This is a genomic window from Nostoc sp. XA010, assembly GCF_020829625.1.
GTDB lineage: Bacteria > Cyanobacteriota > Cyanobacteriia > Cyanobacteriales > Nostocaceae > Nostoc.
Genome location: NZ_JAIVFX010000006.1, coordinates 57,672 through 115,342, shown reverse-complemented (window position 1 = coordinate 115,342; position 57,671 = coordinate 57,672). Strand labels below are relative to the sequence as shown.

The 57,671-nt window shown below is 41.4% G+C and carries 49 protein-coding genes (2 of these 49 cut by a window edge); 27 read left to right on the top strand and 22 right to left on the bottom strand.

Features of this window, described 5'->3' with window-relative positions; genetic code table 11:
* Positions 1-984: the 3' portion of a diguanylate cyclase domain-containing protein gene (locus tag LC608_RS11460; protein WP_229553663.1), read on the top strand. 780 nt of this gene lie to the left of the window's left edge; the window shows 984 of its 1,764 coding nt (coding positions 781-1,764); its start codon lies beyond the left edge, outside the window; the stop codon is at positions 982-984.
* A 170-nt stretch (positions 985-1,154) separates the two neighbouring features.
* Here LC608_RS11460 and mraY read toward each other — a convergent pair whose 3' ends face one another.
* Positions 1,155-2,258, bottom strand: coding sequence for a phospho-N-acetylmuramoyl-pentapeptide-transferase (gene mraY, locus LC608_RS11455; RefSeq protein ID WP_229553662.1), 1,104 nt, complete (start codon positions 2,256-2,258; stop codon positions 1,155-1,157).
* A gap of 78 nt (positions 2,259-2,336) precedes the next feature.
* Positions 2,337-2,573 carry a DUF3134 domain-containing protein gene (locus tag LC608_RS11450; protein ID WP_229553661.1) on the bottom strand — a complete coding sequence of 79 codons (237 nt, stop codon included), beginning with the start codon at positions 2,571-2,573 and terminating at the stop codon, positions 2,337-2,339.
* Positions 2,574-2,815: 242 nt separating this feature from the next.
* Here LC608_RS11450 and LC608_RS11445 point away from each other — a divergent pair, with 242 nt between their 5' ends.
* From LC608_RS11445 to mdh, 5 genes are all read left to right on the top strand, one after another.
* Positions 2,816-3,400: a PAP/fibrillin family protein gene (locus tag LC608_RS11445; protein ID WP_229553660.1), complete on the top strand. Its 585-nt coding sequence runs from the start codon at positions 2,816-2,818 to the stop codon at positions 3,398-3,400.
* A 313-nt stretch (positions 3,401-3,713) separates the two neighbouring features.
* The gene (locus tag LC608_RS11440) at positions 3,714-3,929 is read left to right on the top strand and encodes a photosystem I reaction center subunit IV (RefSeq protein ID WP_229553659.1); all 216 of its coding nucleotides are present in this window, start codon (positions 3,714-3,716) and stop codon (positions 3,927-3,929) included.
* 251 nt (positions 3,930-4,180) lie between these two features.
* Positions 4,181-5,032 (top strand): DNA-formamidopyrimidine glycosylase, encoded by an 852-nt coding sequence (locus LC608_RS11435; RefSeq protein WP_229553658.1) that lies wholly within the window; start codon positions 4,181-4,183, stop codon positions 5,030-5,032.
* A gap of 132 nt (positions 5,033-5,164) precedes the next feature.
* The gene (locus LC608_RS11430; protein ID WP_229553657.1) at positions 5,165-5,380 is read left to right on the top strand and encodes an NAD(P)H-quinone oxidoreductase subunit O; all 216 of its coding nucleotides are present in this window, start codon (positions 5,165-5,167) and stop codon (positions 5,378-5,380) included.
* A gap of 337 nt (positions 5,381-5,717) precedes the next feature.
* Positions 5,718-6,689: a malate dehydrogenase gene (gene mdh / locus LC608_RS11425; RefSeq protein WP_229553656.1), complete on the top strand. Its 972-nt coding sequence runs from the start codon at positions 5,718-5,720 to the stop codon at positions 6,687-6,689.
* Positions 6,690-6,764: 75 nt separating this feature from the next.
* On the opposite strand, the gene LC608_RS11420 is transcribed toward mdh, so the two are convergent.
* Positions 6,765-7,094 carry a translation initiation factor gene (locus LC608_RS11420; protein WP_229553655.1) on the bottom strand — a complete coding sequence of 110 codons (330 nt, stop codon included), beginning with the start codon at positions 7,092-7,094 and terminating at the stop codon, positions 6,765-6,767.
* Between the two features lie 94 nt (positions 7,095-7,188).
* Entirely contained in the window at positions 7,189-7,671 is a 483-nt protein-coding gene (locus LC608_RS11415) for a hypothetical protein (protein WP_229553654.1), read from the bottom strand.
* A 318-nt stretch (positions 7,672-7,989) separates the two neighbouring features.
* Here LC608_RS11415 and LC608_RS11410 point away from each other — a divergent pair, with 318 nt between their 5' ends.
* The 3 genes from LC608_RS11410 to LC608_RS11400 all read left to right on the top strand — a co-directional run bounded on the left by LC608_RS11410 (position 7,990) and on the right by LC608_RS11400 (position 12,106).
* On the top strand, positions 7,990-8,688 hold the full coding sequence (locus LC608_RS11410) for a hypothetical protein (protein WP_229553653.1): 699 nt from the start codon (positions 7,990-7,992) through the stop codon (positions 8,686-8,688).
* A 62-nt stretch (positions 8,689-8,750) separates the two neighbouring features.
* The gene (locus LC608_RS11405) at positions 8,751-10,658 is read left to right on the top strand and encodes a P-loop NTPase fold protein (protein WP_229553652.1); all 1,908 of its coding nucleotides are present in this window, start codon (positions 8,751-8,753) and stop codon (positions 10,656-10,658) included.
* A complete protein-coding gene (locus tag LC608_RS11400) occupies positions 10,655-12,106 on the top strand; it encodes a DUF1802 family protein (protein WP_229553651.1) in 1,452 nt (483 codons plus the stop codon). Before LC608_RS11405 ends, LC608_RS11400 begins: the two co-directional genes overlap by 4 nt.
* A 207-nt stretch (positions 12,107-12,313) precedes the next feature.
* Here LC608_RS11400 and LC608_RS11395 read toward each other — a convergent pair whose 3' ends face one another.
* The 7 genes from LC608_RS11395 to LC608_RS11365 form a co-directional block, all read right to left on the bottom strand.
* Complete coding sequence (locus LC608_RS11395; RefSeq protein ID WP_229553650.1) at positions 12,314-12,616, bottom strand: type II toxin-antitoxin system RelE/ParE family toxin; 303 nt, start codon at positions 12,614-12,616, stop codon at positions 12,314-12,316.
* Positions 12,613-12,879, bottom strand: coding sequence for a type II toxin-antitoxin system ParD family antitoxin (locus LC608_RS11390; RefSeq protein ID WP_229553649.1), 267 nt, complete (start codon positions 12,877-12,879; stop codon positions 12,613-12,615). Before LC608_RS11390 ends, LC608_RS11395 begins: the two co-directional genes overlap by 4 nt.
* 261 nt (positions 12,880-13,140) lie before the next feature.
* Entirely contained in the window at positions 13,141-13,503 is a 363-nt protein-coding gene (locus tag LC608_RS11385; RefSeq protein WP_229553648.1) for an aspartyl protease, read from the bottom strand.
* Positions 13,500-13,817 carry a hypothetical protein gene (locus LC608_RS11380; RefSeq protein ID WP_229553647.1) on the bottom strand — a complete coding sequence of 106 codons (318 nt, stop codon included), beginning with the start codon at positions 13,815-13,817 and terminating at the stop codon, positions 13,500-13,502. Before LC608_RS11380 ends, LC608_RS11385 begins: the two co-directional genes overlap by 4 nt.
* Positions 13,818-14,021: 204 nt before the next feature.
* Positions 14,022-15,608, bottom strand: coding sequence for a glucose-6-phosphate isomerase (locus LC608_RS11375; protein ID WP_229553646.1), 1,587 nt, complete (start codon positions 15,606-15,608; stop codon positions 14,022-14,024).
* Between the two features lie 111 nt (positions 15,609-15,719).
* A complete protein-coding gene (locus tag LC608_RS11370; protein ID WP_229553645.1) occupies positions 15,720-15,977 on the bottom strand; it encodes a cytotoxic translational repressor of toxin-antitoxin stability system in 258 nt (85 codons plus the stop codon).
* A 62-nt stretch (positions 15,978-16,039) separates the two neighbouring features.
* Entirely contained in the window at positions 16,040-16,237 is a 198-nt protein-coding gene (locus LC608_RS11365) for a hypothetical protein (protein ID WP_229553644.1), read from the bottom strand.
* A 229-nt stretch (positions 16,238-16,466) separates the two neighbouring features.
* On the opposite strand from LC608_RS11365, the gene LC608_RS11360 reads away from it, so the two are divergent.
* The 5 genes from LC608_RS11360 (at position 16,467) to LC608_RS11340 (ending at position 22,906) form a co-directional block, all read left to right on the top strand.
* A complete protein-coding gene (locus tag LC608_RS11360; protein WP_229553643.1) occupies positions 16,467-17,600 on the top strand; it encodes a branched-chain amino acid ABC transporter permease in 1,134 nt (377 codons plus the stop codon).
* A complete protein-coding gene (locus LC608_RS11355; RefSeq protein WP_229553642.1) occupies positions 17,590-18,372 on the top strand; it encodes an ABC transporter ATP-binding protein in 783 nt (260 codons plus the stop codon). The genes LC608_RS11360 and LC608_RS11355 overlap by 11 nt, the downstream gene beginning before the upstream one ends.
* Positions 18,373-19,440: 1,068 nt before the next feature.
* Positions 19,441-20,493 carry a permease gene (locus LC608_RS11350; RefSeq protein WP_229553641.1) on the top strand — a complete coding sequence of 351 codons (1,053 nt, stop codon included), beginning with the start codon at positions 19,441-19,443 and terminating at the stop codon, positions 20,491-20,493.
* 76 nt (positions 20,494-20,569) lie between these two features.
* Positions 20,570-21,340, top strand: coding sequence for a TIGR03943 family protein (locus tag LC608_RS11345; RefSeq protein ID WP_229553640.1), 771 nt, complete (start codon positions 20,570-20,572; stop codon positions 21,338-21,340).
* Positions 21,341-21,406: 66 nt separating this feature from the next.
* Positions 21,407-22,906, top strand: coding sequence for an Ig-like domain-containing protein (locus LC608_RS11340; RefSeq protein ID WP_229553639.1), 1,500 nt, complete (start codon positions 21,407-21,409; stop codon positions 22,904-22,906).
* A gap of 69 nt (positions 22,907-22,975) precedes the next feature.
* On the opposite strand, the gene LC608_RS11335 is transcribed toward LC608_RS11340, so the two are convergent.
* Together LC608_RS11335 and LC608_RS11330 are read right to left on the bottom strand one after the other, a co-directional pair.
* Positions 22,976-24,034, bottom strand: a complete 1,059-nt coding sequence (locus tag LC608_RS11335; protein ID WP_229553638.1) for a low specificity L-threonine aldolase — start codon at positions 24,032-24,034, stop codon at positions 22,976-22,978.
* A gap of 173 nt (positions 24,035-24,207) precedes the next feature.
* On the bottom strand, positions 24,208-24,996 hold the full coding sequence (locus LC608_RS11330) for a cupin domain-containing protein (RefSeq protein WP_229553637.1): 789 nt from the start codon (positions 24,994-24,996) through the stop codon (positions 24,208-24,210).
* A 1,124-nt stretch (positions 24,997-26,120) separates the two neighbouring features.
* Between LC608_RS11330 and LC608_RS11325 the strand changes: the two genes are divergently transcribed.
* The gene (locus tag LC608_RS11325) at positions 26,121-27,674 is read left to right on the top strand and encodes a hypothetical protein (RefSeq protein WP_229553636.1); all 1,554 of its coding nucleotides are present in this window, start codon (positions 26,121-26,123) and stop codon (positions 27,672-27,674) included.
* 49 nt (positions 27,675-27,723) lie between these two features.
* Here LC608_RS11325 and LC608_RS11320 read toward each other — a convergent pair whose 3' ends face one another.
* Positions 27,724-29,889 (bottom strand): NAD(P)/FAD-dependent oxidoreductase, encoded by a 2,166-nt coding sequence (locus LC608_RS11320; protein WP_229553635.1) that lies wholly within the window; start codon positions 29,887-29,889, stop codon positions 27,724-27,726.
* Between the two features lie 160 nt (positions 29,890-30,049).
* On the opposite strand from LC608_RS11320, the gene LC608_RS11315 reads away from it, so the two are divergent.
* A complete protein-coding gene (locus LC608_RS11315) occupies positions 30,050-30,283 on the top strand; it encodes a hypothetical protein (protein ID WP_229553634.1) in 234 nt (77 codons plus the stop codon).
* A 482-nt stretch (positions 30,284-30,765) separates the two neighbouring features.
* Here LC608_RS11315 and LC608_RS11310 read toward each other — a convergent pair whose 3' ends face one another.
* From LC608_RS11310 to LC608_RS11300, 3 genes are all read right to left on the bottom strand, one after another.
* Positions 30,766-31,320, bottom strand: a complete 555-nt coding sequence (locus tag LC608_RS11310; protein WP_229553633.1) for a hypothetical protein — start codon at positions 31,318-31,320, stop codon at positions 30,766-30,768.
* Between the two features lie 478 nt (positions 31,321-31,798).
* Positions 31,799-32,779, bottom strand: a complete 981-nt coding sequence (gene hemB / locus LC608_RS11305; RefSeq protein ID WP_109011263.1) for a porphobilinogen synthase — start codon at positions 32,777-32,779, stop codon at positions 31,799-31,801.
* A 537-nt stretch (positions 32,780-33,316) separates the two neighbouring features.
* Complete coding sequence (locus tag LC608_RS11300) at positions 33,317-33,676, bottom strand: DUF4870 domain-containing protein (RefSeq protein ID WP_229553632.1); 360 nt, start codon at positions 33,674-33,676, stop codon at positions 33,317-33,319.
* Positions 33,677-33,792: 116 nt separating this feature from the next.
* Here LC608_RS11300 and prfC point away from each other — a divergent pair, with 116 nt between their 5' ends.
* The 9 genes from prfC to LC608_RS11255 all read left to right on the top strand — a co-directional run bounded on the left by prfC (position 33,793) and on the right by LC608_RS11255 (position 45,707).
* On the top strand, positions 33,793-35,421 hold the full coding sequence (prfC, locus tag LC608_RS11295) for a peptide chain release factor 3 (protein WP_229553631.1): 1,629 nt from the start codon (positions 33,793-33,795) through the stop codon (positions 35,419-35,421).
* Between the two features lie 197 nt (positions 35,422-35,618).
* Positions 35,619-37,880: a M48 family metalloprotease gene (locus LC608_RS11290; RefSeq protein ID WP_229553630.1), complete on the top strand. Its 2,262-nt coding sequence runs from the start codon at positions 35,619-35,621 to the stop codon at positions 37,878-37,880.
* Positions 37,881-38,504: 624 nt separating this feature from the next.
* Positions 38,505-39,017, top strand: coding sequence for an RNA-binding protein (locus LC608_RS11285; protein WP_229553629.1), 513 nt, complete (start codon positions 38,505-38,507; stop codon positions 39,015-39,017).
* Between the two features lie 464 nt (positions 39,018-39,481).
* Positions 39,482-39,922 (top strand): SufE family protein, encoded by a 441-nt coding sequence (locus tag LC608_RS11280; protein ID WP_229553628.1) that lies wholly within the window; start codon positions 39,482-39,484, stop codon positions 39,920-39,922.
* A gap of 101 nt (positions 39,923-40,023) precedes the next feature.
* Complete coding sequence (locus tag LC608_RS11275) at positions 40,024-40,938, top strand: alpha/beta fold hydrolase (protein WP_229553627.1); 915 nt, start codon at positions 40,024-40,026, stop codon at positions 40,936-40,938.
* A gap of 350 nt (positions 40,939-41,288) precedes the next feature.
* The gene (locus tag LC608_RS11270; RefSeq protein WP_229553626.1) at positions 41,289-42,260 is read left to right on the top strand and encodes a GTP-binding protein; all 972 of its coding nucleotides are present in this window, start codon (positions 41,289-41,291) and stop codon (positions 42,258-42,260) included.
* A 92-nt stretch (positions 42,261-42,352) separates the two neighbouring features.
* Complete coding sequence (locus LC608_RS11265; protein WP_229553625.1) at positions 42,353-43,411, top strand: WD40 repeat domain-containing protein; 1,059 nt, start codon at positions 42,353-42,355, stop codon at positions 43,409-43,411.
* Positions 43,412-43,489: 78 nt separating this feature from the next.
* The gene (locus LC608_RS11260) at positions 43,490-43,762 is read left to right on the top strand and encodes a hypothetical protein (protein ID WP_229553624.1); all 273 of its coding nucleotides are present in this window, start codon (positions 43,490-43,492) and stop codon (positions 43,760-43,762) included.
* Between the two features lie 340 nt (positions 43,763-44,102).
* Positions 44,103-45,707 (top strand): NAD(P)H-quinone oxidoreductase subunit N, encoded by a 1,605-nt coding sequence (locus tag LC608_RS11255; protein WP_229553623.1) that lies wholly within the window; start codon positions 44,103-44,105, stop codon positions 45,705-45,707.
* Between the two features lie 134 nt (positions 45,708-45,841).
* Here LC608_RS11255 and LC608_RS11250 read toward each other — a convergent pair whose 3' ends face one another.
* Genes LC608_RS11250 through LC608_RS11240 form a run of 3 tightly spaced genes read right to left on the bottom strand, consistent with a single transcriptional unit; the run spans position 45,842 to position 49,401 of the window.
* Positions 45,842-46,885, bottom strand: a complete 1,044-nt coding sequence (locus LC608_RS11250) for a sensor histidine kinase (RefSeq protein WP_229553622.1) — start codon at positions 46,883-46,885, stop codon at positions 45,842-45,844.
* Positions 46,886-46,891: 6 nt separating this feature from the next.
* Positions 46,892-48,043, bottom strand: a complete 1,152-nt coding sequence (locus LC608_RS11245; protein WP_229553621.1) for an FIST signal transduction protein — start codon at positions 48,041-48,043, stop codon at positions 46,892-46,894.
* A 38-nt stretch (positions 48,044-48,081) separates the two neighbouring features.
* Entirely contained in the window at positions 48,082-49,401 is a 1,320-nt protein-coding gene (locus tag LC608_RS11240) for a response regulator (protein WP_229553620.1), read from the bottom strand.
* A 283-nt stretch (positions 49,402-49,684) separates the two neighbouring features.
* On the opposite strand from LC608_RS11240, the gene LC608_RS37520 reads away from it, so the two are divergent.
* On the top strand, positions 49,685-50,080 hold the full coding sequence (locus tag LC608_RS37520) for a hypothetical protein (RefSeq protein WP_374108392.1): 396 nt from the start codon (positions 49,685-49,687) through the stop codon (positions 50,078-50,080).
* On the opposite strand, the gene LC608_RS11235 is transcribed toward LC608_RS37520, so the two are convergent.
* Together LC608_RS11235 and LC608_RS11230 are read right to left on the bottom strand one after the other, a co-directional pair.
* Positions 49,981-55,686 carry an ATP-binding sensor histidine kinase gene (locus tag LC608_RS11235; protein WP_229553619.1) on the bottom strand — a complete coding sequence of 1,902 codons (5,706 nt, stop codon included), beginning with the start codon at positions 55,684-55,686 and terminating at the stop codon, positions 49,981-49,983. The genes LC608_RS37520 and LC608_RS11235 overlap by 100 nt on opposite strands.
* Positions 55,687-56,392: 706 nt before the next feature.
* A complete protein-coding gene (locus tag LC608_RS11230) occupies positions 56,393-57,139 on the bottom strand; it encodes a response regulator (protein WP_229553832.1) in 747 nt (248 codons plus the stop codon).
* 330 nt (positions 57,140-57,469) lie between these two features.
* Here LC608_RS11230 and lipA point away from each other — a divergent pair, with 330 nt between their 5' ends.
* Positions 57,470-57,671 carry the beginning of a lipoyl synthase gene (lipA, locus tag LC608_RS11225; protein WP_229553618.1) on the top strand. Its footprint extends 764 nt past the window's final position, so 202 of the gene's 966 nt are visible here — the first part of the coding sequence; the start codon lies at positions 57,470-57,472; the stop codon falls past the right edge of the window.

Sequence of the window (57,671 nt, the reverse complement as noted above, 5' to 3'; positions counted from 1 at the left end):
GAACTTATATATCTCTCAGATATGGCGGATATGCTTTATTGCTGTGAATCTAAAGATGAAGTGTATCAAGTAGTCGCTTTAACCTGTTCTAAGCTATTTCCTAATATGAGCGGTTGTATCTATATCATTGCTAATTCTAAGAATTATGTTCAGATGAATAGTTTTTGGGGAGATAAAAGAACCAGTAAAGAAATATTTTCAGCATGTGATTGTTGGGCATTGCGGAGAGGAAAATCAAACCTTTTATTGCCTCATAATTCTGGACTAATATGCAATCACTTAATAGAGCCTGTTAGCGGCACACATTTATGTGTTCCATTGTTTGGACAAGGCGAAGTAATTGGGATTTTACACATCTATGCCCTTGAAGTAATCAGTCAAGAAGATCAACAAATTACTGAGATTATTGCTAGAACCTTAGGCATTGCACTAAATAATCTCTCGATCAAACAACGTCTAGCCTATGATAACTTGCGAGATGGGATGACCCAACTATTCAATCAAGGCTATTTGCAAAGCATAACGGAACAGAGGCTAGCAGAGGCTGAACGGTCAGGGCAACCGATTAGTGTTATTTTTCTTGATATCGATAACTTCAAATCTTACAATTCGCACTATGGGCATTTGACTGCCAACATTGTTCTCCAGGGATTAGCACAACTGCTATTAAAATCTATTCGCTCCTTTGACATTGCTTGCAGATGGGGTGGTGAAGAATTTGTGATTGTAATGCCTAATATGACACTGGAAAACCTGAGAAAGCGAGTAGAACAACTCAGGATAGATGTTAAACAAATGCAAGTGAAGGACGGCGATCGCATTCTCGAAGGCATTACCGCTTCTTTTGGAATAGCTGTATCAGAACCAGGGATTACAGTCAAAGATTTTCTGAATCGGGCAAATCAAGCCATGCTTGAGGCAAAGCGAACAGGCAAGAATCGGGTTATGGAGTATGTAAATACCTATCCTATAATTAATTCATAATTAATAATTTAAAAACCCAAGCGATGAAATGAGCAAGTTCTTCGTTGGCATCAAACGTCAGACTTTACCAGTATAGAAATCTAAAACTTATAAATTTACCGTATAAAAAACAACTCCCTGGAGATATGGGAGTTGTCATTTTGTATTCGATTATTTTCTCAAAACATGATTCAGAATGGAGCGATTGCCAAACAGATGGCAGCCAAAATAGCAGCGATGACATAAAATACTCCAACCACTTGCAATTCTGACCAGCCAGTGAGTTCTAAATGATGGTGTAAGGGTGCCATTTTAAAGAGGCGCTTGCCTTTACCATCAGGACCTTTGGTGGCTTTGTAATAACTTACCTGTGCCATCACCGAAAGGGTTTCTACAAAAAAGATACCACTGAGAATAAACAGAGCTACTAGGGTGTTTGTCAATAGCGCTACAGCCGCTAAAGCGCCGCCCAGTGCTAAAGAACCGGTATCTCCCATGAAAACACGGGCTGGGTTGCGGTTATGGGCTAAGAAACCTAAACACCCACCACTTAAAGCAGCACAGAAAACCATCAACCCAGGTGCTGTAGGTGCAACTAAAGCCCCTAATGCCAAAAGTGCGATCGCTACTGTTCCTGCTGCCAAGCCATCAATGCCATCTGTTAAATTAGTCGCATTACTTTCTGCAACTAGCACAAAACCTGCTAATGGCCAAAATAGAAATCCTAAAGGTAGGGTAAAGCTCACCCAAGGCAAAGCAATATTTGTAATATTAGAAGGTTGATTAAACACCAGCCATAGGCAAAACACTGCCGCAAAACCCACCTGCAAAGCCAGTTTCGTTGCGGGAGATATACCTTTATTTGATTTACGGCGCAGAATTTGCCAATCGTCGAGCCAGCCAATCAATCCGTAGCTGACTGTCAATGCCGAAACTGCAAGCACCTCTTTAGCAAAGTTAGATAATATACAGGCAATTATCACGCCTACGGGGATAAAAAATATACCTCCCATCGTTGGCGTGCCTGCCTTTTTTAGATGGGCTTGGGGACCATCTTCACGAATTATTTGTCCAGTTTTGAGCGTTTGAAGTAGGGGTATTACCCAATAACCCACAACACCTGAACCCATAGCACACAACAGCAGTGGCAGGGTTAAGGACATACTTTGCCAGGGTAGCCTATTGGCCATCAAATCCAATAAAAATGCTGTTGTAGCTAGCCCTACGGTTAATAAAGAGGCTAGAGCGATTCCAGAAATATTTAAACCTTGCTCAGGAGATAATTTAGCGTCCACAGAAGTTTCCCTTCACTCCACACTTATTAAATTCAATATCAGCAACTAGGGTACTACCAAGTCCCTAGCCTGAAAAGGCTAATCCTCGGTGATTCCTATATCGTCATCATCATCAAGGTCATAGCCAATCCCATCTTCTACACCCATTAAGGAATCTATTTCTACTTCGTCATCTTGAAAATCCGGTTCGTGAACGTCACGCGCGATGATCCGGCGGTTGGTTTGCAACCAGTCCAACAAAGAGGACTCTTGCTTTAAGGGGATAACATCGGCTCGCTGATTACGGGGTACTTCACGTAATGGAGAGTTCAACATATCGAGAAGGACAAGAAAATGTATACGTAAGTTGACATTTAGAGTCTATCACTTGGCACGGATTAATTTAGTTATCTTTTCAACCCTTTAATTAATAAATCCGCATTCAGATAGAAATTTTTTATTTAATACGCGTATTGCTTACGCAAAACGTTTATTTAGTAATTTTTATGGTTTTACACATAGGTTATGAATATGTTGTTTATGCTGATGGTAAGGACTGATTTTTGAGGTGACAGGCGATGATCAAAAAAGCGGCTCTAATGGATGCGATCGCTGGAACAAATCGCGGTCTACTGGCTACTCAAGCACAGAAACAGGCTATCTTAGCAGCGATCGTCAATTTAGAAGATTTTAATCCTACACCCCGTCCAGTAGAAGCTAACAATTTGCTTAATGGTGATTGGCGATTACTATACACCACCAGCAAGGCTCTTTTAAACTTAGATGGTCTACCTTTGTGCAAACTGGGTCAAATCTATCAATGTATCCGGGTTGATACTGCCAGCGTTTACAACATAGCTGAGATTTATGGCTTACCTTATTTGGAAGGATTAGTTAGCGTTGCTGCTAAATTTGAGCCAGTTTCAGGTCGGCGTGTCCAAGTGAAATTTGAGCGGTCTATTATCGGCTTACAACGTTTAATAGAATACAATTCTCCGGTAACTTTTATCCAACAAATTGAAGCAGGTAGAAAATTTCCCGCAATTGATTTTGCAATCAAGAGTGATAAACAGCAAGGCTGGTTAGATATCACCTATATAGATAACGATCTGCGGATTGGCAGAGGTAACGAGGGAAGTGTGTTTGTCTTAACTAAAACATAAGCTTCTACAAAATAAACGCTTGCGAACGAAGGTACGCTATAACGTGTGCCTTGTCAAGTATGTTCTAATACCGTTTTTTGGGGAGTGCGAAGCAGGGTGCAGGGGGACAACGAGAAAGACTCGTTGCAAGTTTTTACTCAAGTCACCTTGTCCACTTGTCTCCCCTTGCTCCCTACTCCCTGCCCCTCTGCCTCTTTCCACTCCCAATTCAGACAAATAACTTAACAAAGGCTCTTGCTGCGGCCTTGAGGTTGTAGAGTGAAATCAATTAGCCCTCTAGATTGGCGATTGATAACTAAAAGGGAAAATAATCATGGTTCAACGTGGTTCTAAAGTACGTATTCTCCGCCCTGAATCCTACTGGTTTCAGGATCTAGGAACTGTGGCTTCCATTGACCAAAGCGGCATCAAATACCCTGTAATTGTCCGCTTTGAAAAGGTCAATTACGCTGGTATCAATACCAACAACTATGCTCAGGATGAATTAGTCGAGGTTGAAGCACCAAAGGCTAAAGCACCTAAAAAATAGCAGCAAAGCTACAAGGGGCTTGTTTGATGCGATGATGAAGGGTAGTCTGAAGTCTGAAGTATGAAGTCTGAAAATTTCAGTTCATTCATCTTTCACCCAAGCCTACCCTAATCTATGAGAAGCTGACCTGCGGGTATTTACGGTTTCTCTTGGGTAGTAATACGAGCCATATAAGGCTGTGTAAGTTACTACTCCATCTCTTCTTTATTCAACGCCCAAGTACATCAAAATTGCCTGCTTAATCAGTTTGAATGCCTGAACTGCCTGAAGTTGAAACAGTCCGAAGGGGCCTAAATCAATTGACCCTTAACCAAGAAATTACGGGTGGAGATGTGTTGCTCGATCGCACCATCGCCTACCCGTTTTCTGTTGGTGAGTTTGTTGATGGAATTAAAAAGAATGCCATCGCTACTTGGCATCGTCGCGGTAAATATCTCCTCGCCGAACTCTCTTCCACAGGTTGGCTAGGGGTTCATCTGCGAATGACCGGTCAACTACTATGGCTGCATCGAGATGAACCATTACATAAGCACACACGGGTTAGATTATTCTTTGGGGAACAGCAGGAATTACGCTTTGTTGATCAGCGTACCTTCGGGAAAATGTGGTGGGTTCCGCCTGGTGTTGCTGTAGAAAGTATTATGACTGGTTTGGCAACACTGGCAGCAGATCCCTTTTCACCCGAATTCACTGTCGAGTATTTAGCAAGCAAACTCCAAAACCGCCGTCGTCTAATTAAGACTGCGTTACTTGATCAATCGGTAGTGGCGGGATTAGGTAACATTTATGCTGATGAAGCATTGTTTAAGAGTGGAATTTTACCTGAAACCTTGTGTATAGATTTGCACCTAAAGCAAATTGAGCATTTGCGAACAGCCATAATTCAAGTTTTAGAAACCAGCATTGAGGCTGGCGGTACGACTTTTAGTAATTTCTTAAGTGTTAAGGGTGTCAACGGCAATTATGGTGGTGTTGCCTGGGTTTATAACCGTGCTGGAGAACCCTGTCGAGTTTGTGACACTCCAATTATGCGGATTAGGTTAGCTGGGCGATCTAGTCACTTTTGCCCCCAGTGTCAAACGGTACGGGGAGTTAGGAGTTAGAAGAGACGCGATGAATCGCGTCTGTACAAGAGAGACGTAATTAATTGCGTCTGTACAAGAGTTAGGAGTTTTTAGCTCGGAAGTCTTTTAAAATGCGGATAAGTCTAATCTAGAAATTTGAGAGGGGAATTCATGGCAGTCAAAAAAGGAGATATGGTTCGCGCTATCCGCGAGAAATTGGAAAACAGTCTGGAAGCAAAAGCCAGTGATAGTCGTTTTCCTCCCTATTTGTTTGACAGTAAGGGCGAAATTGTAGATATCAAAGGTGATTACGCCCTTGTTAAGTTCGGGAAAGTGCCAACGCCAAATGTTTGGTTACGTGTGGATCAGCTTGAAGAGTTTAAATAATTAAAAATAAGAACCCCACCCCGCCAAAGCTATGCTTTGTCTCCCCTCCCCGCAAGCCTACGGTGTACACACATCTTGTTAATGAAGCCCAAATCCTGGATTTACCCCCCTTAATCCCCCCGATGCATTGGGGGGATATATCTGGTTCTCCCCCTTGGCAAGGGGGAGTTAGAGGGGGTCAGAAGGACTTGTGTGTACACCGTAGCCCCGCAAGCAGGGAGGGATTGGGGGTGGGGTGTTAGGAGCTTATGAAAGAGGTCTAATTTAGGAGTCAGCATTAATAATTCTGACTCCTAACTCCTAAATTATTGTTGATAAAAATTGCACTTTAATAATTATGTCTTCTTCCCCTAACTCCCCAATTGTGTGTAGTTTACCTCGTGTCACCATCGTGGGTGCAGGTAGGGTTGGTAGTACTCTAGCCCAACGCGTTGCGGAGAAAAACCTGGCTGATGTAGTTCTACTAGATATTATTGCGGGAATGCCTCAAGGTTTGGCGCTGGATTTGATGGAAGCCAGGGGAATTGAAATACACAATCGCCAAATTATCGGCACAAATAATTATGCTGATACATCTGGTTCTCAAATTGTGGTGATTACGGCAGGACTTCCCCGCAAACCAGGGATGAGTCGGGATGATTTGCTGAAAACTAATGCCAAGATTGTGGTGGAAGCGGCAAAAAATGCGATCGCTCATTCTCCCAATGCTATTTTTATTGTCGTCACCAATCCGTTGGATGTGATGACTTATTTAGCTTGGCAAGCAACTGGTTTACCACGCGATCGCATTATGGGTATGGCTGGGGTGTTAGATTCCGCCCGTTTTGAAACCTTTATTGCCCTAGAATTGGGGGTTTTACCTGCTGATGTCAAAGCAATGGTGTTGGGTAGCCACGGCGATTTAATGGTTCCCTTGTCTCGTTATGCTACCGTTAACGGCATTCCCATCACGGAATTGCTGGATGTAGCCACAATTGAACGCTTGGTAGAAAGAACTCGCAACGGTGGCGCAGAAATTGTGGAATTGATGCAGACAGGAGGTGCTTTTTTTGCTCCGGCATCAGCTACTAGCGTGATGGTAGAATCGATTTTGCTAAATCAGTCGCGGTTATTGCCTGTGGCGGCCTATCTGCAAGGTGAATACGGTTTAGAAGATGTTGTGATTGGTGTTCCCTGTCGGTTGGGATGCGGTGGAATTGAAAGTATTTTGGAATTAAATCTCAGCGATCGCGAAAGAGAGGGTTTGCATACTTCAGCCCAATCTGTGCGTAAAAGTATTGAGCGATCGCAAGAAATTTTGGCTGAGTAGATCCTTCTAAATCCCCCTTAAAAAAAGGGGGACTTTGACTCAGTTACCCCTTTTTTAAGGGGGTTAGCTTTCGCGTTAACGCCGGTAATCGTCATCTGCGGGATCGCCGTAGGGATCTTCGCTGGCTGGGCGGACGTTACCAAATTCCCCTTGGTCTGCGGGGTCGCCGTAGGGGTCTTCACTGGCTGGACGTACATCACCGTAAGACGCGATGTCTCCGGGGTCGCCATAGGGGTCTTGGCTGGCTGGAATAAGGTTACCGTAAGAGGATGTATCTGCGGGGTCGCCGTAGGGGTCTTCGCTGGCTGGACGGACATTGCGATCGCGATATTCAGCATCCTCAGATTGATCGCCGTTTTCTCCCAACAAGAGATCCTTCGCCTTTCGGAAAAATTCATCTACCATAATCTGTCTCCTGATTTAAGTTCGTGTTTCCGACGTGCGCGATCGGCGTTATCCTCCGGGAAACCCGCTTTCTTATTTACACACGCTTCGCTATCTAAAGGGCTGGAGCTGCGGATGAAGTTATGCCAGTCAGATCGCGACCTGAAGTATTCCCGTTATAGCCTTGGAATTGCCGATATTGTTGTGCTTGAGATTCTGGTACTCGAATTCCTTCTGATGGTGGAGTTACCCAGTGAGCGCGATTTTCAGCATCGCGGTAGTATACACGCCCGTTCTTGGAAAGATAGTACTTACCTTGCGCTCCTTCTTTTGGAGCATTCTTATGTTGGTTGTACATGTAGTAAAGTGCCGCAGCACCTGCCAAAATTGCCACTTTTTGCCCTGTACCCAATCCTTTCTTAGCTTCGGTTTGGCGATCGCTCACTGTTCTACCAACGGTATCATCAACTGGTGGTGGTACATTAGCCTTTTGGGAACCACCTCCGCAGCTACTTAGCAAGGGTACGGTTAGCAATGCGGAAAGCAGCACTGCAAATAGACGCGAAACTATTTTACGTTCTTTATATATTGTGTTCATCGGATTTCTTCATCACCTGTATTTGCTAAAAGCCTTGCTGTTGCAAAAACAAAGTTGAAATTCCTGTTATTTCGCGTGGAATTGAAAAAACATCTACAACTCAATTTACAACTGCACAGCTACAGCGTGTCACTGTTATGATGATCGATTTTCTCAAGTATTGCATCCTGCCTTCGAGAGAAACTGCATTCATCCTAAGGAAATATATTGTTGATTTTTTGATTAATCAATTTAGCCCAAATGCCGGAATGTTAAGCAATTTCTCGGTTATGTTTTCGGGATAAATAAATTAAAAAGATACAGTTACTATGATGATCTTTGCCAAAAAATACACTCAATATAACATCACAAAATACAGTCCAAACTAGAACTCGTCTCCTTTTGGCTTTGTGGGATTTGGGAGGAACGCAGCAGGAAGTTAAGAAGGGTCAACTCACTAAGCGAATTGTATCCAAAAGCCAGAAGGTAGCAGATTATCAGGGTTCACTTAAAGAATTGCAGAATCAGGGTGCGATCGCAATCTCCAAAAAAGGATACTCTCTGACATCTGGCAAGGGTTTAGAGGTGTTGGGTGAGGGTTTGAGAAGCTCTGATTTTAAATTTGAAGGGACGATTGTCGGTACTTGGGCGGCTAATGCGTTGGTGAAGTGGATTAGTCAGATTGATGTTGCGGTAACTGGTGCAGATGTACCAGTTAATGGGAAGAGTGCGATCGCGGAGCTTTCCAAAGGAATCGCATCTTATGACGAGTTTAAATCTGTGGCGTTGGAAGTCTACGACAAGCTGAACTATGAGTACAACCTAGATAATCTGGTGCCTATTTATCGTATCAGGAGAGAAATAGGCGATCGGGTTAGTCGTGAAGATTTCAACACATGGCTGCTAGAGATTCAGGAGAAAGACATTTTGCAACTTCAGGGTGGAAGCATAGAAGATAGCGCCCCCGACAAGATTGAAGATTCCATTACTACTAAAGTCAGTGGATTACGCTGTTATGCTAAACGCCTCAATTTTTAAACTAAGTTACTCGTTTTTTACGCTTTGATTTCTTAGCCATTATTTTCAGTAAATACACAATCATGAGTAATTCTTTATCTTCATATTCAGATATCAACAAAGCTATTACAAGCCATAACCCATTTGATAGATCATTAGTAGTCAGAAATTATGATATATGGAACAAAACTTTTCCTGATGTTCCTTCCATAAATGCTCATGTATCAGATGCTGTTTATCAGGCAATAGAGCAAATTAGCATAGGAAAACGTTCAGTTATTGGTATAACTATTAAAGCTGAAAAAGGACTAGGCAAAAGTCACTTAATGAGTCGGATACGTCACCATATTCAGGATAAAGGTGATAGTTTTTTTGTCTATATGAGTGAAGTTGATTATGGTGATTTAAACAAAATACATTCTAAATTTTTAAACACATTGGCATCTAGTCTAAAACAGACTGGTAATCAAAGTGTAATGCAATGGCAAGAGTTGGCAACTACTTTACTCAATGAGGTATATAAGTCAAGCTACACTCCTCAAGAGTTAATGAAGCGATTTCCTGGGGTTTTAGCTCAACATCCCAAAATAGTTGATGCCTTGACTGCTAAAGTACTGAAACTTAAGTCAAATATTGAAAATCCTTATTTGATTCAGGCTATCTTATGGACACTTTCTTTAGATAAAGTTTCATTTGCAATTAATTGGCTTGCTGGCAGAGACTTAGCACAGTCACAAGCTGACTCTATGGGATTACCAAATACTAGTCAAGACGATAAAGAAGCTGAAGCATTCCAAACAGTATGCCAAATTCTAGACTTAATTGGTGATTACAGGACAATAGTCATTTGCTTTGATGAGTTAGAAAGTGTCACTTGTAATGAGCAGGGTTTTACAAGATCACAAGTTATTGCTTTGTTTGCAAAAGATATATATAGCAAAATTAAACGGGGAGTCTTAATTCTAGCTATGTTCGATGAAACTTGGACACAACAAGTTAAAGTTGTACCACAAGCAGATTCGGTTATTGACAGAATTGGTGAAAAGAAATTTGATTTAAGGCATCTTAATAGTGATGATGTAGTAACTCTTGTCTCCCACTGGCTGAAAGAGTTTTATGATACAAACAATTTAACTCCACCTCATCCTGTCTATCCTTTTGATGAAAATAATTTACGAGAGCTTGGTAAAGAAAAACCAATAGTTAGAAAGGTTTTACAGTGGTGTACAAATAATTGGAATTTGCCTGGTGGCCCACCGCCACCAGTAGATCGACTACATAAAATTGAAAAAGCTTTTAATAAAGAACTTGCAGCACTTGATAACACAATAGAAAATTACTTTGAAGACAGTAGTACCATAGCTAATGCTATACGTTTTTGTTTATTAACTCTGAAAGGTGAAACTGTAGAAAAAGTAAAAATATATGAAGTTGAGGAAGTTATAGTCAAAAATGTAGACAAAGGCTACCTCAACTTTAGAATTATTGGTAAGGAAGATGGAATAGTTGTCAAAATAGTAGTAGCAGTTGTACAAGAATCTAGCAATAAATTTGTGAGTGCTGCCTTGAGAAGATTAATAGATTATAAAAAATTTGATATGACTCGTGGCTGCTTAGTTCGTGCTAAAGATGTGAAACATAATACTAAAGGAAAAGAATATTTAGATGAACTACTTTCTAAAAATTTAGGAGGAGAATTTGTAAAGCTTAGTATTGAGGATATTAAGCCTCTTTTAGCAATTTTATTTGTTCAGCAAGCTTGCAAAGATTATGAAGTTAGTGAAGAGGAAATTTCTCAGTTTATAGTTCAACACAAAATTGCAGTTGGAAACTACTTAATACGTGAAATTTTAAGTGACCCATCTGGTCAAATACCTAGTGGCTTAATAAATGAAGAATGTCTTGCTGAAACTCAGCCTATACAAAATGAAAATGGAACTAAAGAACTAGATCATATGCTTGATAATTTAATTATTAAACTTGGTTTATGAGTAATCTAATTTTGCTCAATACTGCCTTATGTCTACCTTCTCCCGATGTTGAAGCTTTACTACAGGGTCGAATAATTATAGCTCTACCCCGGACATTTATTCATCCGGGGCGTTCCTTTGCTCTTTATCCGTCTGCAACCTCAATCAACGTGTTACCCGATGAACAATACTATAAGTCAAATTTATTGACGATTACCCAGAAAATTATTACTCCAATAACTTCTGAAACCGTCTGGATTCAATCTTGGGGTAAGTGTGAACTGTGCCAAATCCTAAATAACTTAGAATCGTTAAAAGCTTTGTCACAATTAAATATTTGGACAACAAAAGGATTACAAGAAGTTTTGCTCCAAAGGAAGCATATCTTTCTTGCTTATTTACGTGTCTATTTGTTGTCTCAGCCAATTGAAATACCTGTGAATCCACAAAGCCAGTTTATAGGTTTACCTGATCCGTTGAAGGTATCTGTTGATTTACCAGTATTAAACGATCGCACCTTCGCCCAACGCAAACACCAATTAGAAAAGCTAGAACCCTCGCTGCATCCTGAATTGGAAGAATTGCAGAGTGCGATCGCATCCCTAACCATTAGCCAACCAGCCGCGAAACAATTAGACGACGATATCAAAGTATTTTTGGGTTGGAGTAGTCACAAGCTAATTAAACAATCTGATCCAGATTTAGCTTGGATAAATAATATTGCAAAATTGGGCGATCGCAGCATAGAGCTAGACGAGGGTAAAAATAACTATCAAGCTGGTACAGATTTTGAAATCATCGCACGCCGTAGTCTTGATTTTTTAGGATTCAAAGTTGAAGAAAACTACAAAGGCGGTGCAGGTGGCTTAGACTTATTTTGCTCACAACCTTATGCTCTTGTTTGCGAATGTAAAGCAGGTAAAAGCATTCCTGATCGTGCAGTAGAAGAATTAGATAGGATTGGTAGAAGGCATTTAAAAGAAAATTATCTTCAAGCTGTAAGGTTAATTATTGGCCCAGGTAAACCGACTAAAAATTTGAAAGAATCTGCTGAAATATCGAAAATCAGTATTATAAATGTAATGACTCTACAAAAGCTAGTTGAATTCAAAGCAAAATATCCAGGTGCTATTAACTTAGTCGAATTACAGCAATATTTAGAACCTGGGCAAATTGACTATAAAATTAATGAATATATTGATAAAGCTGAGAGAGAGATTAAATTGCGATCGCACATTATCCAGCTTGTCAAAAATTATCTACAAAACTCAGGCGCAGAATCTGCTGGCGTTGATGCTCTACATGGTGCTTATTTCGGCTCACATCCACCACAGCCACTAAAAACAGTAGAAATGCACGAAATTCTAATAGAACTTTCTTCACCATTAACAGGCTATTTAGGAAGGATAAAAGGCAGTAATTGGAATAGCGATCGCTTTTACTTTCTCCGCGATTTACCTATTAACTAATATAGTACAATATATCTCTTTTCTTACCTTCGCGATCTTTGCGTTCTTTGCAGTAGCCTGCGGCAAGCCGCTTCTCTACGAGACGCTCCGCGAATGCGTCTACGTTTCAAAATAAATGAAGTGCATAGGCATAGCCAGAGGTAGGCATTGCTTTTACTTTCTGAATGATTTATCAATAGATAATTGTAAGTTAACTAAAACACCAACTTACTCATCTGATTCTACAAATAAAGATTCCAAATTTTGATAACCACTAACTACACGGACAATTTCGATCCCACTATTTACAACTCGATAAAGAATAATATAATTATCCAAAGGAACACCGCGCAAATCAGCTTTAATATTTCCGTAGCTGCGTCCCATATTGGGGAAATTAGCTAAATATTTACACTTTGTATCAAATTTCTCAATAAAACGCTCCCCAGCATCAATATTTATCTTGACAAAATAATCAATAATTTCTGATAAATCCTGACTGGCTTTTGGAGAGATAATATGTTGCTTCATGCTTGTAATTCTCTCGCTTTCCGCAATTTATCTCGCAATTGTTCAACTACAACTTCTCCATCAATACCTTCCCCTCTATCCAGTTGCTCAATAGCAACCTCAACTTTTTCGCGTGTTTCTTCAACCCACTGTTGATAACCTTTTTCCCACTCTAATAGCAACTTCAATGCTTTACTAATCACTTCTTCAGGATTCGCATATCTACCTGTAGCAATTTGCGCTTGGATAATTTGCTCTAGTTCAGGTTTAATTTGTATATTCATGATTGATATTCTAGTTTATTGACAGCTTTAAGTTCATTTTAACAACATTTAAAGTTAAATAAATTGAATGGCGTAGGCGTAGCCAGGCGTAGGCATCGCTTTTACTTTCTCCGCGATTTACCTACTAACTAAAAATAATACAATATATCTCTTTTCTTACCTTCGCGATCTTCGCGTTTTTCTCCCAAGGGGAGACACTAACGTGAATGCGGTTCGTTTAAAAATCACTGAAGTGTGTAGGTGTAGGCGTAGGCATCGCAGTTATCCCAAAGTTAATATACCAATTTGATAATTAACTACCAAGGGCATAATTTTTAGCCATTCTGAGCCTAATAATACTTCTGTAATTTCATCGCCCACATAAACATTAATTTCATACTCTTGTTCGTTTAACAGCACCTTACCTAAATAAATATCAAATCTTGATTCTCCTTCAGCAGTTCGTAGAGATTCCTCACCGATATAACCCCAATCAAGATACTCTAAATCTTGTTTCTTAATAGCCAGAAAGCCTGTAAAACCAGTATCCAACATAGCATCTACAGGCAAATCTAATCCATCAGATGTAATCAAATCAATTTCAAAAAATAGTTGCCCATTATCTCCAAAGTTTCCCTGAATCATATTCTGCCAGTTGTTCCCGTTTCATTTAGGCAGAATACACAATGTCTACTATTTGGATATTTTTCAAGGGATTTTTTATGAGCTTGCATTTTATCCGCATCAAACAAGTAATCACCACTATCTGGCTCCACTGCAATATACCAGCCATAGTGTTCCTTAATTAAATCGGGACGCACACGCTCAAAAATTGCCCGACAACGCCGATAAAATAATTCATCTTCAGCTTTGCGTCTAGCAAGTTCTTCTGGAGATAAAGTACGTTCTGGAAAAATTCTACCCCGACGTGCAGGTTGTTTTGCTGTTGATTCAGCCATAGTATTAATCCTACTTAATTGATGCTGCCTTAACTTTATGTTAGGGCAAGCAATTAGTTCCTCTGTCCTTCAATTGCGAATTACGAATTCTACAGTGAAGCATCCTAGACTGAAGATATATCTTCTATCTAGGATGCTTCACAATAAAAAATTGTTGCTGATACAACAATTAATGAACAAAATGTGATGTTTAGACTAGAACTATCAGCTAGCAGAAACGGTTAAACTGCCGGGTTTCTGAAGATCACCTTGCAAAACCACACCTCGCTGATTGGCATGGATATGACGCAAAATCTTGTAAATTGCCTCAACTTGCTCTGATGCGCCTGCTTTCTCTGCAAGTTCATCAAGAGAAATGGGAGCTTTTTCTTTTTGCAGCACTGCTACGACTCGTGTTTGCAAATCGAGAATGGAGGCGGCTGCTTTTTTGCCAGCTTCTACGCCTGGTTGATGGTAGGCGTTGACGTTGACTAAGCTAGCGTATAAACCAACAGCGCGTTCATACAAAGAAATTAATGCCCCTACAGTTCGGGGGTTAACTTGGGGAATCGTGACTGTAATCGAATCGCGGTGATTTTCATAAAGCGCTTGTCGGGTTCCTTGGAGAAAACCGGAAAGATAATCGCCTGATGTAACTCCTGGATCTATTTCAGTGGATGGGCCCTGACGATCTTCCAATACTTCGATGAAGGTAGCAAAGAAATTCGCTACACCCTCACGCAACTGCTGGACGTAAGCGTGTTGATCTGTTGAGCCTTTGTTACCATAAACGGCGATGCCTTGATGGACAACGTTGCCGTCTAAGTCTTTTTCCTTGCCCAAGGATTCCATCACCAGTTGTTGCAAATAGCGACTGAACAAAAATAAGCTGTCCTTGTAAGGTAGGACAACCATATCTTTTTCGCCCTTTCCGTTACCAGCAAAGTACCAAGACAAAGCAAGCAAGGCTGCTGGGTTATTTTTCACATCTGGAACGCGGGTAGCGTCATCCATTTCTTTTGCGCCATCTAGCATGGCACGAACATCAATGCCCTGCAATGCGGCTGGTACTAGCCCCACAGCAGACATTTCTGAGGTGCGTCCTCCCACCCAGTCATACATGGGGAATCTAGCCAGCCAACCTTCGTCTTTGGCAAGTTTATCGAGGTTGCTGTCAACGCTGGTAATTGCTACCGCATATTGAGCAAATTCCAAATTGTGTCCGGCGTAGGCTTTTTTAACTTCAATCATGCCGTTACGAGGTTCCGGCGTTCCCCCAGATTTGGAAATCACCAAAACCAAAGTGCTGGCGAGGCTATTTCGCAGATGATTGATAACGCGATCGATACCTGCTGGATCGTTGTTATCGATAAAGTGAAGTTTCAGGGGCGGGAAATCAGGAGCAAGGGCTTCCGCGACGAATTGGGGTCCGAGGGCGGAACCACCAATGCCAATGGAGATAATATCCGTGAAGCGGCTTGCTCTGGGAGGATGAATAGCACCTGTTTGGACTTTTTCCGCAAAGGCTTCGATTTGTTCTAGGGTTTGGACAATTTCTTGTGTAAGTTCTGGAGTTGGCGCTAAATCAGGATTTCGCAGCCAGTAGTGTCCAACCATGCGATTCTCGTCAGGATTTGCGATCGCACCCTTCTCCAGTTGAGCCATATCCGCAAACGCCTTGTCAAACTTCGGCTGCAACGAATCCACAAAGGCATCATCGAACCGCATTCGACTTATGTCTAAGTACAGTCCCAATCCCTCGTGGAAATATAACCAGTTTTGGTATCGTTGCCAAAGGGCCCTAGCATCCATAGGGAAATCTCAAATAAAGTGTTTTTCAAAACCAGTTTAATGTAAGGTTATAGCGATCCCTGCCTAGCCTTATACAGTTTACAGTTTTAAGTGTTCTCTTGACTCTTGACTTTAAACATCTGGCATAGGGATGACACGCAGAAATTTCACAATTTCACCCCTGATTTCTATACCAATAAGATAATTATCGAGGGTGAAGCGGTGAAAAATGCCTTCACCATCAAGCTGTCGCAGTTCTGTTAAATCGCTCAACTGCCACTTTTGGGCTAACTCAATAAACACAAAATCATACACCCGCTCGTAGGCGGCAGGTTCTAAATTCTTCAGGTCTAGCAAAAAAGACCTTGCATAGCGCATTTCCAGACTCACTAGGCGTTACCTTAACCAAAACTTGAGGGGTCACTGGCACTAGAAAAGAAAGCGCTGCTGAATCAGAAAAACATCAACAGTCGTACCGCTTCTTCATGGGTTAATATATCCCACGGTTGCTGCGATCGCTTGACTTGTTGTATCGCTTGAAGCATATAAAAGTCACAATGTAAAGCTTCAAGAACATCCCAAATGTTTTGCAAATCGTCATCGGCTAACTGCTCGATTAAGTGATGCATTCTCAGTCGCAGCAAATTCATACGTCAAATATTCCCTACCAGCAAACACCAACAATAAATAGTATTCCCATAAAATTAGCTACGCTCAAGCTACGCTAAAATTTATTCGCCCAGCGAGGAGGGGAGAGGAACAGGGGGAGATGAGGGAGATGAGGGAGTTTTAAGCGGGAAATCTCACTTTTTTACTCTCAACTCCTAACTCCCAACTCCTAACTCCCAACTCCTAACTCCTAACTTCCCATTCCAAAACATGGTTGACTATCTCATTTTCTTAGCAATTTCTACAGCACTTTTTGCTCTATTCGCACTAGGACTAAATTTACAGTGGGGCTTTACGGGGTTAATTAACTTTGGTCATATTGCTTTCATGACCCTTGGAGCATATACAACTGTATTGTTAAGCTTAAAGGGCGTACCCCTACCAATTTCGGCACTAGCTGGGGCAATTGTCGCTGCCTTGTTGGGTTTGATAATTGGTTTTGTAACTCTACGCTTACGGGAAGATTATCTAGGAATTGTCACTATTGGTACGGGCGAATTAATTCGTTTGGTAGTAAATAATCAGGAATTACCTGTGGGTGACACCTGGACTTCTGGGGCGTTTGGTGTGCAAAGTTATCCTATACCCCTATCCACAGAGCCGAATTTGTTTGTCAGATTAGTCATGATTGGGCTTTTGACGTTGCTGGCTGCTATAACTTTCTTTACATTGTGGCGATGGATTCGCACCACCCAAATATCTCGGACTACTGATTCAGGTAAAAGGACAACTAGCAAAGAAGAATTTGTATCACGTTTGGGTGTGGCAATTGTTTTAGCAGTTTTGGCAGCAGCAATTTATATTGCTGGGGTAATCGGATTGTATAATTACAATCCAAAAGCGGGTTTAATGCTGGTGTTGCTGTTGGTTTTAGCATTTGTATACTGGCGCTTAGAAATTTTGGTGCGATCGCCTTGGGGTAGAATTCTCAAAGCCATCCGAGAAGATGAAGAAATTCCCAAGGCGCTAGGAAAAAATGTTTTTTGGTATAAATTACAATCTCTCATGTTAGGGGGTGCGATCGCAGGTATCGCTGGTGCTTTCTTCGCTTGGCAACTTAGCGCCATTTACCCTGATAATTTCCAACCGCAGATTACCTTTGACACTTGGATTATGGTGATTTTAGGTGGTTCTGGTAATAATGTTGGCACAATCTTAGGCGCGGTAATTTTCTTTGGTTACGATGCACTCACGCGGGAAGTCTTACCCAAAATTGTCCCCCTTGATGAAGCCCGTTTGGGTGCATTTCGGATCATGGTAATTGGACTAATTTTGATGATACTGATGATTTGGCGACCTCAAGGTATTCTAGGGAAAAAGGAGGAACTTACTCTTGGTAAATAACCAGTCACCGCCACTTCCCCTTTTGGTAGCCACTGGACTTTCTAAAAGCTTTGGTGGTATCAAAGCAGTTAATGAGGCGAAAATCGAAGTTGCCAAAGGCAGCATTACGGGTTTGATTGGCCCAAATGGTGCTGGTAAAACTACTTTATTTAACTTACTTTCAAACTTCATCCGCCCAGATAAGGGACGAGTGATTTTTGACGGCGAACCGATTCACAACTTGCAACCATATCAAATCGCCCAACAAGGAGTAATCCGCACTTTTCAGGTTGCACGGACTCTCTCGCGGTTGTCGGTGTTAGAAAATATGCTGCTGGCGGCGCAAAAACAAACTGGTGAAAATTTTTGGCAGGTGCAGTTACAACCACATGTTGTAGCTAAGGAAGAAAAGGAACTACAAGAGCGGGCAATGTTCCTGTTAGAATCAGTGGGTTTGGCAAAAAAAGCACACGATTATGCTGGTGGCTTGTCTGGTGGACAACGTAAGCTACTGGAAATGGGACGGGCGCTAATGACTAATCCCAAGTTAATTTTGTTGGATGAACCCGCTGCTGGTGTGAATCCAAAACTGATTGATGATATTTGCGATCGCATTATCACTTGGAACCGTCAAGATGGGATGACTTTTTTGATTATTGAACACAATATGGATGTAATTATGTCCTTGTGCGATCGTGTTTGGGTACTTGCTGAAGGACAGAATTTGGCTGATGGTACACCCGCAGAAATTCAAACTAATCCCAAAGTTTTAGAAGCTTATTTGGGAAAATAGAGTGGCTTAGGTTTAAGAGAATTCGCACACCGTGTCAAATCTTCGGAAATTTGGCTCTTGTTAAAATCGAGTTGCATATTTTAGTGGAAAATGCTCCTCGAAAGATCATATTGCTACTGCTTATGCTATTAATTTAACGCCGTTTTTTGCCTGGTTAAACGAGGATATACTTGCCTCACTCAGATTTTGATGCTTCTTCCAAGGGTTAGTGACCGAAGAGGCAGGGGAGCAGGAAGCAGGGAGCAGGGGGAAAGATGCGCTCATTTTCCCTGCCACAAGGGTTTCAGAGCAAATAAATTTATTTATACCTTAAAAGTAAAAATATTTATTTCGATAGCGCAGCGTTAGCGAGTCAGACGCTCCTACGTCGCTAACGCTACGCTATCGAGCGTCGATGCGTAGCGCATATTTAATACGTCCAAGTTTTCAGAGCAAATAAATTTATAGGGTTTCCCCCCTGCTCCCTGCTCCCTGCCCCTTTTCCTCTTCTTTGACTCGCTATCGCTCGACTTTTCACGTCATGTAGAAATTCAGGCGATCGCTAACGCCGAAAGATTCCCCCAATCAAATACTTGTGTTTGCTAAACTTTAATCTTGCATTTTTAGAGTTTTTATAGTAAAAAATCAACCAGAGCTTAGATTATATTTTGCCAGAACTAGCCAAAATCAATTATGGTAGCAACCAAGAGCGATGTCTACGACGGGCTACGCCTACCCCAAATTGTGAATCCTTGATGAAAATACAGCCGAGCTAATATCTTCTCCAGCAAATTACTGTAAGTATAAACATAGGTAACTTCAAATCATCTATGCAGCTACTTGCCATCTAGATCGGAACAATTTCTGAACTTAGACAATCTTAGAAATGGTCATCGTCAGTAAATGCACTCAGGTAAATATCACTATCTTGGCTGAAGCAAAGGTTTATAACGCTTAAACGCTACTTGAAACGTAGGATAACTTGCTACTTAATAATGTTTAATTTTCCCGAACTGCTTTTGATCCCCATTTGGATAGAATGACTAGGCAGAACCCTAAAACTAAAAACCGCTTTTGACTGCGACGCCCATGAATCAACTGAACAATGGTTTTACTATATTTCTAAGTCTGCTAGTCGAGGCGATGCCTTTTTTGCTTCTTGGGGTTTTATTCTCCAGTTTGCTGCTGTTTTTTGTTGATGAGCGCAAATTAGTAGAAAAAATGCCCAAAAATCCGTTGCTGGGTGCTTTAGTTGGCAGCATGATCGGCTTTTTATTTCCGGTGTGTGAGTGCGGGAATGTACCAGTAGCGCGGCGGTTCCTAATTCAGGGAGTACCCACACCAGTCGCAATTGGTTTTTTGCTAGCAGCACCAACAATTAACCCAGTTGTAATTTGGTCAACTTGGACAGCATTTCGAGATCAGCCAGAAATAGTGGTCTTACGAGTCGTATTTTCTCTTGCAATTGCCACAATTATCGGGTTTGTTTTCAGTTTTCAAAAGGACTTAAATCCTATAATCCAACCTGCGATCGCTCGGTATATGAAGTTTAATCCGCCCGCGCACCCTGAAACTAAACGCCGTGGTAAACGTTACCAAGTACAACAGGAAGCAACAGTACCGAATCTGTTACAATCCGGGACTTATATCTTAGGAGGAAAAGCAAGTATACCTATGCGGATAGATGCGAATTTGGTACCGCCTACTTTAACCTCTACCTCCGATAAACCGCTTGCAGCTAAACTGCGCCTAGTTGTGGATAATAGCATCCAAGAATTGCGAGAATTAGGCGGAGTGATGATTTTAGGAAGTGCGATCGCTGCTGCTATTCAAGTGCTAGCTCCCCGTGAATTAATTCTCAGTTTGGGTGCTGGGCCCATTACTTCAATTGTGGTCATGCTGATATTAGCAGTAGTGGTGTCAATTTGTTCTACAGTCGATTCTTTCTTTGCACTATCTTTTGCCTCAACCTTTAGCAGTGGTTCATTGTTGGCATTTCTGGTGTTTGGGCCAATGATTGACATCAAAAGTGTTGGTTTGATGTTATCTATTTTTAAGCCCAAAACGATTTTCTACTTATTTACTTTAGCAGCACAATTGACATTTATATTCACCCTGTTTCTGAATTTGCACGTCTTTTAAAAAATATTAGTGATTTGTCATTTGTCCTTTGTTAATGACTAATGATCAATGACTAACGACCAACGACTAATGATTAATGGCTAACAAAAATTCCAAATCTAAAATTCTTAATTTGTTACTCCCTTGGCTGGATGCTGTAGCAATTACAGCTTGGGGAATTTTGATGTTGAAATATTGGCTAACTAACAAGCTGAACTTGTTAATTCACCCAAATTACATTTGGTTGGCGGTCGTTACTGGTATCAGCTTCATCATTATTGGTTTATTTAAAATGCAGGAACTTTGGCAACGGCGTCGCCGTGATGTTACGTCAAATAACCAGCATATTAGTTTATTTCCCCCTGGTTGGGGCAGTACTTTGTTATTAACTACAGCAATTCTAGGTTTTATCATTACACCGCAAGTTTTTGCTAGTGACAAAGCACTCCAAAGGGGTGTGACGGCTGATTTATTGGGAAGCACACGCGTCAAACCCCAAGCCTTTCGAGCTACTGTTCTTCCAGAGGAGCGATCGCTTGTAGATTGGGTACGCACTGTCAATGTTTATCCAGAACCAGATTCATATACAGGGCAAAAAGTCAAGGTGGAGGGATTTGTTATCCACCCGCCAGATATCGGAAAAGAATATTTGTTCTTAGCGCGATTTGTCTTAACTTGCTGTGCAGCAGATGCTTACCCTGTGGGATTACCCGTCAAACTCCCAAACAAAGAAACTTATTCGCCTGATACCTGGTTGGAAGTAGAAGGACAAATGGTGACAGAAAATTTGGCAGGTAAACGCCAACTCACCATTGCCGCTACCTCTCTCAAAAAGATTCCTCAACCGCAGAATCCTTATAGTTATTAGTCATTTGTCATTTGTATATGCCCAATGCCCAATGCCCAATGCCCAATGCCCAATGCCCAATAACCAATGACGAAATCTAAAGCATTTATTCAACCACTAGATCGGATAGCGATCGCACTAATGCTACTGCTGAGTGTGCTGATTGGGTTAATTATATTGCAAGGTGATGTGGTGACTGCTCGTGTCCGGGACTTTACCTGGCAAAATCAACAAATTGGGGCAGAAGATAATTCTTTCACCCTTACCTTCAGCCGCCCAATGGAAGTAAAAAGCGTAGAGGATAACTTGAAAATCGAGCCACCCCTAGCAGGTAAATTCAGTTGGGCTGGGCGGCGGATGGTTTATACACTGGTAACACCAGCACCTTATGGCACAAATTATAAAGTGCAGTTACAGGGAGCCAAAGATCAGTTTGCGGAACAAGAAGGCAAAAATCGGGTGATAGAACCCTTTGTTGGTAGCTTTCGTACACGCGATCGCGTCATCCTTTACATAGGAACCGATAAAGAAGAACAGGGACGATTAGTTCTTTACAACTTAACCCAAGAGCAAAAAAGGCTACTTACCCCTCAAGACCTGATAGTAATGGACTTTGAGTCCTTTCCTGATGGTGGGAAAATTTTATTTTCGGCTCGCGCGGCTAAGAACCAAGACTTACTTTCAGCCCAACTGTACACAGTGACAACAGGCGTTCCTGGTAAATCTGGACAAGAAGTAGAACCAGCCGGCAAAGTTGACTTAGTTTTAGATAGTAAAGATTATCAAAACCTGAAATTTGACTTATCACCTGATGGGCAAACTATTGTGATTCAACGGGGCAATAAAAGTAATCCCGGCGACTTTGGACTATGGTTTATGCCAGCAACCAGTAACGGTTCAGCAGAAAAACCCACCCCTAAACGTCTGCAAAGCCAACCTGGGGGAGACTTTATGATCACACCAGATAGTCAAGCCGTAGCAGTTGCCCAAGGACAGGGAGCAGCTATCCTACCATTGCAAGGTGATGCCAGGAAACCCCTAGATTTTCTGCCGCAGTTTGGTTTGGTACAGGCTTTCTCTAAAGATGGCTCTCAAGCGGCAATGGTAAAGTTTAATACAGATTACACACGAGATTTGTTTTTAGTGACAAACCAAGGTGTGCAGAAACAACTATTAAAAACAACAGGCTCAATTCTCAGCTGCCAATTTGATATTGCCTCACCCACCCTCTATTGCTTGCTGACACAGCTAGTATCCAAAGAACAATACATTGAACAGCCTTATGTGGTGGCAATTGATCTGAAAACCGGGCAACAGAAACCACTGCTAGTACTGCCTCCCGATCAACGGAATGTGCAAATGAGTTTATCTGCTGACGGTTTGGGCTTGTTATTTGATCAAGTAGTACCGCAGACAAACCCCCCAGCATCATTACCTACAAACACTTTGAAAACTGACGATGGAGATGTTATTGCTACTAGTAGTCTGTGGTTAATGCCTTTGTTGCCCATCGCTGATGCTGCGACTGTTGAAATTAGACCAGAACAACTCCCCTTAACCGGATTTCGACCCCGGTGGCTACCTTGAAATAGAGGCAAGGGAGCAGGGAGCAAGGGAGATAAAACAGAATGGTTAAGAATTTTGAGTAGGGGAATGCTACTCCATTATCTTGTACGACGATGATTTCGCAACTTTGGAAATAGCATCAACTGCAAAATCGATATCAGCCCGCGAAACATCTAAATGAGTGACTGCCCGAATAGAATCACCAACGGCTCCCATTTTCACACCACCCTGCTGTAACAGAGTGAGAAACATGGCTTTGTCGAGTTTTAATCTTGAAACATCAAAGAAAACAATATTTGTCTCAGGTTTTGGATCTTGAACTGTAATTCCTTCAATTTCACTCAGTCGTTGAGCCAGATAAGTTGCATTGTCGTGGTCTTCTTGTAGACGTTCAACATGATGGTCAAGTGCATAGAGACAACCTGCTGCGACAATGCCAGCTTGACGCATTGCGCCACCAAAAATGTGTTTATATCGACGTGCTTCAGCAATGAATTCCCGTGTACCCGCAAGAACAGCACCGATTGGTGCGCCTAGTCCTTTAGTAAAGTCAATCCAGACAGAATCAACACAGGCAGCAAAATCCTTGGCTGGAGTTTGAGATGCAACAACTGCATTTAAAAGTCGTGCCCCGTCCATGTGGGTAGCTAAACCTTTTTGACGGGAGAATTCGCAAACCTCACGTAGTTTATTGAGCCGCCAAACCGAACCCCCTCCAAAATTGTGGGTTTGCTCTACACACAATAAGCGGGGAATTGCAGAGTAAAGGTAAGGAGCAGTTGCGACTCTTTCAAGTGATTGAGCTAGAGCATCGACTGTAAAAATTCCTCGTTCGCTTGCAATCGGCTCCATGAGTACACCAGAAGTCATCGCTGCACCCCCCGATTCAGCCCGAATAATGTGTGCCATCTGTTCTACTAGCACCACATCAGCAGGGCGAGTATGGGTCTTGATTGCCACAAAGTTGCAAATGGTTCCACAGGCAAAGAAAAGAGCGGCTTCTTTGCCTAGTAAATCTGCAACCCTTTCTAGTAGTTGGTTAACGGTCGGATCTTCTCCTTTTTGCTCATCTCCAACTTCAGCAGTGGCGATCGCCTGTCGCATCGCCTGTGTCGGCTTTGTTTCAGTATCGCTTGTTAGCAAAATCATCAGCACTCCTAGAGCAGGTATATAGTGGTTTATAGTTGCATAAATCAGGGATGCTCATTTAGTCAAGTTGGCTTCATCATAAAAGTTGTGTTCCACTGATGTGAAAACCGCTATCAATAATACAAGATTGCCTTTACAATACTTAAATGAAAAGGCAAGCCTGATAAGCGTGGTTATTTTGTTCTAATCGCATCCAGAACTTTAGCTGACTTTTCTCCAACAAAAGTATTATTCAGCATCGTATGGGAATCATCAGTTGGCCCTACATCAGAATCTGGATGATAGATAATGATTCTTAAAGAATCATCAATCGCACTGAAGCTATGTAACTTGTTTTCTGGAAGACAGAAGACCGTTCCCGGCTCCATTTTGAATGTTCCTTCGTCCACCTGACAAATTCCACTACCCGCAGCGACAAGCCCAATCCGCAATGAAGGATGGGTATGGGGAGTTTGTGATACACCTGGAGGAACGTGGAGGAAATTCAAGCAGGGTTCTCCACGTCTTAAAGGATTAATCAGAACCGTTGAAGAGCAGCCATCAATGTAATTCAATCGCCCTAATGGTTCAATAGGCCCCCCAATTGTGAAAAGTCCAGTGTAGTTGAGTCGTGTTGCGACTAACACTTGGGCTGAACCATCTAAAGAAAAGTTCCCTGGAACTGCGGCAAAGCAGTTTTTTCGCAATAAAAACTCTCCGTTAATGCTGTTGAGGGTAACTTCGCCCTCTGAAACAAATAGAAAGTGCGTGTCTTTTTCACTCTCATTAACTTTGATAGAATTGATAACCCAAAAAGCACTCGATGGATGACCCGCCATTGTGTAGTCAAGTTTTATCGCCTCTAGGAATCGCTGACAGTAAAACTTTTGGTAGTCTCCCATAGGAATGCTAAATAGTTCCGACTCAAGAGAAATATTTTGGGCTTGTTTTTGTAATAATGGTGTTTCGTTTACGTGCTGCATAGTTTATATGTGTTATTTATGTTGTTTTACCTAGTGGAAAACTCGGTTATTCCAATTATTCTTTAAATAGATGAATTAAAAACTGCATCCGCAATATTGCTTAATCGGTTTATTGTATGAGTTATTTAATATACTATATGTTTTGTGTTTACAGTAGTCAAGTATACTTTAAACAATTTTCTTGTAGTCATTAAATAAACTTGACACATTGAAAGCAAGTTGTTAGAGAAAGCTCTCGCTAACTAAGCTTGAAATTGCTTACTAGGACTGTATTTACTCAGAAAAAACCCCGGATCAAGTTGAGATTATTCTTTAAAAAAGTTTTATTATTTTAGTTAAGTAAATTGCTACGTATTTGTCAAATAGTTATACGTATTTATCCGTAATTATCATGGTTGCCTAATATTTCAGGTCTAGCAGAAGCTCTTGGTTGTTTGCTGACATGAAATAGCGATCGCCCAAAATAACAGAATAGTACTTAAGTACCTTACATCTTGACCATCATCTGAATGGTAAGCTTGCTCAACTAAAAGTCTTACTCTGTTTAATTCCCAGGCTCTGCCTACCGTAAAACCAGCAGGCTCTACTTTCTACAAGAGCATTACAAGGCTCTGTCTTGTAACTAGAGCTAACTCGTAGTTAGTTGTCTCTGTCAATGCGTAAGTCCTATAGAATGATTACTTAGCAGTAGATACTTGTAGTGACATCTATTCTAAGTAATAAAAGACTCAGTATAAAAATGTATTGAACAATACATTTTTATTTTATATATTAAGGTGGATGCGATTATAGACAATAATTTATGTTGTGAGGCAGTTTTTTCATCTAGAAAAACTTCATCAGCCAATACAGTTTAGTTTTTAAGCATCAGGTTTCTCTTTTCTGCCGCCTATCCGCAAAGGCGGACCAAATTCCCCTTCCGTCTCTTCTTGACGGACAAGAGCATCATAGTGTTATAACGGCATCAGTCTAGATACAAAATAGGGAACGCCAATTGATGATTAATTGCTGGCGCTTGGAGAGAGTTAAACTTAGCTTCTAGAGCAAACCCTGATTAGACCCAGTTAATAAGCAATGCTAATGCCAGCACTGCTGAATATTTTTAAGCAGGTGAGTCAAGAGTGATGAATGAAGCTAACACCTCAAACAAGGGGGTTGTGATGGAATCCCTAAATTCTGCTAATTCGCCACAATCGGAGCAGGCGAGTTGTCCGTTTTACTCAGTTGTGCCTAATGACAATATGACAGTCAGCAAACTGCCACTCCTCATGCCAGCTGATGATACACAATTTTCAAAAGATACCACCCAGGCAGACTGGGTTGCAGAGCCTGAAAGCGGCAAACAAGCACTTATTGACTCAGAATTTCAGAACCTGCTGGCATTGAACGAAGAATTGCGTGCAGCTAACAATAACTTGTATGAACAAGTGGAGCAGCTAAAAGATAACCTAGCTGAGTCAGAAAAGGTTTTGCAGTGGCAGAAAACACGTTCTAGCGTTAGTGAGTCGATGCTCAACCAACACGCTCAAGAACTGGCTGCGGCTCAAGAACAAATAAAATCCCTATTTCAAAAATTAGAAACTGCTGTACAAACTGTTCAACACCAGGAAATTCTCGCCGAAAGTTATAAAGCACAGCTACAAATCAGCCAACAACGCCTTGCCCAGCTAGAGCGAGAATGTACGTTGTTACACACCAACAGTAGCGAACAGTCTCAGCAGTTATTGCAATCAGAAACTGTTTGTCGGGAGTTACGTACTAGACTGATGCGACAACAACGCCAAACGCTGCAATTTAAAGCAGCTTTGGAAAAATGTTTAGATACATCGGTTCCTAACTATGACTCGCTAGAAGATACTGCAAAACATCCCAAAGACATAACTAGTGGGCAAGGAAGATTTTCTAGAAAAGCTCGATCTTTGTTTCCTAACGTCCAGCCAATTCAACCTTGGTCAGCAGAACCAGAATCCCTGACTGATGATCTAGATAATTCTTGGGGCGAACCGTCAGCACCAATTCCATTCCAAAGAAATGAACCGACACCGACGCCATCATCTTCTTGGAACTGGTCAGTTAAGCAAAATCCCTCAACACCAGCAGAATCAGCCCCCTCTCCAAAAATTGATGATTCCCCAGAGACACCAGAAGCTGTTTCAACTTCAGGGTCATCAAATCTAGATCAGCAATTAGATAGTCTCATTCAAATGTTTTTCACCTCCCAGCCTGCATTTGGATCACCACCAGCTGCGGCGAAAACGAATGTGGATAGTAATCAGGGTGATGCACCTATCTGGGAGACTTTAGCAACAATCCTAGAAGACGATGAGGAATTAGAAAATCCACAGGAGGAGCAGTTGGCAGCAGAAATTAATCATCCTACAATTACTTCCACTTCTTGGACAATAGATTCTGTAGTCTCACCAGCCAATGAGTTACCAGTTTCTTCTACTTCACCTCATACTGAGACGCCGCCTGAAGGAACTGAAGATTACTGGTCAGAAGTTTCACAATTGACACATTTGGAATTGTCGGCAACTGATTTGCCTCCAGAGTCATTAGGCGATGACACCAATGATACAAGTTCACCTTCACCAGTGGTTTATCCTCAGCGTCCACCCAAGGGGCGTAAATCATTGGCATCTGTCGAATTACCAAATTTTCGCCCCAAGAGTCAATAGTTAGTTGTGATTGGTCATTTGCTTAATACTAATGACCAATGACCAATGACTAATGACTAATTCTTACTTCTGACTTCGGAATTATGGCTTCTGGGTTGGCTTTTTCTACTTGAGCGCGTGATCGCGGTTTGCCTGTGGCGATCGCATAATTAATCGCCAATAACCACAGCCACAATCCCGGATTCCGGGGTTCTAGCCAAAAACCTACCCGGTTCAAGAAGCGCCCGAACCACGGACTCAGCAAAGAGCTAATTAAGGCATGACGACCGAAGTTAAAATAACTACCAAGCCATCGCCCTAAATCTCTGGGGCCAGCAAGTTGCCAAATCCATAAAAGCAAGGCAGGATTTCTTCTAGCTGCTTTGAGTGCTAGGCGGTTAAAGGTTAACCAATCACACCTATCTTTGATGAAGTTATCTGCTACTTCTTGGGGTTCGTCTGCTAACAGTCCAAAGAAGGTGTTGAGCATGGAGTTAATCCGTTGGGGTGGTAAAAATTTCCCTGTGGGTACCATCATGCCTTTGGAAAATAGCCAAGTCACGGAAACGTTGCTTTGGTAAGCGCGAATTTGGTTCAAGTGGCGGAAACTCAACAAGTCATGTTTGAGAGCAGTATCCAACAGGGTTGTTAAACGCTCTAAGTTGCGAACTAGCGAACCAAAACCGGTGAAGACGAGGGGAGACTGGAGTGATGCAGCATCACCGATCGCAATCAATCGATCAAAGGCAACTGTGCGATCGCTACTTCCCACACTAAAATGCCCCGGTATGTACCCAAATGTCGGCTTCTTCCACACCAATTTGTCCATATCGCACCTGCGATACTCTGGCAAAATAGTGAAAAAGTCCTCGTACATCTCTAGCAAGGAACCGGGATTTTCAGCATTGACCTCATGGTAATGAAATAAATAAATCGTTAGTTCATCATCTGCCCCAGGAAACAGTTCCCAAATCAACTGTCTTCCCCGCGAGATATCCCCATGACTGTAAAGAACGTCTCCATATTGGGAATCCCATACTTCCGGCTCAAATCCGCTCTCAATTGCCGCTCCCACCGTCGGACATACACTATCAAAAGCACGACCACCATTTAATTGCCAAGCTATGGGCGATGCAGTTCCCATTGCATCTATTAACAGTCGTCCACTTACTTGCTTCTCAACCTGACTGGGTAAGTGCTTGACTTTGATAAGTACTTGTGATATATCAATATCTGCACGGATAAACTCTGTTTCATCCCAGATTTCACCGCCTGCCGCTTGCAGTTTTTGCCCACACATTTGAAGCCATTTTTCGGAATCTAAGCCTAAATTTAGGACTGTGGGTGTGTGGAGGACGGGCGATCGCAGTTTGGCTGGATTATTAGCATCAAAAAACTTATTAAATCCGTCTTTGTATTCCCTAGCAATGATAGTTTCTAACTCAGCAGGGGTGACTAAACCCAGGTTAACTAAGCTTTGAATCTCATCGCGGGAAATATTCCATTCTCGGTTCATCCGCCCAAAGGGCATTCGTTCCAGCAGGAGAACTTTATATCCGAGTTTTGCCATCAGTGCTGCATGAATCGCGCCTAGTGCGCCACCGATGTAGATGATGTCATAAGTCGGAGATGAGGGGGAAGAGGCAGGGGAGCAGGGTGCAGGGTGCAGAGGAGAGAAATTTTCCCCCTGCTCCCTGCTCCCTGCTCTCCTATCCTCTCGACTGGAAAACACCACCTGACGAGGCTGTTGCGGATTCCGTACTCCTTCGCGCCATCGTTGTTCCCACCAGTAGGCACGCGTTAGATCATATTCACCGTTGGGCATTTTCTGAAAATACTTGACGGTAAGGGGGTAAGCAGAGCCTAGTGCTGCAAATATTGATTGCTTAGATAAATCAATTGCTGGCGGTTCTGGGTAATGATGCGGAAAACGGCTTCTGATTTCTTTGGTTAGGTGTTGCAAAATCTGCCCCTCTTTGGGAAAGGGTTGTTCTGCCCAACGAAACACTTTCAGATAAGTAGTTCGTTGCACCGACCAGACAAATACCGAAAGTTCCGCAGGCAAGTTTTCGGAAATAGTCTTGGTAGCAGTTGTAGTTGCAGTGGGGATTTTGAGGCGAAAGCCTTCCGAGGTAAGCACTTTTTCTCCATTTCCGGGTTCAAACTCTGTTTGTAACCAACTACGCACAGTTGCTATATCCGAAGTTGGAACTTCTAAATAAAGAATTTCTTTCATCGTTTCCTCATATCTCCGATCAATCTACTCACTAAGACAGATTTTATGAAAGCACAAAGTAATGTAAACTCCGCCCTATTACTTTCGTAAAGATTCAGTGAAGAAATTTTAAGAATTTATCAAATTTATTGTTCATTTTGTATTTCTGTAAACCCACGCCATGAATTATCCCATTCCAGACAGTCCCCAGGAAATTGTTGCTTTACGACAACAGCCGATTGATGAAGAACTAGTTGCCAGTGCGATCGCTGGAGTTATTAAAATTGTCCGCGCTCAGGGTCAATCTTTGGAAGAATTAACCGCTCAGTTGCTAGCAGATGATCCACTGTTGGATCAGCAACAACGTCGCTGGTTGAGCCAATTAGTTGCCCAATGTTGGGAAAATTTCTCCTAAAACCTTGCATAAGATGAAGTTTTTGTCGCAGCATTAGATTTCTAGGTCTGCACCTAAATGTTGGCGATGCCTGCGGCAGGCTGCGCCTACGCATTTTAGGTATAGGAGTAACATGTCTGGAATTGGCAATTGGGTTGCTATTTTTGTATTCATGGCACAAAAGCCACTAATTAACCATATCAGCGTTTTACGTTGCTAATGAATTTTACAACGTTGTTAAATGCAAAGACCTCTGGTGCAAACCAGGGGTCTTCTTTGTGGATCAATCTTCATGCTCTTTGATCAGTGGCTCGACACCTTAGCGGAATAAATGTTTTTGGCATACAATTTAGTTGAGCGATGCCTGCGGCGGGCTACGCCTACGCACTTTGGCTGTCAAGGTGAGAATGATTATTTATGTGGAATTGGTAATTGGACTGCTATTTTTGCATTTACTGTCCTGTGGCTGGAAACTTTTTCTGGTAAATGCTTAAACCTTCGCGTCAAAAGCCAGAGCGTATCTTAGTCCACACACTACCACCAAAACCCCCTGTTACACTAATCGTTCTCAACTGGGTAGGTGAGTCGATTCTGAGGTTCAAAGTTCCACTACCTGCAACAACACCCTTGGGAACATCAATCCAGTTACCTGTAATTTCACTACCTACGAAGAAGCCAGATGAACTCCGAACTCCTCTGTAGACATTACTGAAGGCTGGGCTGATTGGAGTTCCTTCACCATACCAAAATAGCTCACTGCCTCTTTGACGTAGATAATAGGTTCCACCATCATTGCCCTGCCAGTCACCCGTCAAGTCAACGAAAGTCTGAGCCAGTAAAAAACTGGCATCACCGCTCTTGTCGTCAGCCAATTGACTGGCATTGTTTTCATCAAAGCTCTGCTTTGAGCTGATAGCAGCAGCAGTACTGCTAGTCATCTGGAAACCAGTGGTTTTAGCACTGACTTGCTGTAAATGACCAGCAACCAGCAAAATGGCTAAATAGGTGCTGGCAACCAGGGCTACAAAAATCTTCAGTTTTTTCTTCAGAAATTTCATGGTTCTCCTCCTAATTTGAATTCAAAGTAGTAGATATCAACTGGAGTTTAAACTAAAAGCGATATGAGGGAACGCAAGTTAACTGAAATTACAGGTCAAAAATAGGAACGAGTCAGTCTCAACCCATCTGCGAGTCTTTAAAACTGTGTAACGTTCATGTACGTAATAAACTGGAGTCTTGAGAAACGTCCTCGAACTGTTCGACTGTGATTGCGTTAGGAACCGTAATAGGGGCTTGAGGAGGTTCAACAGTAGGGAAAGGAGGAGGATGTTTGAGAATGAATAAGAACCTACTATCCGCTTATACTTGCGGATAGTAGGTCATGGGTGACGCTTTTTAAGATATTGAGCGATCGCTTTCTTACGGTTTGAGCATTCCTATAAATCCATTGCTACATCTTGCAGCAGATGTTCAGGGTGTCCACCCCGCCTCTAAACCAAAGTTTTACCCGCTTGTAAGGTTAGCCAGCCTTTGTCCCTACTTTAACCATCGCGCCGCATCTTTGGCATGGTAGGTCAAAATCAAATCTGCCCCAGCCCGTTTAAACCCAGTTAAAGTTTCCATAACCACGCGCTCCTCATCAATCCAACCATTGAGAGCCGCAGCTTTTACCATCGCATACTCACCAGAAACATTGTAAGCCGCAACTGGTAAGTTACTCGCTTCTTTCACCCGCCAGATAATGTCCATGTATGCCAAGGCTGGCTTAACCATGAGCATATCCGCACCTTCAGCGATATCCAGTTCAATTTCTTTAATCGCTTCGCGGGCGTTACCTGGGTCCATTTGGTAAGTTCTTCTGTCCCCAAATTGCGGTGTCGAGTCTGCTGCATCCCGAAATGGCCCATAATAACCCGAAGCATACTTAGCAGCATAAGACAAAATCGGCGTATCTTGAAATCCGGCTTCATCCAAACCCTGACGAATTGCTTGGACAAAGCCATCCATCATCCCAGAAGGCGCGATGATATCGGCACCAGCTTTAGCTTGCGAAACTGCTGTTTTTTTCAACAATTCCAGAGTTGGATCATTCAAAACTCGTCCTGTTAAATCACCAGTTTGTAAATAACCACAATGACCGTGACTGGTGTACTCACATAAACAAGTATCAGCAATTACAATCAAATCTGGCACTGCTGCTTTTACCGCAGTCGCAGCTTTTTGGACGATACCGCAATCATGCCAAGCGCCAGTGGCATCCACATCTTTATCAGCCGGAATCCCAAATAAAATAATAGAAGGAATTCCTAAGTCGTAAACTTCTTTTGCCTCTTCGACAATTTTATCTACCGAAAGTTGGTAGACTCCGGGCATAGATTTTACTTCGTTAGCGATTCCCTCACCTGGTACAGCAAATAGTGGGTAGATTAAATCGCTTGTTGTTAAAACAGTTTCACGAACCATCCGGCGCAGTTGAGGATGAGTACGCAGACGACGGGGGCGGTGTGTAGGAAACATAAAATTTTATGAAGAAAAACAACGCAAATGGACACAAAATAAAGCGTCACAAAAGCAGGCTAAAATTTTCCTGCCGTCAGACAGACTACAAACAGTGCTTAACTGTCCTTTGCCCTACTCTTAATCAAGTTGTAGGGCAATTTTGTATTCTACAGCTTGCTTGCATCTATCCGACGGGCTGGAAAAAAAACAACATAGTAAGCAATTCACGCATTCAAAATGATAAGACTGTCTGTTGGCAAAATCTTGGCGAATTGAGGGTTGAAATTTAAACGCATAGGCGCTTCTCTACGTTCGCGCAGCGTGTCGCAGACAGACGCTACGCGTAGCTTGCTTCCCCGTAGGGGTACGCCTTCCCGCAGGGTAGTGGCACAGAGGTAAACGCAGAGGCACGCAGAGAATTCGCTACGAATTAATGAAATATTGTATTTAGTAGCGAATAACTAACAGTTACCAATGCCCATGCCCACTTGCCCTGAGGGACTTGTACTGAGCGTAGTCGAAGTAAGCCGAAGGGATGCCCAATAATAATCTGTGTTAAAAAACTCGGAAAATATAGGGATAACGGAAGGGTATATCAGGATTGCTGAAAACTTTAATGAGCGCCCAAATTGTTAATCCCCAGTGCAATATATATCCCAAACCGGCTAATGGCCCCAGCAATAATAGAGGTAATACTAACCAACCGAATAGAAAAAACAGCGCTCCCAGAATTCCTCCATAAAGCCAGACGTTGAAGTGGAAATTAATGGATTCTTTGGCGTTTTCTTTAACAACAGGATCATCAGATACAAAGAGTATGGCGATAGGTATACCTATAGATACCACTGCTGTGCTGAGAAAAATGGCTCCATGTGACAAGCCGGATAGAAGCTTTCGCTTATCTGTGTCGTACATTGCTTTCTCCTATTTAGTCAGATTGTTGGTTATATTACGACCCTATCACGAGCATCGTTGTCTTAAGATTAAAAGACTTACCATCAAACAAATTAAGCTAACAAACAAATACATTTATGTCTACTGAACTTCAGTCTGAACTTATTCAAGCAGTTGAACTTCGCCGCAACTTTGCGATTATTTCTCACCCTGATGCAGGTAAAACTACACTAACAGAAAAGCTGCTCCTATACGGAGGTGCAATTCACGAAGCTGGGGCGGTTAAGGCGCGACGGGCACAGCGTAAGGCAACCTCTGACTGGATGGCGATGGAACAACAACGGGGTATTTCTATTACCTCCACTGTGTTGCAATTTGAATACCGGGACTGTCAGATAAATTTATTAGACACACCCGGACACCAAGACTTCAGTGAAGATACTTATCGCACCCTTGCGGCCGCCGATAATGCAGTGATGTTGATTGATGCGGCAAAAGGTTTGGAACCTCAAACCCGCAAATTGTTTGAAGTGTGTAAGTTGCGGGGTATCCCAATTTTTACATTTATCAACAAGCTTGATCGCCCAGGAAGAGAACCTCTGGAACTGTTGGATGAAATTGAGCAAGAATTAGGATTGCAAACCTATGCGGTAAACTGGCCGATTGGTATGGGCGATCGCTTTAAAGGTGTTTTTGATCGACATAAGCAACAAATTCACTTGTTTGAACGCAGCGCCCACGGCAGCCGAGAAGCCCGTGATACGATAGTCGAATTAACTGATCCGAGAATAGAAGATCAGCTAGAACAAAGCTTGTACTACCAACTAAAAAATGATCTGGAACTGTTAGATGGAGTTGGGCCAGAGTTAGATTTGCAACTGGTACACGAAGGCAAAATGACGCCTGTGTTCTTTGGTAGCGCCATGACCAACTTTGGTGTAGAGTTATTCCTCAAGTATTTCCTTGACTATGCCCTGAAACCCGGTTCTCACTATAGCAGTGTTGGCGAAGTTGCTCCTACATACCCAGAATTTTCAGGGTTTGTCTTCAAACTGCAAGCGAATATGGACCCGAAACACCGTGATCGCGTCGCATTTATCCGGGTTTGCACTGGTAAGTTTGAAAAAGATATGATGGTGAATCACGCTCGCATTGGTAAACTCATCCGTCTGTCTCGCCCGCAAAAACTCTTTGCCCAAGAGCGAGAATCGATTGATGTGGCTTATCCTGGCGATGTGATCGGTTTGAATAATCCTGGTGTTTTTGCGATCGGGGATACAATTTACACGGGACAAAAGCTCGAATATGAGGGGATTCCGTATTTCTCGCCGGAACTGTTCGCATCTCTGAGGAATCCCAACCCCTCGAAGTCTAAACAATTCCAAAAAGGCGTTGCGGAATTGCGAGAAGAAGGTGCTGTACAAATTATGTATTCAACTGATGAAGCCAAACGCGACCCAATTTTGGCGGCGGTGGGTCAGTTGCAATTCGAGGTGGTACAGTTTCGTTTACAAAATGAGTATGGTGTAGAAACCATACTAGACTCATTGCCCTACAGTGTCGCCCGTTGGGTTGAGGGTGGTTGGGAAGCATTAGAAAAAGTGGGACGAATATTCAATACCACTACAGTTAAAGATAGTATGGGACGACCAGTGTTGCTATTCCGTAACGAATGGAATTGTCAACAATTACTGGGCGACCATCCAGAGTTAAAATTAAGCGCGATCGCTCCAGTATTTTCTAGTCAAAAACCAGTGGAGGAATGAAGAAGAATACAGAATTCTGAATTCAGAATTAGTCCGACAAAAGAGCCAACTGAATTCTGACTTCTGACGTCTTTATTCAATATTTATCGTTCACTTGACAAGCAAAACTTGGGCGCGGTTGATTTCCACGGCATCCGAGGTTCGCGCTTTTGCACAAACGTGGATCACTTAGAAGAGATTGGAGTGCCAGAATTTGTATGCCTTCACATGCCAAACCGTCTTTGGAGGCTGGTTTAATTGCCCTCAAGCAGGGAAATTACCAAACAGCGATCGCTCAACTAGAACCTATTGCTAGCAGCCAAAATAATGGTACTGCTAGCTTACAAGCCCAGGTTGGTTTAGTGATGGCTTATGCACGGATTGGAGAAGCCTCCAAAGCGATCGCTATTTCTCAGAATCTCATTGAGAGTAACAATCCGCAAGTTCAAGAGTGGGCAACACGCGCACTCGAACACCTAACAAAACGCCAAAAACGCGATCAAGAATCAAAAAATGTCGAAACTGGATTTGTTGCTTTTAATAATTCAACGCCACATTCAACCCCAGTTACTCCCCCAGAAACTCCTACCTTAGAGGAACCAAAAGATCAAGTAATAGAAACTAAGAGCAACGACACCCCACCGATGGTGCCACTAGCTAAACTCAAAGCTACAGTAGCTACACCATTGCCAGCAGCAGGATCTGTGCCCTTAAGCGGCTTCATGGGTTCTGTGACCCGCACCCAAGCTAAATTATTCGGCGTTATTTATTGGCGACAAGCACAACGCGCTAGAGCATGGCAACCCCTACGTAAACCAAAATTAATCCCTTTACGGTTGCTAACAGCAGGAACATTCATCGCTCTATTTTGGGTGATCCGAGAAATGCTCAAGTTCGCAATGGGATTCATCAACCAGACTTTAGTCAAACTACCTTATCTGGAGCCATTGCAGCTTTTATACAGCAACCCTACTAAATTGTTGCTAATAGTATTGGTGATTTTGATCGGAGTATCACCTTGGTTGCTGGATCTGCTACTGGCGAACTTGTATGGTCAGCGAGAATTTTCTAAAGATGTATTGAATGCCCATAGCCGCGAAGCTGTTCGGGTGCTACAACGTTGTTGCCAACAGAGGCACTGGCCGTTACCCAAACTGCGGATCTTACCAATGGCTGCACCAATTATCCTGACTTATGGCAGTTTACCACGTAATGCCAGGATTGTTGTAAGTCAGGGGTTATTAGAGCAACTAGCAGATGATGAAATCGCCATTATCTACGCCACACAGCTAGGGCATATTGCTCACTGGGATTTTGCTGTGATGTCTTTGTTGCTGCTGGTGACACTACCAATTTATCAGCTATATCAGCAAGTATCGAATTGGGGAGACAAAATATCAGGGATTTGGCGCTGGCCGGTGACAATTCTGGCTAGTCTTGTTTATGGAATTTGGTGTTTGCTGACTGGGACTGCATTATGGTTATCGCGGTTGCGGCTTTATTATAGCGATCGCATCGCCTCTGAAATTACTGGTAATCCCAATGCCCTGATTCGCGCCTTACTCAAAATTGCCATTGGCATTGCAGCTGATATCCAAAAAGAGGAACAGACAAGTTGGCAACTAGAAAGCTTAAATCTCCTGACACCAGTCAGCCACCAACAGAGCCTTTCTTTAGGCACTATTGCCAGTAATTTATCTTTTGAATCATTTTTGAAGTGGGATACTGCCAATCCCTATCGCCGATGGTTTACAATTAATAATAGTCATCCATTGATGGGCGATCGCATCGAACGCCTCTGCCAAATAGCCCGTCACTGGCATCTAGACACTGAACTACATTTTGCAAGCGAACCATCAAAAGTTAAGCGTCAGTCTTTCTTATTACAAATCGCTCCTTGGTTGGGAATTCCTCTAGGGGTTCTGTTTGCAGCTTTCGTCTGGCTAACGTGGCAACTAGCATTCGCACTCAAGTTTTTAAATCTAAAGTGGATATATGAAGATTGGTCTTTCATTACAGGCTGCCTTCTAATTGGCTTTAGCATCGGTACAGTGATGCGGATTAATTCTTTCTTCCCCGATATTAAACCTGCCACTGTGCAAACTGACGATTACCTACCCAACCTATTAGCTGATCCTTCTGCCTTACCAATTGATAGCATCAGCGTGCGTCTTGTGGGTAAATTATTAGGTCGTCAAGGCACTAGTAACTCCCTAGCGCAAGATTTAATCCTTCAATCCAGCGCAGGTTTAGTGAAATTACACCACATTTCTTGGCTAGGACAAGTCAATCACCAGGATCTAATTGGTAGACAAATTATCGTCACAGGTTGGTTTCGGCGAGGAGCAACACCTTGGATCGATATCCAAACCCTGGAAACTCAAAGTGGTAAAACCGTTCATAGCCCTCATCCCATTTGGTCTACTTTTTTAGCAGTTGCAGCACAGGCTTTGGGCGCATACGTTTTTCTGACTGGTTAGTCATTAATTAGCAAAGGAAAAAGGACAAATTGGATGTAAACAAAAGTTGCAGGTTTTCTTTAAAAATGTTACATTTATTTACACAAGCAATAGCAAGCGACATAACTCAGCACTACAGCTTAGTTGTTGATTCGGATGCTTTTCCCCCCGCTCCATACCTTTTATCCTTCCAACACAGCAGGAAATTAACCAGCCACTGGCTGGTTTTTGTTTCAAAATATGCTCCCTTGAATAAAAAAATGTGTTTTATGTTACGATACAGTAATACTAATGTCGGAAATGTATGCGCTAAACTAGCTACGTAGAAAATACCGTGGTAATGTAAGGAATGGTATTTGATTCTGCGAAAAAAGGCATGGAAGAAAGCGTGTACTTTAGCAGGCAATAGGCTATTAAATTTACAATTCTTAGAATTAAGGTGTTATTAGCTCACCATAGTGTGGGCCTTTAGATTAAACAAGCTTGATCCCGACGAAAAACTGTATTGTTGTATAGGTTGACAGTTTCGAGCAAAAAAATTGGTTGATGGCAGTCTGGGTCAATAGCATCTATTTAATTAAAAGCCAAAGCCAAGTGATTGTTTTCTTGCCTTGCCATGTTCATTTAACTCTGGAGGTATAGTTCATGTCCATTCGCCTATATATAGGTAATTTGCCTAAAGAAGAAATAGATCGTCAGGATCTGCAAGCAGTTTTTGCAGCAGAAGGTGATGCTGTAACTACTAAATTAATTAAAGACCGTAAAACTGGCAAATGCCGTGGTTTCGGTTTTCTAACAGTTAACAACGACGAGCAAGCTGACGAAATTATTGAAAAATATAATGGTCAGATGTTCAAAGATACTCCGATTAAGCTAGAGAAGGCATTACCTCGGACAAAAGGTGATGAGGGCGAGGAGCAAGCTCCCAAACCAGTTACTGCTGCTAGTAGTACCCCTACTCCTATGCCTACTAGAGAAGGTAGCCGCCGCGAGAAAAGCTCTAAGAAGCCTCGTCGTGGCGGCGGTGGTAGCGGCGGCGGCGGTTCCCGTGAAAACAACACCACAACCACCGATTCAGACGCTATTCGTCCAGATCCTCGTTGGGCTTCGGAATTAGAAAAGTTGAAGCAGATGCTAGCTGCACAAACTACGAATTAATCCTTAAGGGAGAGAAATTAAAAATTAAAAATCAGAATTATTTTTGATTTTTAATTTTTAATTATTGATTATCCCCTAGCTGCTTGGTTAAAAGTTAATTGCAGCTAATTTTGTGATTGCGTAGGCGCAGCCCGTCGTAGGCATCTCATAGTAAAATCAAGCTATACATAAATTTCACACATTCCATATACTTACGTAATAGCAGTAAGCTTATAGTGATACAACAGTAACTTCCATAGAGTTACTGTTAGAATTTGCTTATAAAAAAATTAAGTTTTTGTGATTAGGTGTATTGAAAAACCTGACTGAAAGTGAATGCGATCGCAGTAATTATCTAGACTTGACAGGTTATAGCTAGCTGATATGCCAAGGTAAAGCGGATGCGCGTAGGCGCAGCCCAACCTAGGCATCGCTCTAAAGATAATCTACACTCAAAGTGATACCGATCATTTGCAGCTTCTGTTATGTCCTCAACTCTAGATTCTTTGCCACCTGCGCTCGCTAAAATTGTCCAGCGCTTTCAACGCGCTTCTGAACCGAAGCGACGCTATGAACAGTTAATCTGGTATGCTCAGAAGCTCAATGAGTTTCCAGAAGCTGATAAATTACCCGAAAATAAAGTTCCTGGTTGCGTGTCTCAAGTTTATATCACCGCAGCCTTGGATGACGGTAAGGTTGTGTTTCAGGGCGATTCCGATTCTCAGTTAACCAAAGGATTAGTAGGGCTTCTGGTTGAAGGATTACATGGACTAACGCCAAGTGAGATTGTCCAACTTACTCCAGATTTTATTCAAGAAACAGGTTTAAATGTTAGTCTGACACCTTCCCGTGCTAATGGGTTTTACAATATTTTTAAAACCATGCAAAAAAAAGTATTGGAATGTAAGTTAGATTTACCTAGCTAAACTTGGTCATTTGTCATTAGTCATTAGTCATTGATCATTAGCAAAAGACAACTGACAAAAAACAACTGACAAATAAGGTACAACTACCAAAATTTAGTCTAATGTCAACCAATTTATTATCTACCTCTGCTACTACTGGCTTTGGTGGAGTAGTTCAAGAATATCTCTGGAATTGGGAAAATCAGCAATTACGCGTTGTTTATGAAACCCTCGGTAAAGGTTCACCGCTATTGCTGCTACCATCTTTCAGCAGTGTTTCGACGCGTTTGGAAGTAGGCGAACTTGCCAAGTTACTAGCTCCCAATTTTCAAGTTGTAGCAATAGACTGGCCTGGATTTGGTGAATCATCTCGCCCTAGTTTGAATTACCGTCCAGAAATATATCAGCAATTTCTGGAAGATTTTGTCAAAGCTGTTTTTAATACTCCCATTACTGTGGTGGCGGCTGGTCATGCTGCTAGTTACGTTTTACAATTAGCTGTCAAACAACCGGCTACTTTCTTACGAATTTTGTTGTTAGCTCCTACTTGGCGTGGGCCTTTGCCGACAATGGGAGCAAGTCAGCAAATAGCTGGCATTGTGAGAGAATTGGTGCGATCGCCTATACTTGGTCAAGCTCTCTACAAACTCAACACTACCCCATCCTTCTTAAGTTTGATGTATCGCCGTCATGTCTTTACTGACGCGGCTAAAATTACACCCAGTTTCATCGAGAATAAATGGCACACAACTCAACAACCAGGAGCGCGATTTGCATCTGCTGCCTTTGTAACTGGTAATCTCGATGCTGTACACGAACAATCTGATTTTCTGGGACTTGTGCAGTCTTTAACTGTACCGCTCATGGTAGTAATTGGCGAATCCAGCCCCCCTAAATCGCGAGAAGAAATGAACGCTTTGGCAGCCTTACCAGGAGTGAAAAGCGTTGTTATACCTGGTTCTCTGGGACTACATGAAGAATACCCAGGAGTTGTTTTAGAAGTGGTTCAATATTTTTTGTTCTCTTTAGAAAATTAAATTCTGGAGAGAGGCTTTCAGTCTTACTCCCCAAGCTTAGTAGGGAAGTCTCCATCAAAGTATAATTTTTTATGTGATAATGATTATCATAGGTTCTTTGGGAATGTTAAGGTACTAACCTGCGACTTCCCGCAGGGTGGGTCGGCTTATATGCAATCTTCCTAGCAGCTACCCCAACTTATGAATATTTACTACTTATTACAGATGCATAAAAATAAAATGTTCTGTGATTAAATTATGTGATGATTTTGCTGAAACTCAAAATAACAGCAAGTTCGCACAAAAATATAAAAAGATTTATCATGGGCGATAATGATTATCCATAAGGTGAGACAAGAGGAATTTAGAGTATGGTGGCTGACGTAATCAACAATTCAGTTCCCGTTACTGTTCTTACAGGCTATTTGGGAGCAGGTAAAACGACTCTACTCAATCACATCCTCACCTACGAACACGGCAAAAAAGTTGCTGTGATTGTCAATGAATTTGGGGAAGTGGGTATTGATAATCAATTGATTATCGATGCAGATGAAGAAATTTTTGAAATGAATAATGGCTGTATCTGTTGTACAGTGCGCGGCGATTTAATTCGCATCATTGGCAATTTGATGAAGCGACGCGATAAATTTGACCATTTAGTAATTGAAACAACTGGATTAGCCGATCCTGCACCAGTGATTCAGACATTTTTTGTTGATGAAGATTTACAAAGCCAACTGTCTTTAGATGCAGTGGTGACAGTCGTAGATGCCAAACATATTTGGCAGCACTGGGATGCAGACGAAGCACAAGAACAGATTGCCTTTGCCGATGTAATTTTACTTAATAAAACAGATTTGGTAGCGCCAGAAGAGTTGGATGAATTAGAAAAACGGATTCGGGCGATGAATGCGATCGCAAAAATTTACCGCACCCAAAATTCTGAACTAGGAATGGATGCTTTATTAGGTGTAAAAGCCTTTGATTTAGAACGCGCATTAGAAATTGATCCAGATTTCTTAGGCGAAGATGCCCACGTACACGATGAAACTGTCTTTTCTGTGGCTTTAGTAGAAGCAGGTGCAGTTGATGGAGAAAAATTAAACACTTGGCTTTCAGAGTTACTGCGGACTCAAGGGCCAGATATTTTTCGGATGAAAGGCATTTTAAATATTGCAGGAGAAGATAATCGATTTGTATTCCAAGGAGTACACATGATATTTGATGGCAAACCCGATCGCCCCTGGAAAGCAAGCGAAACCCCCAAAAACGAACTAGTTTTCATCGGTCGCAACCTTGATGCAGCCCAACTCAAGCAAGATTTTCTCGCTTGTTTAGCGTAAATAAAAAGTTAGGAGTTAGGAGTTATGAGTGATGAGTTAAAAATTCCTAACTTCTAACTCCTAACTTCTAACTCCTAACTTCTGTAGAAAATATGAACTCCACAACCAAATCAAAGGAATTTGAACAACACTATTCGGGGACACTTTCAGATTATGTAACTGCGATCGCTTGGTCGCCACAAGGTCAAACTTTAGCAGCAACTTCCGCCGCCGGTGAAGTGGTTTTGTGGAATGATGGCGAACTTACAAGTTTACAAACTGGTAACGGTAAATCTGTAGACTGTCTAGCTTTTTCACCAGATGGAAAATTTTTAGCCGTTGGTGGACAAGATGGACAGGTAAAAATTTGGCGTGACACTGAATTAATTGCCACCTTGGAAAATGCCCCCGCATGGGTTGACAAGCTAGCTTGGAATTACACCAGTAACCAACTGGCTTTTAGTTTGGGGCGTTACGTCCAAGTTTGGGATGCAGATACTCGTGAAATTGTCGTAACGCTGAATTTCGACAACTCTTCAGTACTGGGTATAGATTGGCGTATTGACGGACAATACTTAGCTATTAGTGGTTATAAGGGAGTCAAAATTTGGCATAGTCAAAACTGGGATGAAGAACCATACAACCTAGATATGACTACTGTCAGTGTAGCGATGGCTTGGTCGCCCGATGGCAAATTCCTAGCTTCTGGCAACATGGATCGTAGTGTCACCGTTTTAGAATGGAACAACCCCGACCCTTGGGTGATGCGTGGGTTCCCTGGTAAAATTCGCCAATTGGCATGGTCAGAAGCTACCACGAAACTGGGTGCGCCAATACTGGCATCTTCTAGCGTTGAAGGTATTGTGGTCTGGGAAAAGCTAGAGGATGATTCGTTAGGCTGGGAAGCACGAGTATTAACTAATCATGTGGGTGTTATCAATGCGATCGCGTTTGCACCCAAAAGCTTCCTTCTCGCTTCTGCTGCTGCTGATGGCTGGTTGTGTTTGTGGAACAAAGCCAAAGAAGTATCCCAAATTATCACAGGTGTCTCAGCAGGATTTTCCACTCTAGCTTGGCATCCCCAAGGCAAATTACTGGCCGCAGGCGGTGAGCAGGGCGAATTAGTTGTATGGTCAAAGGTTTTGCGGGGTCAAGGATTTGGGCGTAGTTAAGCAATACTTGGTAATTAAAATTGAAGGTGGGCAATTTATTAGCTATGCTGTATCAGCAAAGCTATCTTTGTGTAAATTATGAACATAGTCAAACTGATTTTACTTGCCTGTCCCGCATTTTTGGTATCCATGCTGCTGGTAGTCAATCCAGCACACGCATCCAGCCTTAAATCTGCTTATGCTACCCAAATTATGACGGTAGTATCTACACAACAAATTCCTGATCTGGCAACACGACACTTGATTCAAACATCTAATCCGATTGTTGATCAACTTGGTTGCAATTGTGCCAACTGTGTTCAGTCTAAATTTCAGTCGCTACAAGGCAAGCTGCCATCGGTCGGTTTTTAATAAATTTAGGAGTTATGAATATTGTAGGGGGACAGCAATGCTGTGCCCTTATTAATTTCATGAGCTTTTTGTACGTGGCGATCGCCTACGGCATACACTCGTTTCGGCATAATTATTTATGATATTCGCTAAAAGTCACGCCTGAAAAACAAGGTAGGAAAGCTGTTAGGTAAATTCCTAGATACTGAGAAAGCTGCTGGTAAGGCAGTGAAATTGGTGCAATCGCCATCTGCACCCAAGCTGTTAAGCTCTTGTTAAAAGAGCTAGTCTGGGGATTAGAAAACTTGCTAGAGTGAACAGAGTTAGCCTTAATGTCTAATCCCCAAAACCTATACATCTCATGGATTTTGCTAATATTGCATCCCAGCTAAACGCTGGAACGATTTTGCCAGAGGGGATTGTTATTCTCACCCTCTTGGGGGTTTTGATTGTTGATTTGATTTTGGGGCGTACATCCGCACGCTGGATTGGATATCTAGCGATCGCAGGTTTATTTGCTTCGATTATCGCCCTATATTTTCAATGGGACGCTCCTAATCCCATCGGTTTTACCGGTAGCTTTAACGGTGATGACCTGAGTATCGTCTTTCGCGGTATTATCGCCTTGTCTGCGATCGCGACTATACTAATGTCAATTCGCTACGTTGAGCAAAGCGGCACTCCTTTAGCCGAATTCATCGCTATTTTGCTGAGTGCTACTTTGGGAGGGATGTTTTTATCCGGGGCTAGTGAGTTGGTGATGATTTTCATCTCCCTAGAAACCCTGAGTATTTCCTCTTATCTATTGACAGGTTATACCAAGCGTGACCCCCGCTCCAATGAAGCGGCACTGAAATACTTGTTAATTGGAGCTTCCAGTACAGCAGTATTTTTGTACGGTGTATCACTGTTGTATGGGCTATCTGGAGGACAGACTGAACTAAGTGCGATCGCTAATGGCATTGCTACAGCTAAAGTCGGTCAATCTTTAGGTTTAGTGATTGCCTTGGTTTTTGCGATCGCAGGTATTGGCTTCAAAATCTCCGCAGCGCCCTTCCACCAGTGGACACCAGACGTTTACGAAGGCGCTCCCACCCCAGTCATCGCCTTTTTATCAGTCGGTTCCAAAGCAGCTGGGTTTGCCCTAGCCATCCGCTTGCTGACAACAGCCTTCCCTCTTGTTGCTGAAGAGTGGAGATTTGTCTTCACTGCTCTGGCCGTTCTAAGTATGATCTTGGGTAACGTAGTCGCCCTAGCCCAAACCACTATGAAACGGATGCTAGCTTATTCATCCATTGCCCAAGCTGGGTTTGTGATGATTGGCTTGATTGCTGGTACACAGGCGGGCTATGCCAGTATGATATTCTACCTACTGGTTTACCTGTTCATGAACCTGTGCGGCTTTACCTGCATCATCCTGTTCTCACTGCGGACGGGAACCGACCAGATTGCCGAATACTCTGGTTTATATCAAAAAGACCCACTCTTAACACTGGGGTTGAGTATCTCCCTGCTTTCCTTGGGTGGTATTCCACCATTGGCTGGGTTTTTCGGGAAGATTTACTTATTCTGGGCTGGTTGGCAAGCAGGCCTTTATTGGTTAGTCTTACTGGGCTTAGTTACCACCGTCGTCTCCATCTACTACTACATTCGTGTAGTCAAAATGATGGTAGTCAAAGAACCCCATGAAATGTCCGACTCCGTGAAGAATTATCCACAAGTGCGTTGGGATTTGCCTGGACTAAGACCTTTGCAGGTCGGGTTGGTGGTAACATTAATTGCCACTTCCATAGCAGGGATTTTGTCAAATCCACTGTTTACATTGGCGAACAATTCCATATCCAATACCCCAATTTTGCAAGCAACAATCAACACTAATGTAAAAGCAGAAAATCCACTGCTTTTACCAAAGTTAGATTCGGTTAGTCAGTCTCAACCCTCAGTTGATTCTACCGCTAAGATTTAACCTAGTCTCAACCAAAGTTTGTACTTAAAGAAACGCCTGTCTGCTAATGAGCAGACAGGCGTTTCTCATATTTTTTAACATAAAATCAAATTTACAACTTAAAATTAACTTGAATAATTGGTATATTTGCTACTTTAATAAATTGGAATAGTGATTATAAACTCAGAACCTTCCCCTAACACAGAATTTACTTTAATAGTTCCTCTATGTTTTTGGACAATTATTTGATAGGCGATTGATAATCCTAATCCTGTCCCTTTTCCCACAGGTTTGGTTGTGAATAAATGGTCAAACATTTTCTGCTGAACATCAGCCGATATTCCTACACCATTATCTTGAATCCGAATCAATGCGTGATTTGTATCTCCAATTAGATTAGTATGAATTGTAATTTGATTGGGATTTGCCTTGATTTTGTCAAAACTCAGTCCAGAGTTAGACTCTTCTAAAGCATCAATAGCATTCGCCAATAAATTCATAAATACCTGATTCAGTTGTCCTGGAAAACATTTTATTGGAGGAAATTCGCCATAATGTTTAACTACTTGAATATCAGGACGAATCTTATTAGCTTTCAAACGGTGCTTGAGAATGATGAGAGTACTATCAATACCCTCATGAAGGTTAAAAAGAACTTTGTGTTCTGTATCTGCTCTAGAGAAAATTCGCAAGCTATCGCTAATGTTACAAATACGATCTGTACCTTCTTTCATTGAAGAAATTAGTTTAGGCAAGTCCTCGCGCATATATTCAAGGTCAATCAATTGGATTGTTTTTTGAATTTCCTGAGATGCTTTGGGATAGGTCTGCTGATAAAGGTTTATCAGATGTAATAAATTTTCAATATACTCTTGAGCCGGAGTCAGATTACCTGCTATAAAGCTAATTGGGTTGTTAATTTCATGAGCTACATCTGCAACAAGACTTCCCAGGCTAGACATCTTATTCTGCATTAACTGAAGATTAAGAAGCATCATTTCTAGTTCCTGGCTTCTTTCTTCTAATTTATTTTGATATTCTTTTAATTCCTCAATTACTGTCCTAAGCAAAGATTCTTTTTTTTTATTTATATCTTCAAGTTTTATCCGGTCTGATTCAGAACGTTCCAATTGCTTTTGGATAATTCTATTTGTTTTTTTTAGTTCCTTAATTTTTTGTTGATAATCCACAATTTCCATCAGCTTCTACCGATTTCCCAAAATTAAAGTTACAAAAGTTTCATTGTGAAATTGCGTCTGACTAATTCGATCTATAGGAGCAATTTCTCCATAAGAATAAAATCCACAGGCAGGTAAATAGCCAGTCAGAGGAAGTTTCGTATTCTGATACTCTTCTTGTGCCCTCGTACCCAGTATTTGCCGACGAGCTACACATGAAAAGAACAAAATAGCACTTGGTTCTGTACCTGGATAATTATCTAAAGCATTCATGAATGATGCTTTGGAAGCTGCCAAAATATCTTCATAAGCTGCTTCTGAAATTTGAATAACTGCTTGATCGGGAATATCTCCAAAAAAAGTTATGCTACCAGATTCTTGGTTATAACCAATAGGTGCTCTTATATAAAAATTTTCTTCATTCTGATCAAACACTGCTAGCGGATATTCCATTGAAGGAGGAAGTAAACCAAGATAATGATGATAAAAATCTAAAGCTGGCTTACCATCTATTTCATAGAGTATGTTCTTATCCACCTTAGTTACTTTACTTATTTGGCCAATGGGATGCCAACCACTTGCAACAGCGTGGGAAAACAATATCGTGCCGGAAAAAATTAGAATTGGTACAGAATCACTTAATACTTCTGTTTGAAAAAATTGATATGTATTTTGATATCTTGACTGATCGCCCGCCAAACCACCAAATATTGGTACATGTTGCCCAAGAGCTAGTTTTAAGCCATTTAATATAGACACACCACTGGTTGTGAGGCTCTCTGGATGAGTTAAGCATAGCTTTGGCTCTGCGGTACTTTTTGCTTTGGCTTCCTCCACAGCTTGTTTAGTTGCAGTAATTGGATCACCTGAAACTTTGCGTCCAACTCCTGCATAAATTTCAACTTCATCTGAGCAAAATAACATTAAGGTGATTGAGTCCTGCTGAAACTCTAAGACTGAAGAAATTTCTCCATCTGTTGTCCCACCAATCAACTCAATCCCCGGAAAAGCCTGATGAATTTGCTGCAAAATCAGAGAATGTTCAAAGTCAATTGCAGCAAAAATAATCCCAGCTTTTGGTATATCTCCTACAAGAAAACTGACACATTGCTGAATAACTTCTTCAACTGCTGATAGAGAATCTGGATCGTTACTGTGACCGACTACTGCCTTAAACATAAATTTATCTATATGGAGAATTATTTTTGCTATGATTTTCAAATGGGAAGCTTAATGATGAACTCTGAACCTTGTCCTGGTGCTGAATTTACTTCCAGAGTTCCTCCATGTTTCTCGACAACAATTTGACGAGCAATTGATAATCCTAAACCTGTGCCTTGACCCACAGGTTTAGTGGTGAATAAATGATCAAAGATTTTTTGCTGGACATCAGGTGACATTCCCACGCCATTATCTTTAATCCGAATCAAAATATGTTTTTTGTTTTCAGTGAGGCTAGTCTGAATCAAAACTTGATTGGGATTTGCTTCAATTTCAATATAGGTGCGCCCTACATTAGACTCCTCTAAAGCATCAATAGCATTAGCTAATAAGTTCATAAATACCTGATTTAGTTGTCCGATAAAGCATTCTATTTCTGGCAAATTATCGTAAGCTCTAATTACTTGAATATCGGGATGATCCTCAGATGCTTTTAAGCGATGTTTGAGAATCATGATTGTGCTGTCAATGCCATCATGAATGTTGGAAGAAACTTTGCGATCGCTATCTGCTCGAGAAAAGTTTCTCAGACTGATACTAATGTCACGAATGCGCTGAACACCCTCTTTCATTGAGGAAATTAAGTTCGGTAAATCGGCAAGCATATACTTCAAATCTATTTCTGCAATTTCCTTTTTAATTTCTGGAACCGGATTAGGATAATGCTGCTGATAGAGGTTAATGATATTAATCATGTCTTGAAAATATGCTGAAGCATGTTGGAGATTACCATGAATAAAACCAACAGGATTATTAATTTCATGAGCAACTCCTGCTACTAATTCACCAAGGGCAGACATTTTTTCTGTCTGTACAAGCTGAAGTTGAGACTCTTGTAAGTCTTTTAATGCCCTAGACAACGCTGCTGTCCTTTCTGTAACTCGGTTTTCTAAATTTTTTGTGAGATTTCGTAATTGAAGATGGGTTTTAATTCTAGCTAACAATTCTTCTTCATGAAAAGGCTTGGTAATGTAATCAACTGCCCCTATATTTAGACCTTTTACCTTACTGTCAGTATCAGAATTTGCCGTCATAAAAATTACTGGAATATCACAAGTAGCTGAGTTTTGTTTCAGTCTTTTGCAGGTTTCAAACCCATCTATACCTGGCATCATTACATCTAACAAAATCAAATCAGGGGGGTTATATTCAATTTGCTTAATTGCACTTTCTCCATTATTTTCTGTAAGAACTTTAAAACCTATATTAGTTAATATATTAAAGACAATTTCTAAGTTTGTAGTAGTATCGTCTACCACTAGAATGAAACTATCTTCTGGTAAATCAAACGTTTTTATATCTGTCTTGTAATTCATGTATTTAACTGAATTTAACTCCTTCTTACTTATTCATTATTGGCTGTGCGATCGCAGCTAAGTCACCTTTATTTTATTGACGGACTGACTGACAAATTTTTAGCCTAATAATCCTATAGTTCCCAAAAAATCTGACAACAGCAACATTTTCACAATAAATTGCTCTATGCAACTACGGAGGCGATCGCTACAGTATGAATATGAAGCGCCAACCTTCATTTTGACTACAGATGAACATCCTCTTTAATGAAGGCAATTGGCTTTAAATTAGTTATTATTACTCTTGTCTTTTGAAAATAGTAGTGTTAATTCAGAACAATGCGATCTATCAGACTTGAAAACAAAACCTGAATCTTTAAAAGCTATTCATAAGAGATTTTTAGAAATATTGAAAGGGGCAGAAGTTACAAGCCACGATATACCTCTTAGTCGTGCTTTAAGTAACTTACGAGAACGGATACTTGAAAAAGCAAGCCTGAAATGGTTAGATTATTTTATCTACGGCTTTGAGAAATATTTATACGGTTGTTTTGAGGAAGCAAATAACCGTCTAGATGGAATTGTACCCGATACCGAGACTTATATTGCAATCATTGGTATCTCTATCACAAACTCAGTTCCCTCTCCTAATGTGGAATCACAGGTTAAACTACCCTTGTGTTTGTCCACAATAATCTGATAGCTAATCGACAACCCTAACCCTGTGCCACTTCCTACTGACTTGGTAGTAAAAAATGGGTCAAATATTTTCTGCTGCACCGCTTTTGTCATGCCATAACCATTATCAGCAATCCGAATTATCACCGTATTAGAATCTGTTAGTTTAGTAAATATGTTAATTTGTCCTACCCTATGAGAAGCCGATGATGCGTCTATGTCTTTTATTATTTGTTCTTTATCATTTACCAATGATGGATGATCAATAACAAATGAATCTTCTAAAGCATCAATTGCATTGCTCAGGATATTCATAAACACCTGATTTAGTTGAGCAGGATAACAATTAACTTTCGGTAATTTTCCGTATTCTTTGATAACTTTAATTTCAGTAAGACCGCTTTTTTGTTTAAGGCGGTGTTGTAAAATCATTAAGGTATTGTTTATTCCCTCATGAACATCAACAGGCTTCATTTCAGATTCATCTAGGCGAGAAAAGTTGCGTAAGCCCAAAACAATATCCCTAATCCGCGAACTTCCCACTTTCATTGAATCTAAAATTTTTGGCAAGTCTTTTACTAGAAAATCTATGTCAATCTTCTCAGCTTTATCCTCAAGTAAGGGCGAAGTTTGGGGATATTCTTGCTGATAAAGAGCTACTAAATATAGCAATTCTTGGACGTACTCACTAGCATGGCTAATATTGCCATGAATAAAGTTAATAGGGTTATTGATTTCATGAACAATTCCTGCGACCATTTGTCCCAAAGAAGACATTTTTTCACTTTGAATCAATTGGATTTGAGTACGTTGCAATTCCTGTAGAGTTTCTTGTAAACACTGATTTTTATCGTTGAGTTCCTGCGTTCTTTCCTGGACTTTCTCTTCTAAGGTATGGTTGTAGTCTTCCAAGCTTTCTTTAGCTTGTGCCAAATTTTTGTAGAGGATAGCATTCTCTAGAGATATTGCTGCTTGAGTAGTGAGAAGTTTGAGAACTTCTACGCGATCGCGTGTAAATGCTCCTGTCGTCAGATGATTTTCTAGATAAAGAATCCCAATTAATTTACCTTGATTTAGAAGAGGTATAGACAACAAACTTTTAGGGTCTTCAGTAAGAATGTAGCTATCACCTGCTAAAAAAGCAACAGTATTTGCATCATCAATAACCAAGATTTCTCTGGAGCGTTTAACGTAGTTAATCAAAGTAATAGGAACATCGTAGCTTAACTCAAGGCAAGTTGATGGAAACTCAGTGTAGGTACGATCAACTTGCGAATTTGAACACACCACTGTGACAGTTAATGCTAAGTTATCACCTTCACTCAAGATTAAAGCGCATTTAGAGGCTCCTGCATTCTCCATAACAACTTCCATTAAAGTAGAAAGTAGTCGCTCAAGCTCGATTTCCCCAGAGAGGGCTTGAGATGCTTTAATGAATGCGGCTAAATCCAAAGAGTCAGAAATACTTCTGTTCGAGCTAATAAGAGTTTGTTGATTGCTTAAGGTAGGTAAAGATGATATAGAGATGTTATCGACAGAAGTGCTTTCATCGCTAGGATGGATACTCACTTTTTCTTGCTGGAGTATAGGAGTAAGTAATTGGGGATAACGTTTTGTTAAATCGTTAACTTTGGCTAACGCCCCCCAATGAATGTAGCCATAGTAGGCATCAGTTAGGTAGGTTTGGGCAATCTTCTGTTTGCCCCGTTCTAGATAAAATTTAGCGGCAAGTTCGTTGGCAAGAGCTTCTTCGTTGATATATTCATATTCTTTAGCAGAGGCGATCGCGCGATCGTAATTATCCATTGCCTCCATATATTGATCAAGAACTCGATGCCGCTCTGCCTCAACTAAATAAAACTTATGCAAATAATTCATTGGGGCATGATTTGCCCAGTGTTGCATCTTTTCTTGATTGACAGCAACCTTATTTAAGATTTGTTCTTGTTCAGATTCCTCAACATCAGGATAGACTGCCAGTCTAGCTAGTGAATCATAAAAATGGAAAATAGGAAAAACGAACTGTCCAATCCCACCATGCAAATAATTTTCTGCCAAGCGAGCATTTTCAACCGCTTGAGAGTATTTCTGAAATAGGCAACAGAGATGCAGTTTAGTTAAATACAAATATAACAGTCCTATGCCATCGTTTGCTTCAAGGTGAGTCGGCAACATTTTCTCTTCATCGTAGGCTTCACCAATTAAAAGATGGGGATTTTCCGCAGTACCTATCAAGTTCAAGACACTCTGCCGATAAATCGCGCTCCAGTTAAATACTGTTTCTTGCTTGATTTGACTGATCGCACTGTTGTAAGTTGCCATCTCCTGTTCTAGTCCGGTCAGTTCTCTACCGAGAAAATATGAACAGTAGCAATAAACATTAAGAGCATAGGCTGCATATTCTAAATCTCCCGTTTCTAGTCCAGCAGAGTATGCTTCCAGCAAAGGTTTTAAGTTTTCCTTGGCATGTTCCTTCCAATGCCGGATAGCAGCATTAAATACCTCTATAACCTTAGCTTTGACTTCTTTAGCATTAAAACGAGTTAACAAACTTGCAGCCAGTTTCCCAAATTGATAGCCAAACTCAATATCTCCTACAACTCCGCAGAGTATTACCCCATAAGCTACATAGGCATAGGCTGATAAGGAAGTGTTACCGTATTTAAGCGATAAATTAATCTGTTTAAAAGCAAACAAGGGATAAAGTACAGGAAAAGCTTGATAGGCATGACCAAGGGCACTCGATATAATACGCATAGATGCTAAAGCTTGCTCTTGTGTCATCTCAGGCAGGTCAATTAAATCCTCAATACGTTTGCCGTTAAGATTTGATCTTAACTCTGCCATTGCTAGCTGAATATCTGACTGGGTTGGATGCTCAGGAAACTCCACTCCCAAAAGTTTCAAAAAGGTTAAGGCAGTATTTACAGCCTTCAGTGCTTGGTTCTGTGCCCCATAAGCCTGAATTATGACTTCATAAACCTTTACTTTTTCTAGTAGTGGTTTACGTACCAATACCACCTCTGCCAATTCTTCCATCTGTTCAAAGTTGCCAGCCAGGTATGCTGCCTCTGTCGCAGTTTCATATAAAGCCAGGGTGAGATGATGTTCCATCTCCCAACTATCACCTGCCAGCAGTTTGATGCCAGTAGTTAAATACTTAACGGCCGCAGGATAAGCTGTAGATGCTAAAGCTTTACGTCCAGCAATTAGATTCATCTGGGCCAGTTCATATCGTTTAGCTTGAGGGGAGATAAATTCTACTGCGATATTAAACTGATTGACAAGCTCAAAAATCTTTTCTTCTTGTTCTGCAACTGGAATATTATTCAATAACAGTAGCCCAATTTTTAAGTGAATTGGCTTCTTTTGTTCTTCGGGAATCAAAGAATAGGCGGCTTGCTGCACTCGATCGTGTACGAATTTATATTTAGGTAGCTGTAAATCAGAAATTGAAAATTGTGTAGATTCTATCCCATCAGCAATTAAGTCTTGATTAGTATTATCTCTTGAAAAGATGTTGTAATTTTCAGCCTGTGGTAAAACTAGCCCATCAATTAATGCTTGCCACAAGTCTGATGCTGTATTTACTATAGATTTTTCATTGGCGATCGCCAGAGTTTTTAAGTCAAATTCATTACCAATACACGCAGCAATTTTCAAAACTTTTTGGGTATATATTGGCAATTTTTCTATTTGCAGGGTGATAAATTGTACGACATCATCTGTAAGAGCTAATTCTTGGACTTGGGAAATATCATACTGCCAATAACCAAGATCAAAGTTTAATACAATTAGCTCATCATCGTGTAAAGACTTGAGGAATTGGACGCAAAATAATGGGTTACCTTTAGTTTTGGCAAATACCATCTGGGTGAGAGGAAGCGCAACTCCTTCAGGGCAATGCAGGGTATCAGCAACTAGATGATTTAAATCACCCTGATTTAAGGGTGCGAGGGTGATCGTATTAATAGTTGCTCCTGCTTTTTGAATCTCTTTTAGTGTCAAAAAAAGCGGGTGTGCCTTGGAAACTTCATTATCCCGAAAAGAACCAACTAACAATAAACCTCCCTTATTTTCACACATCTGTTCTGTCTCTTCTGAAGGAGAAGACAACTTGCTTTTACACATTAATAACTGAATTAGTTTTAAAGATGCCGTATCTGCCCACTGCAAGTCATCAAGAAATAAAACTAGAGGATGTTCTTTCGTTGTAAATATTTGGATAAATTTTTTAAACAATAAATTAAACCGATTCTGAGCAGTACTGCCAGAGAGTTCTGTAACCGGAGGTTGCTTACCAATAATCTGTTCTAGTTCAGGAAGTACATCAATAATCACCTGAGTTTGTGTACCCAAATTCAATAGAATTTTGGCTTTCCATTGTTGAATTTGGGCATCATTCTGCGAGAGCAGTTGCCCAATTAAGTCCCGAAAAGCTTGCACAAATCCTGACAAATGAATGTCACGTTGAAACTGATCAAATTTACCTTTGATGAAGTAACTACGCTGACGCACAATAGGTTTGTGGATTTCATTGACTACAGCAGTTTTGCCAATGCCAGAGAAACCCTCGACTAAGATCATTTCTGTTACCCCCTCTGTCACACGCTTAAAAGCAGCGAGTAGGGTTTCAACTTCACTTTGGCGACCATAAAGTTTTTCAGAGATTACAAAACGGTCTGAGATGTCTCTCACGCCTAGTTCAAAAGGTGCAATATTTCCTCTTTCTTGCCACTGGTTTTGGCACACTTGCAAGTCATGCTTTAACCCCAAAGCACTCTGATAGCGGTCTTCGGCATTTTTTGCCATCAGCTTGCTGATAATGTCAGACAAAATTGACGGAATATTAGAGTTAATCCGACTGGCTTTTAGCGGTTGTTTCGCAATGTGAGAGTAAATTAACTCCATCGGATCTTTTGTTATGAAGGGTAACTGTCCGGTAAGGAGTTGAAAGAATGTGACACCGAGGGAATAAAAATCAGTGCGATAGTCAATACCTCGGTTCATCCTTCCGGTTTGTTCTGGGGAAATGTAAGCTAGAGTGCCTTCTAATACGTTGGGATTAGTGAGAAATTGAATTTCTCTTGGTAGGAGGGTGGCAATACTAAAATCGATGAGTTTTATTTCATCTGTGGTAGGGTTTATCAGAATGTTGGCAGGCTTGATGTCTTTATGAATAATCCGTAGGCGTAGCTCGCCTTCTCTACGTTCGCGCAGTGTGTCGCAGTGCAGTCCTTCAAGGATAGAAGCAATTTTAATAGCAATGGGGAAAAACTCATTGAGGGAAAGCCAGTTTTCCTTCTTTTCCTTATCCTCCACTCGCCAGTCTTGCAGGGAAATACCACCAAAATCTTCCATCACTAGGACGTAGCTGTTACGGTAGTTTTCTAAGCTATAGGTTTTGACTATGCCAGGAAGATCGAGGTTTTTGGTGATGATATATTGATTGCGGAACTGGGCGATTTCGCCGAACATAGGATATTCATTCCGCATTAATTTGAGAACAACTGGTTTTTGATCTTGTTCTCTAATGCCCCGATAAACTAGGGTTTTACTACCTGAGTAGATTTGCTCAGTGATACGATAGCCAGGAAACGCAGACAATGTATCTACTACTACTAACATTACGGGGTATGCTCATAATTCTTGTTTATATGGCTTAGTATTCCCCTGCGAAGGATATGTGTATCATGAAATAGGGATTTTATATGTTTAAATTTTATTTAGACATATCATTTTTTAGTAAATATTTTATATTGAACTATGCAATTATGCTTTGATTTTTTAGCAAAATTATGTGCTGTAGGGTACTTCACAGATTTCATCATAACGCAGCATTCGTAAGGATTTAGTGCCGGACTTTGGCAGGTATACACCCTACATACAGCATGGTTTATTTACGTAGTTTACCGCCGTAGGCATCGCAGGATAATTTAGAAAAGCCTGAAACAACCTCAAGATCATTAATTCACATAATTTACATAACGATGCATTTGTACAGTGCGTAAGTCCTACAAATAAGAAAAATGCCTGCCGTTCTCCTTAGATTAAGAGGAAACTGCGGCAGGTTTTGTGGGTATTGGGCTGCTTTTCTAGACTGTCAACCTCTTCTTTTGCGAAGACGCTGTTCGCGTTCGGGGAATTCAAAATTCAAAATTTATAGAAGTGCAGATAATTGCTAATTATGTTTTCCTGCTTTTGAATTTTGTTTTCAACGATGATTTCTCAACATAAGTGTTTTTGAACTAGCTATTTTTACTCGCTTTTAATCGGACACCCGTTATTATAAACGGGGTATTTTTGGCTGCGATAAAAATAATGAGTACAAATGCTACTTGATTTTTTGTTTAATAAACGTGACAACCTGAGTTAGCTGTTTCTTCAAGCCATCGATTTCAGCTTGCATTTTGACAATTTTCTCATTTAATGCACTAATTTCTGCGTCGGAGGCTCCTTTGGCAGTAGGGGTTGCGTTGCTTGCTGCCGTAGGCATCGCAGTATTTACAGCAGTAGGGGTTGCGTTGCTTGCCGCCGTAGGCATCGCAGTATTTACAGCACTAAGAGTTGTGTTGCTTGCCGCCGTAGGCATCGCAGTATTTGCGACGCTAGGGGCTGCTACTGTAGCAGTAGTTACACCAGAAGTTGCAACTGTGCCATTTTTGACAGTGACTGCTCTTACTGGCACTAGTTCTGGGCGTGGCTGTTTCGCCTTGGTCATAGCTAACTTAATTGCGTTAATTAGTTGCTTCTGATCAAAAGGCTTACCCAGAAATTCAAAGTATTCAAAGGGTTCTGTGATTTTCTCAGTCACCTCTTCCTTGCGACCAGACATGATCACTAAAGGAATTTTTCTTAATTCAGGATCGGCTTGAACTTTCTGGAAAACCTCCCACCCACTCATTTTAGGCAACAGGAAATCCAGCATAATCAGGCTGAGTTTTTCCTGAAGAATGAAATTTAGTCCTTCCAAACCATCTTTTGCTTCCAGTACCTCGAAATTGCCCGGAGGCAGCATTTCTCGTACTTTCACCCTGACAACTGTAGTGTCATCGATAACTAAAATTTTGTTGCTTGCCACGGCTGTTTGCTCTAACAGAAACTTTAAGTGTAAATAGCGGCTTTGCCGATTGTCATTGAGAATTCCCCCACTATATACAAAATTTTTAGCAATTGGGGGATAGTATATTTCGGTATAAATCACATTGCTAGAGGTGTTTTGTAAAACTTTTGCTTCTGCTATTTTCAATTTGTGTCATGGTGATATTTAAGGCTCTAGCTCTGTTCTAGGGCATAAGGTACATGGTGATACCGAGACATGGGGACTTCATTAAGAGCATCCCCACGTCTATTCTTATCTATTGTTAATTAACAGACCGTTACTTTATATCCGTATCTTGCTTAGATGTCTATGATTTCGTCACAACGAGCCGAACTAAAGTCTGAAATTACGGCAATGCCTAGCTGGTTACGTCGTCCTATTGGCAAAGCCAGTGAAATCTCTACCGTACAACGCATTATTAAGCAGCGCCAAATTCACACGATTTGCGAAGAAGGGCGCTGTCCCAACCGGGGGGAGTGTTATGCCCAAAAAACTGCAACTTTCTTACTAA

Excerpts from the sequence above, each read along its gene's own strand:
- LC608_RS11255 (WP_229553623.1), top strand. The coding sequence starts at position 44,103 with ATGGATTTTGCTAATATTGCATCCCAGCTAAACGCTGGAACGATTTTG.
- LC608_RS11285 (WP_229553629.1), top strand. The coding sequence starts at position 38,505 with ATGTCCATTCGCCTATATATAGGTAATTTGCCTAAAGAAGAAATAGAT.
- LC608_RS11240 (WP_229553620.1), bottom strand. The coding sequence starts at position 49,401 with ATGAATTACAAGACAGATATAAAAACGTTTGATTTACCAGAAGATAGT.
- LC608_RS11315 (WP_229553634.1), top strand. The coding sequence starts at position 30,050 with ATGAATTATCCCATTCCAGACAGTCCCCAGGAAATTGTTGCTTTACGA.
- LC608_RS11380 (WP_229553647.1), bottom strand. The coding sequence starts at position 13,817 with ATGGCTGAATCAACAGCAAAACAACCTGCACGTCGGGGTAGAATTTTT.
- LC608_RS11435 (WP_229553658.1), top strand. The coding sequence starts at position 4,181 with ATGCCTGAACTGCCTGAAGTTGAAACAGTCCGAAGGGGCCTAAATCAA.
- hemB (WP_109011263.1), bottom strand. The coding sequence starts at position 32,779 with ATGTTTCCTACACACCGCCCCCGTCGTCTGCGTACTCATCCTCAACTG.
- LC608_RS11375 (WP_229553646.1), bottom strand. The coding sequence starts at position 15,608 with ATGGATGCTAGGGCCCTTTGGCAACGATACCAAAACTGGTTATATTTC.
- LC608_RS11280 (WP_229553628.1), top strand. The coding sequence starts at position 39,482 with ATGTCCTCAACTCTAGATTCTTTGCCACCTGCGCTCGCTAAAATTGTC.
- LC608_RS11300 (WP_229553632.1), bottom strand. The coding sequence starts at position 33,676 with ATGTACGACACAGATAAGCGAAAGCTTCTATCCGGCTTGTCACATGGA.
- LC608_RS11250 (WP_229553622.1), bottom strand. The coding sequence starts at position 46,885 with ATGGAAATTGTGGATTATCAACAAAAAATTAAGGAACTAAAAAAAACA.
- LC608_RS11420 (WP_229553655.1), bottom strand. The coding sequence starts at position 7,094 with ATGGTAGATGAATTTTTCCGAAAGGCGAAGGATCTCTTGTTGGGAGAA.
- LC608_RS11360 (WP_229553643.1), top strand. The coding sequence starts at position 16,467 with ATGGTTGACTATCTCATTTTCTTAGCAATTTCTACAGCACTTTTTGCT.
- LC608_RS11340 (WP_229553639.1), top strand. The coding sequence starts at position 21,407 with ATGACGAAATCTAAAGCATTTATTCAACCACTAGATCGGATAGCGATC.
- LC608_RS11310 (WP_229553633.1), bottom strand. The coding sequence starts at position 31,320 with ATGAAATTTCTGAAGAAAAAACTGAAGATTTTTGTAGCCCTGGTTGCC.
- LC608_RS11345 (WP_229553640.1), top strand. The coding sequence starts at position 20,570 with ATGGCTAACAAAAATTCCAAATCTAAAATTCTTAATTTGTTACTCCCT.
- LC608_RS11415 (WP_229553654.1), bottom strand. The coding sequence starts at position 7,671 with ATGAACACAATATATAAAGAACGTAAAATAGTTTCGCGTCTATTTGCA.
- LC608_RS11395 (WP_229553650.1), bottom strand. The coding sequence starts at position 12,616 with ATGAAGCAACATATTATCTCTCCAAAAGCCAGTCAGGATTTATCAGAA.
- LC608_RS11325 (WP_229553636.1), top strand. The coding sequence starts at position 26,121 with ATGAATGAAGCTAACACCTCAAACAAGGGGGTTGTGATGGAATCCCTA.
- LC608_RS11350 (WP_229553641.1), top strand. The coding sequence starts at position 19,441 with ATGAATCAACTGAACAATGGTTTTACTATATTTCTAAGTCTGCTAGTC.
- LC608_RS11330 (WP_229553637.1), bottom strand. The coding sequence starts at position 24,996 with ATGCAGCACGTAAACGAAACACCATTATTACAAAAACAAGCCCAAAAT.
- LC608_RS11320 (WP_229553635.1), bottom strand. The coding sequence starts at position 29,889 with ATGAAAGAAATTCTTTATTTAGAAGTTCCAACTTCGGATATAGCAACT.
- LC608_RS11390 (WP_229553649.1), bottom strand. The coding sequence starts at position 12,879 with ATGAATATACAAATTAAACCTGAACTAGAGCAAATTATCCAAGCGCAA.
- LC608_RS11445 (WP_229553660.1), top strand. The coding sequence starts at position 2,816 with ATGATCAAAAAAGCGGCTCTAATGGATGCGATCGCTGGAACAAATCGC.
- LC608_RS11385 (WP_229553648.1), bottom strand. The coding sequence starts at position 13,503 with ATGATTCAGGGAAACTTTGGAGATAATGGGCAACTATTTTTTGAAATT.
- LC608_RS11265 (WP_229553625.1), top strand. The coding sequence starts at position 42,353 with ATGAACTCCACAACCAAATCAAAGGAATTTGAACAACACTATTCGGGG.
- LC608_RS11405 (WP_229553652.1), top strand. The coding sequence starts at position 8,751 with ATGAGTAATTCTTTATCTTCATATTCAGATATCAACAAAGCTATTACA.
- LC608_RS11450 (WP_229553661.1), bottom strand. The coding sequence starts at position 2,573 with ATGTTGAACTCTCCATTACGTGAAGTACCCCGTAATCAGCGAGCCGAT.
- LC608_RS11290 (WP_229553630.1), top strand. The coding sequence starts at position 35,619 with ATGCCTTCACATGCCAAACCGTCTTTGGAGGCTGGTTTAATTGCCCTC.
- LC608_RS11430 (WP_229553657.1), top strand. The coding sequence starts at position 5,165 with ATGGCAGTCAAAAAAGGAGATATGGTTCGCGCTATCCGCGAGAAATTG.
- prfC (WP_229553631.1), top strand. The coding sequence starts at position 33,793 with ATGTCTACTGAACTTCAGTCTGAACTTATTCAAGCAGTTGAACTTCGC.
- LC608_RS11270 (WP_229553626.1), top strand. The coding sequence starts at position 41,289 with ATGGTGGCTGACGTAATCAACAATTCAGTTCCCGTTACTGTTCTTACA.
- LC608_RS11440 (WP_229553659.1), top strand. The coding sequence starts at position 3,714 with ATGGTTCAACGTGGTTCTAAAGTACGTATTCTCCGCCCTGAATCCTAC.
- LC608_RS11400 (WP_229553651.1), top strand. The coding sequence starts at position 10,655 with ATGAGTAATCTAATTTTGCTCAATACTGCCTTATGTCTACCTTCTCCC.
- LC608_RS11335 (WP_229553638.1), bottom strand. The coding sequence starts at position 24,034 with ATGATTTTGCTAACAAGCGATACTGAAACAAAGCCGACACAGGCGATG.
- mdh (WP_229553656.1), top strand. The coding sequence starts at position 5,718 with ATGTCTTCTTCCCCTAACTCCCCAATTGTGTGTAGTTTACCTCGTGTC.
- LC608_RS11235 (WP_229553619.1), bottom strand. The coding sequence starts at position 55,686 with ATGTTAGTAGTAGTAGATACATTGTCTGCGTTTCCTGGCTATCGTATC.
- LC608_RS11365 (WP_229553644.1), bottom strand. The coding sequence starts at position 16,237 with ATGAATTTGCTGCGACTGAGAATGCATCACTTAATCGAGCAGTTAGCC.
- LC608_RS11275 (WP_229553627.1), top strand. The coding sequence starts at position 40,024 with ATGTCAACCAATTTATTATCTACCTCTGCTACTACTGGCTTTGGTGGA.
- LC608_RS11260 (WP_229553624.1), top strand. The coding sequence starts at position 43,490 with ATGAACATAGTCAAACTGATTTTACTTGCCTGTCCCGCATTTTTGGTA.
- LC608_RS11245 (WP_229553621.1), bottom strand. The coding sequence starts at position 48,043 with ATGTTTAAGGCAGTAGTCGGTCACAGTAACGATCCAGATTCTCTATCA.